Below are 56,881 nucleotides of genomic sequence, written 5' to 3' on the forward strand. Positions count from 1 at the left end.
TTGATTTCTTTAGAACGAGAGACTTCGTCGCCAGCAGCGCCGCCGCCCTCGTCAGTGAGTGGGCTTATAATCCTCACACACCGAAACAGTCAACACCACCAATCCAACTTTTTTGACATTTTTGTAACAGGTTGATTTTGCTTGCTGTTTTTGAGCGCTCGGTCACACGCGCCAATTTGCCGGTCAAAATAGCCCGGTTTCGGATCGGTTTTCGCTCGATACGGTCAAGCAGTCTCGATTTTGGGTGCCCTCCTTATATGGGAAGCATGGCCCCGAATTCCAACCGCTTGCCTCGACCGCCCCAATCGCTAGTCTGAAACAGTCATATCCAAGCCGATACGGAGTTTCAGAATGCTTGTCCTCGATGAAGAACAGACGCGATCCGCACTGCCCTGGGCGGAGCTTATCGACGCCATCGAGGCAATGTTTCGAAGCACCTGCGTCATGCCCGTTCGCCATCACCACGATATGGAGGTCCCCGGGGAAGAGAATGCCACTCTTCTGTTGATGCCGGCCTGGCTCCCCGGGCAGTATACGGGCATCAAGACTGTTTCCGTCTTTCCCGGCAATGTTCGCCGAAGCCTTCCGGCGATTTTCGGAAGCTATCTGCTCTCCTCTGCAGCAACCGGCCAGATGCTGGCGGTCATCGAGGGCGGGGAGCTCACGGCACGCCGGACTGCAGCGACCTCGGCCCTGGCGTCGCGCTATCTTTCCCTGTCGGACGCCGAGGAAATGCTGGTCTGCGGTACCGGCCGACTTTCACTCAACCTCATGCAGGCACATGGGATAGCCAGACCGATCCGGCGCTACCATGTCTGGGGACGCAATAACGAAGCGGCGGAGAAGGTAGCCGAGGAGGCGCGAGCACTTGGGCTGCAGGCCGAAGCTGTGAGCGATCTTGGAGCGGCGGCGAAAACGGCCGATATCATTTCCTGTGCGACGCTCTCCAGCGAGCCGCTTATTCGTGGCGAGTGGCTTAAGCCCGGTGCCCATCTCGACCTTGTCGGCGCTTTCAAACCCAGCATGCGCGAGAGCGACGATGATGCCGTGCGTCGCTCCGCCGTATATGTCGATACGAGAGCCGGCGCGCTCAGCGAAGGTGGCGACATCGCGCAACCGCTGAAGAGCGGGGTATTAAAAGCAGACGATATACGCGGCGAGCTCGCAGAACTGATCGCTGGCACCTGCGGTAGACGGAAGGACGATGAGGAAATCACGCTCTTCAAATCCGTTGGTGCAGCGCTCGAGGATCTGGCCGCCGCCATCCTTGCCTATGAAATGGTGACGGGCGAAAAGTGAAGACCATGCCTTCTTTGCCGGAGCTTCCGGTTTCGCACATGCTGCACGATATCAGCGCGGCGCTTGGCAAGGAGAAGCGCGCCGTACTTTCGGCTCCTCCGGGCGCCGGGAAGACGACGCTCGTACCGCTTCATCTGCTTGGCCAGGCCTGGCGCGCTGACGGGAAGATCATCCTGCTAGAACCCCGCCGGCTGGCGGCACGCGCCGCGGCAAGCCGGATGGCGTCTCTGCTCGGGGAGCAGGTGGGCGAAACGGTCGGCTACCGCATGCGCCTGGACAACAGGATATCGGCAAGGACGCGGATCGAGGTTGTCACCGAGGGAGTCTTCGCTCGCATGATCCTCGATGATCCCGAACTTTCAGGCGTCTCCACCGTCATCTTTGACGAATTTCACGAGCGGTCGCTGGATGCCGATTTCGGTCTTGCGCTGGCGCTTGACGTTCAATCGGCGCTTCGCGACGATCTTCGAATCCTTGTGATGTCGGCAACGCTTGATGTCGAGCGGGTGGCTGCGTTGCTTGAACATCCGCCTATCATCGAAAGCATGGGGCGAAGCTTTCCGATTGATATCCGCTATCAGGACCGACCGGGCGGCGAGCGAATTGAAGACGCAATGGTGCGGGCGATCGCGGGTTTTCACGCGAGCGAAACCGGATCGATCCTCGCTTTCCTTCCCGGTCAGGCGGAGATCACACGGACGGCAGAGCGACTCGAGGGGCGGTTCGGCGCCGAGACGCTGATTACACCGCTCTACGGCAATCTCAGCCAGAAGGAGCAGGATACGGCGATCCGCCCTGCGGCACCGGGTACCCGCAAAATCGTGCTTGCGACCTCGATTGCCGAAACCTCAATTACCATAGACGGGGTACGGATCGTGATCGACAGCGGGTTGCAGCGGCTGCCCGTCTTCGAGGCATCGACGGGCATCACGCGGCTGGAAACCGTGCGCGTGTCGCGCGCTTCGGCCGATCAGCGCGCCGGCCGCGCCGGAAGAACGGAGCCGGGCATCGCCATCCGCTTGTGGCACCAGGGCCAGACGGCGGCGCTCCCGGCCTTCACCCCACCACAGATCCTTTCGAGCGATCTTTCCGGTCTCGTACTCGATCTTGCCTCTTGGGGCGTCCAGGATACAAAATCGCTCGCCTTTGTCGATCAGCCGCCGGTGACGACGATCAAGGAAGCGCGCGCGCTGCTGGTACAGCTCGGGGCGCTGGACAAGGACGGCGCGTTGACGGCGCGCGGAAAGGTGATGCGCGACCTCGCCCTGCCGCCGCGATTGGCTGCCATGGTGGTTTCGGCTGGTGAATCAGGTCATGCCAAGGATGCGGCGCTGATCTCCGTGCTTTTGACCGAGCAAGGGCTCGGCGGCACCAGCCTCGATCTGGAAGAGCGCCTGCGACGGTTCAAAGGCGAAAAAGGCGAAAGGGCAGAGGCTTCGAGACGGCTCGCGGAAAGGCTCTCGGAAGGCTTCAACAAGGTTTCAAGTGCTGAACCTGCGCTCGCAGGAAGGCTTCTGCTGCACGCTTTCCCGGATCGGGTCGCACTTCAGCGCGGCGCGCGCGGGCGATATGTCATGGCGAATGGCCGCGGCGCGGAGCTGGCGGAGACCGAGCGGCTGGCCGGCAGCCAGATGCTGGTCGTTGCCGATCTGACGGGCCGGGCCGCGCAGGGGAGAATTCTGGCGGCAGCGGACATCTCCCGTGCCGACATCGAGGTTGAACTGCCGGGCGAAATCCGGACGGACGACCAGACCTTTTTCGACAGGCAGAGCCGGCAGGTGCGGGCACGCCGGGCCACAAGGCTCGGAGCGATCATCTTCGAGGAAGCGCCGCTTCCGCGCCCCTCGGGCGAGGCGGTGGTGCGGGCGCTTGCGCAGGGATTGCAGGAACTAGGGCTCGATCAGCTTCCCTTTCCCAAGGAGGCCCTGCAACTTCGGGAGCGAATCGGCTTCCTGCACCGGACGATCGGTGAACCGTGGCCCGACATGAGCGATGAAGCACTACTTGATCGGATGGAAGACTGGTTCATCCCTTTCCAAACGGACGCGCGAGGGCTTTCGGATATTTCCGTCTCCGGGCTCTCCAACGGGCTGATGGCGCTCGTGCCGCACGATCTGCAGCGCGATCTCGCACGGCTTGCTCCAACGCATTTCGAGGCACCAACGGGGCAGCGTCATCCGATCCAGTACGACGGCGAAGAACCAACGCTGACGATCCGGGTTCAGGAGCTCTTCGGTCTCAAGCAGCATCCGGCGGTCGCTGGGGGACGATTGCCCCTGCTTCTGGAGCTTACTTCTCCGGCCCACAGGCCGATCCAGACGACCCGCGACCTGCCCGGTTTCTGGGCGGGCTCATGGAGGGATGTGCGTGCTGACATGCGGGGGCGCTATCCGAGACATCCCTGGCCGGAGAGGCCTGACGAAGCGGCGCCAACGACAAGGGCAAAGCCCCGTGGTACATAATCTGCCGTCCTTAGAGCGCCGGCGTCGATGCTGTGGGAGTTTGGGCTGTAGGAGTATGGCGTGATCGAGAAGACCGAGATCCAGACACAGGAAGACAGGCTGAGCAGCCGCCGGCTGCGGTTGCAGACTTTGGTGCGATTGCGGTGGCTGGCAGTCACCGGCCAGGCGGTAACGGTCGTCATCGTCGCCTTCCTCTTGAAATTCCCCCTGCCGCTGGTTGCCAGCTGCTCGCTGATTGCCGCACTCGCCTGGGTGAATTTCTATCTGATGATCCGGTATCCGCCGACCCACCGGCTTGAGCCGCCTGCCGCTTTCGCGCTTTTGGGTTTCGATCTTTTGCAGCTCTGCGCGCTGCTCTTCATTACCGGCGGCCTAGCCAATCCCTTTGCAGCGCTGGTCTGCGTACCCGTCATCATTTCCTTCGCCTCACAGCCGATCCGCTACAGCACGGCATTGATCGGCTTTGCGATGGTCTGCATTACCGTGCTTGCCTTTTCGCCCTTCCCGCTTCCGTGGTTCGACGGGATGGAAATCAATGTGCACAATGTCATGCAGTTCGGTGTCTGGTGCTCGATCGCCTCGACGATGGCCTTTGCCGCCTTCTATGCCTACCGGGTGTCGATGGAAGCGAGCCAGCTTGCCGACGCGCTGGCAGCAACGGAGCTTGTGCTGCAGCGGGAGAAGCATCTTTCGCAGCTCGACGGGCTTGCTGCCGCGGCAGCCCATGAACTCGGCACCCCGCTTGCCACGATCAGTGTCGTTGCCAAGGAAATGGAGCGCGAGCTCAAGAATGACGACCGGTTCCGCGAGGATGTGCAGCTCCTGCGCAGCCAAAGCGAGCGCTGCCGCGATATCCTTCGTCGGCTGACGACGCTCTCTGCCGAAGGCGAGGCGCATCTGCGGCGGCTACCGCTCTCCTCGATGATGGAGGAAATCGTGGCGCCGCATCGCGAATTCGGTATCAAGCTGGAGTTGATTGAGAAGAGCCCGCGCAGGGGCGAGCCTGTTACCGACCGCAATGCCGGCATCATGTACGGGCTTGGCAACCTCATCGAGAACGCCGTCGACTATGCGCGGGAGAAGGTGACGGTCACGGTGGAGCATGATCACGAAAAGGTGCTCATTGTCATCGAGGACGACGGCAACGGTTACGCACCCGATATTCTCACGCGGATCGGCGAACCCTACGTCACAAAACGGCAGAAGGAAGATACGGCTGGAGGCCTGGGACTGGGGCTTTTCATCGCCAAAACGCTACTGGAGCGCTCCGGTGCATCCTTGATTTTCGAAAACCGCGAACCGGAAAATGCCGGCGCTCGCATTCGAATCGAATGGCCACGCGTATTGATGGACGCAAATTCGACAAAATGACTTTGTGGGCATAAACAGGATATGAGCGGTTGACGCATTTCGGACATTCAACCGTCGGGACCGTAGCGATGACAGATCAGAATCACGAGATTTCCGCCGGCTCTAACGAGGAGCATATCGGGCCCGACCCGAGCCTGCTGATCGTCGATGACGACGGCCCCTTTCTGCGTCGCCTGGCGCGGGCCATGGAGGCGCGCGGCTTTCATGTGGAAACGGCCGAATCGGTGGCAGAAGGTGTAGCCAAGTCCAAAGGCAGGCCGCCGAAATATGCGGTGGTCGACCTAAGGCTCGGCGACGGCAATGGCCTCGATGTCATCGAAGCGATCCGCCAGCGGCGTGACGATACGCGAATCATCGTGCTGACGGGCTACGGAAACATCGCCACTGCCGTGACCGCAGTGAAGCTCGGGGCTGTGGATTACCTTGCAAAACCCGCGGATGCCGATGATGTGTTTGCCGCGTTGACGCAGCGGCCGGGAGAGAAGGCGGAACTGCCGGAAAATCCCATGTCGGCCGATCGCGTCCGCTGGGAACACATCCAGCGTGTCTATGAAATGTGCGAGCGCAACGTGTCCGAGACGGCACGCCGGCTCAACATGCATCGCCGCACACTGCAGCGCATCCTCGCCAAACGCGCACCGAAATAATCAGACGTCGTCGACGTTGAAGGGCTTGCCGTTTGCCCATTCGGCCATCATCAGCCGCTGAGCAGCTGCGCGCGAGAAATTGAGGGTCACGGCCTTGCGGGTCGCTGGCGGCAGGCGGTGTTCAGGTGCTTCGCGCAGCATATGCGCCCCGTAACCATCTGAAAGAAAAAGGCCGCACTCTTCCGGAAAGATATCCAGGGGCACATCCTTATGTGTTGCAAAGAATAGCCTGTCGCAATGCAGACGGTAATCCGGCCATTTGCGATCGACCTTGAAGTCTTCGATCGACGTCTTGATCTCGACGATCCAGACCTCTCCTTTTTCAGAGATCGTAATCAGATCGGCTCGGCGACCGCTCGCCAGCGGCAGCTCCGGCAACACCGCGTGGCGCATCTCGTGAAGCAAAATCTGCATGCCACGGCGCACCATCATGGCCCTGTCCGATTGCCGGCCATCGATTAACGGATTGTTATTGTAAACGCTCAAAATCGTCATGGATAACCATCAAGTGGGGTTGGCCGTTGTTGCAAAAAAGCCATGCGCTTTTAATTTGCGGCTCAGATGGATTTTGTCGCACCGCAGTAGCCTTGCAAAGGCAAAGTTAATCGAAAATAAACCATAAATAACGATGGTCGAAAGACTATCCTCCAATTGCCCAAAACCTTCACGAGTCATCCATGCGCATCCGCAATGCATTCCCTGTATTTGGCCTGCTGGCGACCCTGGCACTGGCCGGCTGCTCAACGACGTCCGAAACCGCATCCACCGACACGGGCGCGGGTCCGACCGTTCAGACGGCACAAATCTTCAATGACGCCTATGGCGTAACGTCGGATGCCGGATACTCCCTGCCGGCGATCCCGATCGACCGCGTCAAGCCGGAATTCCGCCGCCAGATCGTCAGCTACCAGAGCGACGAACGTCCCGGCACGATCATCGTCAACACGCGCGAGCGTCACCTCTATTACATCCTGCCCAACGGCAAGGCTGTTCGCTACGGCATTGGCGTCGGCAAACAGGGCTTCGCTTGGTCCGGAACGGCCTATGTCGCCTGGAAGCAGGAATGGCCAAACTGGCACCCGCCGAAGGAAATGGCCGTCCGTCGTCCTGAAATCGCCAAGTATGTCGAAGACGGCATGGGTCCGGGCCTCACCAACCCGCTCGGCGCACGCGCCATGTACCTCTTCAATGAAGAGGGCAAGGACACGCTCTTCCGCCTGCACGGCACTCCGGAATGGGCCTCGATCGGTACTGCCGCTTCGTCGGGCTGCATCCGCCTGATGAACCAGGACGTGATCGACCTCTACAGCCGCGTCCGTCCGGGCAAGACCACCTCCAAGGTCATCGTTATCCAGTAAGCTAAAAGCCGAATTCGGTATAAAAAAGGCCGCCGGACCTTGGGTTCGGCGGCCTTTTTGCATCTGGCATGCTCAAGCTCAGGCGGTCTGCTTTGCCTTGAGCTCTATGCGGCGGCGATGCAGGACAGGCTCGGTGTAGCCATTCGGCTGCTCCCTGCCCTTCAGGACCAGATCGAGTGCTGCCTGGAAGGCGATCGAATCATCGAAATGTCCGGCCACCTGAATGTAGGCCGAATCGCCGGCATTCTGCTGATCGACGACGGCGGCCATGCGCCTCATGGTTTCGACGATCTGCTCCCTGGTGACGATCTTGTGGTGCAGCCAGTTCGCCATGTGCTGGGCGGAAATCCGCAGCGTCGCACGGTCTTCCATGAGGCCGACATTGTTGATGTCAGGCACCTTGGAGCAACCGATGCCCTGGTCGACCCAACGGACGACATAACCCAGAATGCCCTGAGCGTTGTTGTCGAGTTCACGCTGGATTTCTTCCGGAGTCCAGTTCGGCCGTACAACGACCGGCACCGAGAGAATATCGGAGAGCTTGGCGCGGGTGCGGTCCTTCAGACCTTCCTGTACCTTGGCGACATTGATTTTATGATAGTGCGTGGCATGCAGAGTGGCGGCCGTTGGTGATGGCACCCAGGCTGTGTTCGCCCCGGCCTTCGGATGCGCAATCTTCTGCTCAAGCATCGCGGCCATCAGATCGGGCATGGCCCACATGCCCTTGCCGATCTGCGCGTGGCCGGAAAGGCCGCATTCGAGGCCGATATCGACGTTCCAGTTTTCGTAGGCGCCGATCCAGGCAGCCTGCTTCATGTCGCCCTTGCGGATCATCGGACCGGCTTCCATAGAAGTGTGGATCTCATCGCCGGTGCGATCGAGGAAACCCGTGTTGATGAAGACGACGCGTTCGCGGGCAGCGCGGATGCATTCCTTGAGATTGACCGTGGTGCGGCGCTCCTCGTCCATGATGCCCATCTTGATGGTGTTGCGCGCCATGCCGAGGGCATCTTCAACGCGCGAGAAGATCTCAACGGCGAAGGCGACCTCTTCTGGGCCGTGCATCTTCGGCTTGACGACATACATTGAGCCGGCGCGCGAATTCTTGCGGCGTCCGGAGGAGCCGACATCGTAAAGCGCAATCAAGCCGGTGATCATGGCATCCATGATGCCTTCCGGCACCTCGTTGCCATCGCGATCGACGATCGCCGGGTTGGTCATGAGGTGGCCGACATTGCGCACCAGCATCAGCGAACGGCGATGCAGCTCGAAGGTCGCACCGCCGGGCGCTGTGTAAGCGATATCAGGATTGAGCCTGCGGGTGAAAGTGGAGCTGCCCTTCGTCACTTCCTCCTGCAGGTCACCCTTCATGAGGCCAAGCCAGTTGCGGTAGACGGTGACCTTGTCCTCGGCATCAACAGCAGCAACGGAATCTTCGCAATCCATGATCGTGGTTATCGCCGATTCAAGCCAGACATCGGAAATGTGGGCCGGATCGGTCTTGCCGATCGGGGTCGACGCATCGAGCACGATTTCGATGTGAATGCCGTTATTCTTGAGAAGAATATGGGTCGGCGCGTTCGCATCGCCGCGATAGCCGGCGAAATGCTCGGCATTCTTGAGCGCGAGAGCCATGCCGTTGGTGGCGGCGATAACGAGAGCACCATTCTTCACGGCGAAAGAGCCGGCATTCTTCCAGGAGTTGCCTTCAAGCGGAACCGCAGAATCGAGAAAATCACGTGCCCAGGCGATAACTTTCTCACCACGCTTGGGATTGTATCCCTTGCCCTTTTCGGCGCCGTCCGTTTCCGGGATAGCGTCGGTGCCATAGAGCGCGTCATAGAGCGATCCCCAGCGGGCGTTGGCGGCATTCAGGGCGTAACGGGCATTCATGACGGGAACGACGAGCTGGGGGCCGGCAATGGAGGCGATCTCGGCATCGACATTGGCGGTCGAAACCTGAAAATCCGGCCCCTCGGGCAGGAGATAGCCGATCTCCTTCAGGTAGGACTGATAGGCGTCCATATCCGTCGGTGCGCCGTTCTGGCGATACCAATCGTCAATCTTTGCCTGCAGCTGATCGCGCTTCAAAAGCAGTGCGCGATTCTTCGGAGCCAGATCATCCACAATCGCCGAGAAATCGGCGAAAAACTTGTCCGCATCGATTGCGAAGCCCGGCAACGCTTCCTTCACGAGGAAATCATGAAGGACGGCTTCGATGAAGAGACCATTCTTTTCAATGCGGTTCATGCGGTGTCTCCCTTGCAGTGGCAGCTTTTTCATGCTGCCACTTTGCCCGGCTTTCATTCACAGTCAATTCAGCAACAATTCGAAAGATTTATGCAGACTTGGAAACAGTCCGGCGGGTCACGCGCATCGGAAGGCCGTTTTGCGGCTGCGTCGTCAGTTTTTGCACCGGCCAGGGGTTCGTCTGATCGGTCGAATCGAACCGATAGCGATGCATCAGCACAGCCAATGCGATAACCGCTTCCTGAAGCGCGAATGTCGCGCCGATGCAGACGCGCGGACCGGCACCGAAGGGCAGGAACTGGAAGCGGCCAACGGAGGCGCGGTTTTCGGGCAGGAAACGTTCCGGCATATAGGCGCGCGGCCGGTCCCAATGGAGCTCATGGCGATGTAATGTCCAGGGCATGACGAGCACAGTAACACCAGCCGCGATCTCGACCCGCTCGCCCTTGGGGCTGGTCCAGGAATCATCTGCAATGGCCGCGCGATTGATCGACGGGGCCGGCGGATAAAGGCGGAGTGCCTCTTCGAAGGCGGCGCGGGTCTGCGGCATCAGATCCGGCCATTCGACCGGGTCTGCGCCTGAAGCGAGGATCCTGTCGATCTCTTCTTCCATCGCCTCGCGGATATGCGGGCTATTCGATACGCAATAGAGCGTCCAGGCGAGCGCGCGGGCTGTGGTCTCGTGGCCCGCACCGATAAAGGTCAGGATATTGTCCTCGATCTCCTCCTTTGTGAGACCATCAGGACCGGCCTGCTCCAGCAGCAGGGTCAGGAAATCGTTCGGCGCGGTGCTGCGATCTGCCTTCATCTTGGCAAGCCGCATATCCATGGTGTTGCGCACGATCGCCCGGAATTTCTCCAGCACCTTCTGGCCGCCGATACGTGTCACACGTGGAACCCAGGACGGCGCCCGCAGCAGATCCATCGGATCGACGCGGCCCATGCGATGCAGCAGCTCATTGACATCATCGGCGAAGTGGCCGCTCGATGTGACGATCTCACCGGAAAACAACGTGTCTGCGAGAATGGCGAAAGTCAGCTCCGTCATGTCGGTGCTGATATCGAAAATCGTGCCGTCTTCGTCGACATCGGCATATTTGCGGACGTATTCTTCCGACTGGCGCAGCATCTGGCTGGCAAAGCCCTTGGCATGGCGGGGCGTGAAAACAGGGGCGACAGCCTTGCGCGAGCGTTTCCAAACCGAACCTTCGGCGGTTAGAAGTCCGTCGCGCAGGATCGGGCGCAGCACAAGCTGGCGGACGTCGGACATGCGGTAATTATTGGCATTGTCGACCAGCACATGCTTGATCAGCCCGGGATCGTTGGCGATCAGCGTTCGCTGCCCGAAGAAATTGGTGTAGATCCAGGGTAGCGTATACGAGGGCTCGCCCCAAAGTTCGAGCGGGTTGCGGAAGATCGTCCTGATGATTTCGAGCCGCGACGGCGGCACGGTGCGCGGCAGCGGTGCCGGCGGTACGAAGGGGTCCGGACGCATGTCCATCAGCATAGCCTTTCCCGGGAGATATCGTCTTCCCGGCAGGCCTGAAGTTAGAGCAGGCCCTTGAGCTGGTCCAGTTTGTCGTTGATCAGCCAGCCGTAATAATTCTCTTCCGGCCAGACTGTCGTGCCGGAAGCGCGATTCTTGGCGGCGATCGCTGCGGCGCGCTGGCGCGAATTGCCGACATTATAAAGGGTCGCGGTGAGACCCGGATTGCCGGAAATATCCATGCCGGCGATCTCCTTATAGTCGTCGATCGACCGGCGGATCGAGGCGGCGACAAAGGCGAGCGAGATATCGGGGTCCATGATGGCCTTGTAGACCGATCCGGCGTTCTTCTCATCCAGCTTGGGATATCCCGATACGCGCGATACCAGATCCGACAACATGAGCGCCGTCAGCGGATTGACCTGACCAAGACCGAAGGTCTGACCGGCATAGAAGGGCTGAAAGAAGACAGCGCTGAAGCGATTGTTTGGAAAGCTCTTGCCACCCACGGTCTTGCCGCGGAAATCGCTTTCCCAAACGTCCTCGCGGCAACTCCAGAGCGTGTAGGAATCGCTCTTGCCGTTGCAGGCGGCAAATTGCGGCCGGTCGACGAAATCATCGACACTCTCGCCATCATAGGCAAAACGGAAGCTCTGACCGGCATAGGACGCGGCCTTCACATAGTAGGACTGCAAGCGGTCATAGGCATCGACATTGTAAGTATGTTCGCCGACGATCGCGCCGATCACATGAATGGGGTTGATACCATAGGCATTCGAAACCTTCTTGATCTTGCCCATGAGTTCATGGTCGGTCGACAGGAGGTCGTACACCTTCTCATATTTGATATCGAACGTCGTCTTGGTGCCCTTGGTGCGACGGACCGAAGCGCCTGGAATATCCGGCTGCTCGGCATGACGGTTGCCTGGCGGGACAGCCTGCGCCGCAAGCGCAGGAACCGAGCCCGCAATGGTGATGGCAATCACAAGGCTTGTCAAAAGGCGTCGCACGATCTGCTTTCCCGTCTTTCCCTGTCGTCTTCGTGTCGCGGCTGACTGGACCAGAATCTTGTCCGAATAAAGCCGTACAAAAAACAAAGCGGGCCTTTCACTAAAAAGTAAAAGGCCCGCTGTCGAGAGTTCAGATCGTCAAAGTTTCTGCGTTACCTGCGCAAAGACAGGAAACGATGTTTCCCGATCACAGGATGAAGCGTGACAGGTCGGTATTCTGCGCGAGATCGCCGACATGCTCGCGCACGTAAGCTGCATCGATCTTCACATCCGTGCCGGCGCGATCCGGTGCATTGTAGGAGATGTCGTCCAGCACCCGCTCCATGACCGTCTGCAAGCGGCGCGCGCCGATATTTTCGACGGAGGAGTTCAGATGGACGGCGACATCGGCGAGCGCATCGATCGCGTCATCGGTGAAATCGAGCGTCAGGCTTTCGGTTTCCATCAGCGCCTTATACTGGCGAATGAGGCTGGCCTCGGTTTCCGTCAGGATGCGGCGGAAGTCTTCCTTGTTCAGCGGACGAAGCTCGACGCGGATCGGCAAGCGGCCCTGCAATTCGGGCAGCAGATCCGACGGCTTGGAAACATGGAAGGCGCCCGAGGCGATGAAGAGGATGTGATCCGTCTTTACCGGGCCGTATTTGGTCGAGACCGTGGTGCCTTCGACGAGCGGCAGCAGGTCGCGCTGCACGCCCTCGCGGGAAACGCCGGCGCCGGCGCCGCCATCGCGAGCCGCGATCTTGTCGATTTCGTCGAGGAAGACGATGCCGTCATTTTCAACCGAGCGCACGGCTTCGCGCTGAATGACCTCATTGTCGATCAGCTTGTCGGACTCGTCGCGGACCAGGTCGGTGTAGGAGGCCTTCACCGTCGTGCGCACCTTCTTGGTGCGGCCGCCCATCGCCTTGCCGAACATTTCCGACAGGTTCAGTACGCCGATATTGGCGCCCGGCATGCCGGGAATATCGAAGCCGCCCATTCCGGAGCCGGTATCGGCTACTTCGATATCGATTTCCTTGTCGTCGAGTTCGCCATTGCGCAGCTTCTTGCGGAAGCTTTCACGCGTCGCGGGCGAGGCCGTCGCACCGACCAGCGCATCGAGAACGCGCTCTTCGGCGCTCATATGGGCTTTTGCCTGAACCTCCGTACGCTTCTTTTCGCGGATCAGGCCGATGCCGACCTCGACGAGATCGCGGATGATCTGCTCGACGTCGCGGCCGACATAACCGACTTCGGTGAATTTCGTGGCTTCGACCTTAATGAAAGGTGCACCGGCGAGCTTGGCGAGGCGACGGGAGATTTCCGTCTTGCCGACGCCGGTCGGACCGATCATCAGGATGTTCTTCGGCATGACTTCGTCACGCAAGCTCGGATCGAGCTGGTGACGGCGCCAGCGGTTGCGGAGCGCAATCGCGACAGCGCGTTTGGCCTCATGCTGGCCGATGATGTAGCGGTCGAGCTCGGAAACGATCTCGCGGGGAGAAAAAGTGGTCATTGTCTATCATTCTCCTGGCGGTCCAGGGCCATCAGAAGCGCCCGGCCGTAATTCGTAGTAGTTTCGCCAAGTCTTTGAAAGCCTGCCTTGGTATAGGCTCTGATTGCGAAAGCGTTGTCCGGATGCGGATCGACCAGCACGCGGTTCTTGCCCCTATCGAAAAGCGACTGGCAAAACTGCGCCATGAAGGCCGGACCGTGACCCTTTCCAAGAAGCGCTTCGACCCCGATAAACTGATCGATGCCGCAGGTACCATCGGGCTGACCGTCCAGTGCAGCATCGTCTTAATCATCGAGATCAGCCACCTGAATGAAGGCAAAATCCCTGCCGTCGAGCGTCACAATATAGGGCTCGACCGCCAGATCATGCAGATGCTCTTCGATCGAGGCCAGTGCCTCTTCCGGCTCGCTCCACCAGCGGCGGACATGCGGCTTCCCTAGCCATTTGGCCAGAAGGGGCAGATCAGCCACCGTGACGGAACGGAAGACATATTCCGTCATTCCGCGTCCAGCGTTTCCACGATGACATTGTGGTTCGTGTACACGCAGATGTCGGCGGCGATATCGAGCGCACGACGGGCAATGTCTTCGGCGGACTTGTCTGTGTCGGTAAGTGCGAGAGCCGCGGCAAGCGCGAAATTGCCGCCCGAACCGATAGCGGCAACGCCATGTTCGGGCTCCAGCACATCGCCATTGCCGGTAATGGCGAGCGTCACCGATTTGTCGGCAACCAGCATCATGGCTTCGAGATTGCGCAGGTAGCGGTCGGTGCGCCAGTCCTTGGCGAGCTCAACGGCGGCGCGCATCAGCTGACCCGGATATTGTTCCAGCTTCTTTTCAAGCCTTTCCAGAAGGGTGAAGGCATCGGCGGTCGCACCAGCGAAGCCGGCGATCACTTCGCCCTTGCCGATACGGCGGACCTTGCGGGCATTGCCCTTCATGACGGTCTGGCCCAGGCTGACCTGACCGTCGCCGGCCACCACGACCTTGCCGCCTTTTCGAACTGTAATAATTGTCGTCATCTAACACCTGTTGCCCGGCACGCGGGCGGTTCCAGCGGGCCGAACGCCGGCCCTGTTGAACCCTATGTAAGAGGGCCCGCGACGATTGCAAATGGCCTTCCTTTTCTGCCCCCACGCTTCTGGATATTTCGCAATCCGCCTGATAAGGAACCACCTTGATTTCAAGGAGAAAGCCATATGGCCGAGACCGCAGCAAGCCGCACGGGCAGTGTTTCCCGCAAGACCAACGAGACGTCCATTTCCGTTTCCGTCAATCTTGACGGCACCGGCAAGTCGACGATTTCGACGGGCGTCGGCTTCTTCGACCATATGCTGGATCAGCTTTCGCGACATTCGCTGATCGATATGGAAATCGAGTCCAAGGGCGATCTGCATATCGACGACCATCACACGGTCGAGGATACCGGCATCGCCATCGGCCAGGCGATCGCCAAGGCGCTCGGCGACCGCCGCGGCATCACCCGCTATGCCTCGATCGATCTCGCCATGGACGAGACGATGACGAAGGCTGCCGTCGATCTTTCCGGCCGCCCCTTCCTCGTCTGGAACGTTTCCTTCAGCGCGCCGAAGATCGGCACTTTCGATACCGAACTGGTGCGCGAATTCTTCCAGGCGCTTGCCCAGAATGCCGGGATCACGCTGCATATTCTCAATCACTATGGTGCCAACAACCACCATATTGCAGAGACATGCTTCAAGGCCGTCGCACGCGTTCTGCGCACTGCGACAGAGATCGATCCACGGCAGGCAGGCCGCGTTCCCTCGACAAAGGGCACGCTCGCCTGAGCCCCATCAGGGAGCGTCAGATGGCATCCAGCTACGTTTTTCTTGTTCCACCTGATGGTCAGCGCGAGGATACGCGCACGATCCGTGACGGTTTCTCGTGGCTTGCCTTCCTCTTTCCCTGGATCTGGCTGCTTGCGCATCGCCTCTGGCTTCACGCAATCATTGCGTTCGCGCTGCAGGCGATCGGCGGCGTGCTGGCGGAAGAACCAGGCTTCGGGCCGGCGGGAATGGCTCTCGCCTTCGGCGTGAACCTGCTCGTCGGGTTCGAGGGACAGAATTTCCGTATCCGCGGCCTTGCCTCCCGCGGCTGGCGCGAGGAGGTCGCAATCAGCGCTTCCTCGATCGATCTTGCGGAAGAGATCTATTTTTCCAACATCGAGACCGGCGCCGATCTGAAGGTGCCCGAATGGAACCAGGCTTCCAGTCCGCAGATGCGGCCGGGTCATTCCACTTCGCTCGGTCTCTTCGGCTTTGACGGAGGGCGCAAATAATGCGTGTCGCGATTATCGACTACGGCTCTGGCAATCTGCGCTCGGCCACCAAGGCTTTCGAACGCGCCGCCCGCGAAGCCGGCATCGAGGCCGAGATTAATCTGACCGACAAGGCCGAGATCGTTGCCGCCGCCGATCGGATCGTGCTTCCCGGTGTCGGCGCCTATGCCGATTGCCGCCGCGGGCTCGATGCCGTGCCCGGCATGACGGAAGCTTTGCTTGAGGCTGTCGAGAAAAGGGCGCAGCCTTTCCTCGGGATTTGCGTCGGCATGCAGCTCATGTCTTCGCGCGGGCTCGAAAAGACGGTGACGCAGGGTTTCGGCTGGATTCCGGGTGACGTCGTCGAGATGACGCCTGCCGATCCCGAGCTGAAAATCCCGCAGATCGGCTGGAACACGCTCAATCTGAAATATGAGCATCCGCTTTTCGACGGCATTCCGACGGGGCCTGATGGCCTGCACGCCTATTTCGTGCACTCCTACCATCTGGCAGCCGAGAATGCCGGCGATGTGATTGCGACGACCGATTATGGTGGGCCGATGACGGCCTTCGTTGGTCGGGACAACATGGCGGGTTCGCAGTTCCATCCGGAAAAGAGCCAGAAGCTCGGACTGGCGCTGATCGCGAATTTCCTGCGCTGGGCGCCGTAAGGGCTGTCTTTTAATACGCGCGCCTTATTTCCCCTATAAGTGAAGGGGTGGATACAGGAGCGTGCTCAATGCCGGCTTCGCGGAAATCAGGCAAGATATTCTACAGGCTGCGGCCGGCCAGAGAGGGCCAGCCGCCGTTCGTCGATATCCGGCTGCCTGGCGGGGTGATCATCCGCCAAGTCGATGAGACCCTGCATCGCAAAGCACTCGTGAACGCATCAAAGGCGCTCAAAGAGAGGCTCGGCGGCTGATGCAGGAGACCTTTCCGGGAAAAGAGAACCCAAGACTGCGATCGGGCGAGGTAAGCGCCGGCGATCTCGCTGAAGCGGTGCTGGAATTCTACATCGAAGGCGAAGACGATCTGATCGGCCTGCTTGCTTATGCACTTTATGAGCGCCAGAAGCGGGACTTTATCGTCAGCCATCGCAAGCGCAATGCGGGCCGCTCACCAAACGACGCGGAAATCGCGGCTGTAACGAGCAACTACCTCTCCGCCGATCTGCGCAACACCTTGCGCGACCGCGCCTCGCAGATCCTGTCGAGCTATGCCGAAATCTATGTCGAAGCCATGGAGCCGCAAATCCAGCTCGTTGCCACCAATAGCGAGGCGTTGCGTCAGGTGCGCGGTATCGAGAAGTCGGTGAAGAAACGCACCGGTTTCTGGCGCCAGGTGCGGGTCGGCTTCACTGTTACGTTGCTGCTGCTGGTGCTTTTTGCCGCTCTCACCATTGCCGCTGTCTTTTTTCGTTCGGATATCGTAGATGCGTGGAATGCACTGATGGTGCCCACGACGCTACGGACCTGAGACGAATGATCCTTTTTCCCGCGATCGACCTTAAGGGCGGACAATGCGTTCGCTTGAAGCTCGGCGACATGCAGCAGGCAACGGTCTACAATACCGATCCGGCTGCCCAGGCGAAATCCTTCGAAGAGCAGGGTTTCGAATGGCTGCATGTAGTCGATCTCGACGGTGCCTTCGCGGGACATTCGGCCAATGGCGATGCGGTTGAGGCGATCCTGAAGGCCACGAAAAACCCTGTTCAGCTCGGCGGCGGCATCCGTACGCTCGATCATATCGAGAACTGGCTTTCGCGTGGGCTGCGCCGCGTCATCCTCGGCACCGTTGCCGTGCGTGATCCGGCACTTGTGATCGAAGCCTGCAAGAAATTTCCGGACCATGTTGCCGTCGGCATCGATGCCAAAGGCGGCAAGGTGGCCGTAGAAGGCTGGGCGGAGGCTTCCGAACTCGGCATCATCGAACTCGCAAAGAAATTCGAGGGTGCCGGCGTTGCCGCGATCATCTATACGGATATCGACCGCGACGGCATCCTGACCGGCATCAACTGGACCTCGACGCTGGAACTGGCGGATGCCGTTTCCATCCCGGTCATCGCATCGGGCGGCCTCGCCTCGATCGAAGACATCAAGCGCATGCTGCAGCCGGATGCGCGCAAGCTCGAAGGCGCCATCTCCGGTCGGGCCCTTTATGATGGGCGGATCGATCCCAAGGAGGCGCTCGATCTCATCAAGGCCGCCCGGGCCAAGGAGAGTGCATAATGAGCCTGAAGGCCCGCGTGATCCCCTGCCTCGACGTCAAGGACGGCCGTGTCGTCAAGGGCGTGAACTTCCTAAATCTGGTCGATGCCGGCGATCCGGTCGAAGCGGCCAAGGCCTATGATGCAGCCGGTGCCGACGAGCTGTGCTTCCTCGACATCACCGCCTCTTCGGACAATCGCGAGACGATCTTCGATGTCGTGGCGCGCACGGCCGAGCAATGCTTCATGCCGCTCACAGTCGGCGGCGGCGTTCGCACCATTGCCGATATCCGCAAGCTGCTGCTTTGCGGTGCCGACAAGGTCTCGATCAATTCGGCGGCGGTCAACAATCCGGATTTCGTGGCCGAGGCAGCCGACAAGTTTGGCGACCAGTGTATCGTCGTGTCGATCGATGCCAAGCGGCGCCTCACGCAGCAGGTCGGCGGCGACAATCTCAGTGCTTGGGAAATCTACACGCATGGCGGCCGCAACGCGACCGGCATCGACGCTGTGGAATTCGCTCAGAAGATGGTTGCCCGCGGCGCCGGCGAGTTGCTCGTCACCTCGATGGACCGCGATGGCACGAAGATCGGCTACGATCTGGAGCTGACCCGGGCGATTGCCGATTCCGTCCGTGTGCCCGTCATCGCGTCTGGCGGTGTGGGTGATCTCGACGATCTCGTGGCCGGTGTGAAGGAAGGTCATGCCAATGCGGTGCTCGCCGCGTCAATCTTCCATTTCGGCACCTATTCTGTCGGCGAAGCCAAGCACTATATGTCTGAACGCGGCATCGCGATGCGGCTCGATTGAGATTGAAAGCAGTATCATGAGCGGATTTTCCCTTTCCGACCTCGAGCGGATCGTCGAAGAGCGGGCGAAGGCTTCACCGGATGAATCCTGGACAGCCAAGCTGGTGGCTGCAGGGCAACCGAAAGCGGCCAAGAAACTCGGCGAGGAAGCCATCGAAGCCGTGATGGCGGCGGTCACCAACGACCGCGAAAACCTCACCTATGAAGCAGCCGACGTGCTCTATCACCTATTGGTCGTATTGAAGATTGCTGAAATACCGCTAGAGAATGTCATGACCGAACTTGCGCGGCGGACCGCGCAATCCGGCCTCAAGGAAAAGGCCAGCCGGCAGAGTTCATGAGCATCGCAACGCAGATTATCGGAGTGGCGGAAAAGGTGGATGATTTCCAGACCGCTTCTTATTCTCCCTACCATTTCTTCAGCTCGGACCAATGGGCGCATTTTCGTGCGGACACGCCGCTGACGCTGACGGGAGACGAAGTCAAGCGGCTTCGCTCCATGGGCGACCCGATCGACCTCGACGAAGTTAGGCGTATCTATCTGTCACTATCGCGTCTGCTTTCGGCGCATGTGGAATCTTCACAACTGCTGTTCGAACAGCGCAATCGGTTCCTCAGCCTTTCTGACGTGACGAAGACGCCATTCGTGATCGGCATCGCCGGATCCGTGGCGGTCGGCAAGTCCACGACAGCTCGTATCCTGAAGGAACTGCTCGGCCGCTGGCCTTCCAGCCCCAAGGTCGATCTCGTCACGACGGACGGCTTTCTCTATCCGAACGCCGTGCTGAAGCGCGAGAACCTGATGCAGCGCAAGGGTTTTCCGGAGAGTTACGACACCGGCGCAATCCTGCGTTTCCTGTCGGCGATCAAGGCCGGCCTGCCGGATGTGAGGGCACCCTCCTATTCGCACCTCGTCTATGACGTGCTGCCGGACGAGTACAAGATCGTTGACCGGCCCGATATTCTGATCTTCGAGGGCATCAACGTCCTGCAATCACGTGACCTGCCGGCGGACGGCAAGATCGTGCCGATGGTGTCCGACTTCTTCGACTTCTCGATCTATATCGACGCCGAGGAAACACAGATCCACAATTGGTACGTCACGCGTTTCATGCGCCTCAGGGAAACTGCCTTCCGGGATCCGAATTCCTACTTCCACCGTTATGCATCGATCAGCGAGGAAGAAGCCGTGGCGATTGCAGAAGACCTCTGGGCGAACATCAATCTCAAGAACCTGCGCCAGAACATCCTTCCGACGCGGCCACGCGCCGATCTTATTCTGCGCAAGGGCAAGGATCACCTGATCGAGCAGGTGGCACTGCGCAAGCTCTAGGGGTTTTCACGGGTCAAGGATTGACACGACGGAGCGTCAGGTTGATGCGTCCGCCGTTCTTCAGAAGCGTGGATGTTGCCGGATAGATGCGGTCGACGCCGTGGAAGCAGAGCCGCCCCTCCCCGCCGAGAATGACAAGATCGCCGCTCGACAGCTTGAAGGACATGGTCTTGTCGTTGCGGTTCACCCCACCGAGACGGAAGAGGCAGGCGTTGCCGAGGGAAATCGACACGACCGGCGCCTTCAGATCGTTCTCATCCTTGTCCTGATGCAGGCCCATGCGCGCCTCGTCGGAATAGAAATTGACGAGGCAAGCTTCGGGCGGCTTGTCGTAACCCGAAACGTCATTCCAGATATCAAGCAATTCAGAAGGTATGGCCGGCCACGGCCTACCGGTCGCCGGATGCATCGGTTGATAGCGATAACCTCGCTCCTTATCCGTGACCCAGCCGAGCGAACCGCAATTGGTCATCCTCACCGACATCGGCTTGCCGGTACCGGGCATGACTGGCACGTAGAGCGGCGCTTCTGCGACGATGGTCCTGATGATGCTGACCAGTCCTTCCTGGCGGGCACGATCCAGATATTCCGGAAGATGGCGAATGCCGCTCAAAAGTTCCGGCATGTCACTCCCCGCCGCCCAGGCGGCCACGCATCTTCTTGACTTCAGACCGGCCGGATTTTTCCTTCAGCCGTCGTTCGATCGAGCCCTTGGTCGGCTTTGTCTTCTTGCGTGGCGGCGGTGGCGGCTTGGCGGCCTCGAGGACCAGTTCCTTCAGCCGCTCGCGCGCATCTTCGCGATTGCGGTCCTGGCTGCGGAACCGGCTTGCCTCGATCATCAATACGCCGTCCTTCGACATGCGCCTGCCGGCAAGCTTGGTCGCATTGGCCTTGACCCGCTCGTTGAGTGAAGGCGAATTCGGTATATTGAAGAAGAGCTGGACGGCGGTCGACACCTTGTTGACGTTCTGACCGCCCGGACCGCCCGCCAGAACGAACTGTTCCGTCAGCTCCCATCCGGCGATGGTGATCCTGTCGTTGATGTAGAGCGCGTCGCTGGCCATACCGCCTTCTAGCGCATAATCACTGCGAATTGAAAGCGGTGAAACCCGGCACATGAGCGACCGGGTTTCACGTGAATCGACTGGTTCGGGTACCGAGTTACTCGGCTGCGACCTTGATGCCGGGCGCTGCATCGCGCACGCCGCCGTCGACATGGCTTTCGAACTTGGCGAAGTTGGCGATGAACATGGAGACCAGCTTTTCAGCCTGCGCGTCATAGGCCTGCTTATCGGCCCAGGTCGAGCGCGGATCGAGGATGCCCGTATCCACGCCTTCGACTGCGACCGGAACGGCAAAGCCGAAATTCGGATCGGCGCGAAGCTCGACCTTGGCAAGCTCGCCCGAAAGGGCGGCCGTCAGCAACGCACGGGTTGCCTTGATGGGCATGCGCTTGCCGATGCCATACGCGCCACCAGTCCAGCCGGTGTTGACCAGCCAGCATTCAACGCCGTGGCGGCCGATCAGCTCCTTCAGCAGATTGCCGTATTCAGCCGGATGACGTGGCATGAAGGGTGCGCCGAAGCAGGTCGAGAACGTTGCTTCCGGCTCGGTGACACCCTTTTCGGTGCCAGCCACCTTGGCAGTGTAACCGGAGAGGAAGTGGTACATGGCCTGCTCAGGCGTCAACTTGGCGATCGGCGGCATGACACCGAAGGCATCGGCCGTCAGCATGATGATCGTCTTCGGATGAGGCGCAAGGCCCGTTTCGGATGCGTTCGGAATGAAATCCATCGGGTAGGCGCAGCGCGTGTTTTCCGTCAGCGACGCATCGTCGAAATCCGGCTCGCGGTCTTCGTTGAGAACGACGTTTTCAAGGACAGTGCCAAAACGCTGTGTCGTGGCATAGATTTCCGGTTCGGCCTCTGCCGAGAGGCGAATGGTCTTGGCGTAGCAGCCGCCTTCGAAATTGAAGATGCCGTTTTCGCTCCAGCCGTGTTCGTCATCGCCGATCAGGGTGCGTGCCGGGTCAGCCGAAAGGGTCGTCTTGCCGGTGCCCGAGAGACCGAAGAAGACGGCGGCATCGCCTGCCGGGCCGACATTGGCCGAGCAGTGCATCGGCATGACGCCCTTTTCCGGCAGCAGGTAGTTCAGCACGGTGAAGACGGATTTCTTCATTTCGCCGGCATAGGAGGTACCGGCGATCAGCACGATGCCGTTGGTCAGATCACAGGCGATCACCGTTTCGGTGCGGCAACCGTAACGCTCCGGATCGGCCTTGAAGCTTGGCAGGTCGATGATCGTCAGCTTCGGCGCAAAGCCTGCGAGTGCATCAGCCTTCGGACGGATCAGCAGGTTGCGGATGAAAAGCGAGTGCCACGCGAATTCGGTCACAACGCGGGTCGGCAATGCGTGGTCCGCGTCGGCGCCGCCGACGAGATCCTGCACGAAGAGGTCCTTGCCGGCAGCATGGGCCAGCATATCCTCGTGCAGCAGCGCGAAATGCTCCGGCGACATCGGCTTGTTGTTATCCCACCAGATCTGTGCGTCGGTATTGCCATCGCGAACGACGAACTTGTCGCGCGGCGAGCGGCCCGTGTGCTGCCCAGTCGTGGCACGAAGGGCGCCTTGTGCTGTCAGTTCGGCTTCTCCCCGGCGAATCGCCTCCTCATAGAGAAGAGCTGCGGACAGGTTGTAACGTACGCTGCGTACGTTGCTGAAACCGATCGTCGCCAGCTCGATTGCCTGGTTATGAACTCCGAACGTCTCCATAGCTTTTTCCTTCGCTGAGGCGCCTTGGCCGTTAAATTATCGCGAAAGTAAAAGGAGAAATTTTAAATGGCAATAGGGATAATCTTGGAAAAGATAATGATATCAAACAATTAATCGATTTAAATTCCGATAATTCTTTTTAAATCGTTTGAAGACCTCCTGTTGAAACAACTTGTCGCACTACTGTCGATTGTGGCTTGCAGTGGCTGGCAATCTACCCCTTTATCTTTGCCACAATTTGTTCCACCTTTATCCTCCATAAGCGCACCCGGTCACGAAGACCGCCTGGGGACGACCAATCCGGGAGATTGCGCACTGATGACGGAGACCAACACCATGCCGACAATCGCGCTCGTTGACGACGACCGCAACATCCTCACTTCCGTGTCGATTGCACTGGAAGCTGAAGGATATAAGGTCGAGACCTATACGGATGGCGCTTCAGCGCTGGATGGTCTGCTCGCTCGCCCGCCGCAGCTAGCAATCTTCGATATCAAGATGCCACGAATGGACGGCATGGAGCTGCTGCGCCGCCTTCGCCAGAAATCGGACATGCCCGTCATCTTCCTCACCTCCAAGGATGAGGAGATCGATGAGCTCTTCGGCCTGAAGATGGGCGCCGACGATTTCATTACCAAGCCTTTTTCGCAGCGTCTGCTGGTCGAGCGTGTTCGCGCCGTTCTGCGCCGCGCGTCGAGCCGTGAGGCAGCCGCAGCTGGCGGCGTCGCTACCATCGGCACGCCGAAGGCGGGCGCGGTTCAGCAGGCCCGTTCGCTCGAACGCGGCCAGCTGGTCATGGACCAGGAACGCCACACCTGCACCTGGAAGGGCGAGGCAGTCACCCTCACCGTCACCGAGTTCCTGATCCTGCATTCGCTGGCCCAGCGTCCGGGTGTGGTGAAAAGCCGCGATGCCCTGATGGATGCCGCCTATGACGAACAGGTGTATGTTGATGACCGCACCATCGACAGCCACATCAAGCGGCTGCGCAAGAAGTTCAAGATGGTCGACACTGACTTTGATATGATTGAAACGCTTTACGGTGTGGGTTACCGCTTCCGCGAAGCAGCCTGACGCTTTAAAGCGCGGGAAGAGATGAATGAGGGCGGCGGGCCGGTCAAACTGGCCCCGCCCTCCGAAAGGGCCGTGATTGGCACAGTTGGTGCAGGAAAGGGATCTGGATGATGCGGAGGGCGTAAGCACCCGACGCGTCAGGGGTCGGCGTTGGTCGCATCCCTTCACCCTGATCCGCCGTATCTTCGGCAATGCCGTCTTTTCCAGCCTGACGCGCCGCATCGTCTTTTTCAACCTCGCGGCCCTGCTCGTCCTTGTCGGCGGTATTCTCTACCTCAACCAGTTCCGCGAAGGCCTGATCGACGCGCGCGTCGAGAGCCTGCTGACACAGGGCGAAATCATCGCCGGCGCCGTGTCGGCATCGGCCTCGGTCGACACGAACTCGATCACCATCGATCCGCAGAAGCTGCTCGAACTGCAGGCCGGCCAGAGCATTACGCCGGTGCCAAACGACGAGGATCTCGAATTTCCGATCGACCCGGAAAAGGTGGCGCCCGTTCTGCGCCGGCTGATCTCGCCGACCCGCACCCGGGCCCGCATCTTCGATGCCGACGCCAATCTGCTACTCGATTCCCGTCATCTCTATTCCCGTGGCCAGGTTCTGCGTTTCGACCTGCCGCCGGTGGAAGAGGAAAAACAGACCTGGGGCGAATGGTTCACGGCTCTCTTCAACAAGGCACTGCAACCGGGCAATCTTCCTGTCTACAAGGAAGCGCCAGGTGGTGACGGCTCCATCTATCCCGAAGTCATGAATGCGTTGACGGGCGTGCGCGGCGCAGTTGTCCGCACGACGGAAAAGGGCGAGCTCATCGTTTCGGTTGCGGTACCGATCCAGCGTTTCCGAGCCGTGCTCGGCGTGTTGCTGCTGTCGACGCAGGCCGGCGATATCGACAATATCGTGCATGCGGAACGCCTTGCCATCATGCGCGTCTTCGGTGTCGCAACGCTCGTGAACGTTCTGTTGTCGCTGGTTCTCTCTTCGACCATCGCCAATCCGCTGCGCCGGCTTTCGGCGGCCGCGATCCGGGTGCGCCGCGGCGCCAAGGAACGCGAGGAGATTCCTGATTTTTCCGTACGTCAGGATGAAATCGGTAACCTTTCCATCGCTCTGCGCGAGATGACGACCGCCCTCTACGACCGCATCGATGCGATCGAGAGTTTTGCGGCCGATGTCAGCCATGAGCTCAAGAATCCGCTGACCTCGCTGCGCAGCGCCGTCGAGACGTTGCCGCTCGCCAAATCCGACGATTCCAAGAAGCGGCTGATGGATGTCATCCAGCACGACGTCCGCCGCCTCGATCGCCTGATCAGCGATATTTCCGACGCATCCCGTCTCGATGCCGAGCTTGCGCGCGTCGATGCCGGCTCGGTCGATCTCGAGGTATTTCTGCGCGACCTCATCGACGTGTCGCGCCAGATTCGCAGCACCAAGAAGAAGGTCGAGATCGAGTATGCCGTCGATCGCAAGCCGAACGTCAAGACTCGCTTTGTCGTTAAAGGGCATGACCTGCGCATCGGCCAGATCATCACCAACCTGATCGAAAATGCCCGCTCCTTCGTTCCGGAGCAGAACGGCAAAATCACGGTGCGCCTGGTCCGTACCCGCTCCCGTTGCGTCGTTTATATCGAAGACAATGGTCCCGGCATCCAGGCAGAGAATATCGACCGCATCTTCGAACGGTTTTATACAGACAGGCCTGAATCCGAAGGCTTCGGCCAGAATTCCGGCCTCGGACTTTCCATCAGCCGGCAGATCGCCGAGGCGCATGGCGGTTCGCTACGAGCCGAAAACATCGTCGATGACGAAGACGGAAAATTGCTTGGCGCGCGCTTCATCCTTGCGCTTCCCGCCGATTCCGCGACATGATCAACATCCACGCCACAGCAATCGTCATCGGAAGGACCGGCCTTCTCTTCACCGGCCCCTCAGGCTGGGGCAAGTCGATGACAGCTTTTACCTGCATGGCGGAGGCGCGACGGCAGGGTGTTTCTTCTGTTCTAGTGGCCGATGATCAGGTATTTCTTTCGAAACAGGGCGGGGCAATCACTGCCGCCTGTCCGCCCGCTATTGTCGGCCTCATCGAGTTGCGCGGCACCGGGATCGTCAAGCACGACCATATCGACCGGGCAGAGATGCATTTTGCGATCCTGCCGGCCAGCGCAACAGGAAAAAACCGGCTGCCTGCGGACGGAGAAACCGTCGTTCTTGCCGAGGGTTTCGAGCTGCCCGTATTACGATTGCTGCCCAATCTTCCCTTGCCTCTTGCCGTGTTGATGGCAAAAGCGCCGGAAATCGGAAGTTGAGGCCTTCCGGAGCGCCCGGTACGACCTACATGTTTGTATTTTTATCTTGCACTTCGGCTTTTGATCGCCAAGATGTGCCCCCACCGGTGGACGTAATTGCTGCGTTGCGATATTGGGGCCACGGTTTGCGTATGCCATGGGAGCAGTAATATCATGATCGGACTTGTGCTTGTCACTCATGGCAAGCTGGCTGAAGAGTTTCGTCATGCTGTAGAGCACGTCGTCGGTCCTCAGAAATTCATCGAAACGGTCTGCATCGGACCGGAAGACGATATGGACCAAAGACGACAGGACATTCTCGAAGCTGTTTCCGGCGCAGACGACGGCCATGGCGTCGTCATTCTGACCGACATGTTCGGCGGTACCCCTTCCAATCTTGCAATCTCTGTCATGAGCAGCGGCCACACCGAAGTTATTGCCGGCGTCAACCTGCCGATGCTGATCAAGCTCGCTGGCGTGCGCGGCGAGAACAACATGGAAAAGGCGCTTGCGGAGGCTTCCGAGGCAGGCCGCAAATATATCAACGTTGCAAGCCGGGTCCTGAGCGGAAAGTAAAAAGCCTCCATGACACCGCTCTCCCGGGAACTCCTCATCATCAACAAACGCGGTCTGCATGCACGTGCTTCGGCAAAATTCGTCCAGACGGTCGATGCCTTCGATGCAACGATCACCGTTTCGAAAGACGGCATGACGGTTGGCGGCACCTCCATCATGGGCCTCATGATGCTCGCGGCAAGTCCCGGCTCAAGCGTCCTCGTCTCGGCGACTGGCAATCAGGCTGTCGAAGCGCTTGAGGCCCTCGATCAGCTTATCCAAAACAAGTTCGGCGAAGAGATCTGATCTTCAGCGCCATATAAAGATATAAAGACTTCTTTATATCCCCGTTGCCTTCCCGGCTGAAGCCTGATAAACGGCGGGCATGACGTGCATTTCGCACGCGTTCGATCCGTTGCGGTCATCGTCGCGTCCTTGCGATGTTTTTGAGACGTTTCAGCCTGGAGAGCCCAATGAGCACTGAGAAAGATTACGTTGTCGCCGATATCGGCCTTGCAGATTTCGGCCGCAAGGAAATCACCATCGCCGAAACCGAAATGCCCGGCCTCATGTCCTGCCGCGCTGAATTCGGTGAATCCAAGCCGCTGAAGGGCGCGCGTATCACCGGCTCGTTGCACATGACGATCCAGACCGCCGTTCTCATCGAGACGCTGGTCGCGCTCGGCGCCGAAGTTCGCTGGGCTTCGTGCAACATCTTCTCGACGCAGGACCATGCCGCTGCAGCGATCGCCGCTTCCGGCGTTCCGGTCTTTGCTATCAAGGGCGAGTCTCTTGAGGATTATTGGGTCTACACCGACAAGATCTTCCAGTGGGCCGATGGCGGCTTCTCCAACATGATCCTCGATGATGGCGGCGATGCCACCATGTACATCCTGCTCGGCGCTCGTGCCGAAGCCGGTGAGGACGTTCTTTCCAACCCGCATTCGGAAGAAGAGGAAATCCTCTTCGCCCAGATCAAGAAGCGCCTTGCCGCTTCGCCCGGCTGGTTCACCAAGCAGCGCGACGCCATCAAAGGCGTGACCGAAGAAACCACGACGGGCGTCAACCGCCTCTACCAGCTCAGCCAGAAGGGCCTGTTGCCTTTCCCGGCCATCAACGTCAACGACTCGGTCACCAAGTCGAAGTTCGACAACAAGTACGGCTGCAAGGAATCGCTGGTCGACGGCATTCGTCGTGGCACCGACGTCATGATGGCCGGCAAGGTTGCCGTCGTCTGCGGTTACGGCGACGTGGGCAAGGGTTCTGCCGCTTCGCTTTCCGGCGCCGGCGCCCGCGTCAAGGTCACCGAAGCTGATCCGATCTGCGCCCTGCAGGCTGCCATGGACGGTTATGAAGTCGTTCTGCTGGAGGACGTCGTTTCCTCGGCTGACATCTTCATCACCACGACAGGCAACAAGGACGTTATCCGCATCGACCATATGCGTCAGATGAAGGATATGGCGATCGTCGGCAACATCGGCCACTTCGACAATGAGATCGAAGTTGCAGCACTGCGTAACCTGAAGTGGACCAACGTCAAGCCGCAGGTCGACCTGATCGAGTTCCCGAAGGGCAACCGCATCATCCTTCTTTCCGAAGGCCGCCTCTTGAACCTCGGCAACGCAACGGGTCATCCGTCCTTCGTCATGTCGGCCTCGTTCACCAACCAGACACTGGCGCAGATCGAGCTCTTCACCAAGCCCGGCCAGTACGAAAGCAAGGTCTACATCCTGCCGAAGCACCTCGACGAAAAGGTTGCCCGTCTTCATCTCGACAAGCTCGGCGTGAAGCTTACCCAGCTCAGCGAAGAGCAGGCTGCCTATATCGGCGTGAAGCCACAGGGCCCGTTCAAGGCCGACCACTACAGATACTGATTTCATCTTCGATATCCACAAGATGTGGTGGCCTCGGCATTGACAAATGCCGGGGCTTATTTTTTGGGCGCGCTCTTTCCGACGATTCCCTAACGAAGTATTGTTTTAAGACTTGATTCGTGGCTTCGGAGCTCTCCGTTTTCCACGAAAATGGGATGTCTTGTCGTGATGCGGCACATTAAAGGACGGAGACATACCGCCGATGTCGGAAATGAAACACAGCCTGCACAGCCAGGCGGAAGGTCGCGCATATGCTGCTGACCGTCCGCTTCAGGCAGGCCAAAAATATGGGTTTGCCACGGTCAGTGTGACCGCAAGGCGAAAGTATTGGTCCTTGGCACGTATTGCAAAGCTGTGCGCTGCAAGCACTGCAGTCATCATACCGGCTTGGCCGGCTCTGGCGCAGGCGCAGCCGGGTATCGGCGCCTCGGCACATCTTTTCACGTCTTCGCAGGTTGTCGGACTTTCTGTCGTCATTGGTGTCATTTCGGCTGCATTGCTTTCCACGCTGTGGCTGGTGCGACAACGCGGCAATCTCGAAAATGAAAGCCGGGAGATTCGCTCGGCGCTTTCGGATGCACAGCAGCGTATCTCCCAATATCAGGCACTGATCGCCGACAAGAACCGGCGCATCGTGATCTGGGACGGTGTCGCGCGGCCGGAGCTCCTCGGTCAGCTTCCGCCGGAGACCGGCGCGCCGCAGGATAATGAATTCCTTGCCTTCGGCCTCTGGCTGAAGGCGCGATCGGCTGCCGAGCTGGAGCGGTCGGTCGGTCGTCTTCGTGAACAGGCCGAGAGTTTCGACATTGTGATCGAGACGATCAGGGACGAGGTGATCGAAGCTCAAGGCCGGGTTTCCGGCGGCCGCGCCTTCGTGCGCTTCGTGGCGCTCAACAATCTGCGCGCCGAGCTGGCAGAGCTGAAGATCGAGCGCGACCGGCTGATGACGTCGATCTCCGCCTTCCAGACCATGCTCGATGCCATCGATATGCCCGCCTGGCAGCGTGATACCGGCGGCCGCCTGACCTGGGTGAACCATGCATATGGCGATGCCGTCGAGGCACAATCGCCCCAGCAGGCTGTCAATGAAGGCCGCGAAATCCTGACGACTGTCGCCCGTGAGCGTATCCGCGCCACGGCAACGCCGGAATCGCCTTTCCACGATACGATTTCGACAGTCGTTCGCGGCAATCGCACGTTCTTCGACGTAGTCGACGTAAAGGTCCCCAGCGGCTCCGCCGGCATTGCCGTCGATGTTTCCGATGTCGAAGCGGTTCGCGCCGAACTGGAACGGACGCTCAAAAGCCATGCGGAAACGCTCGATCATCTGGCGACACCGGTCGCCATTTTCGACGGCGACCGCCGGCTGCAATTCTACAACCAGGCCTTCGTCGCGCTCTGGGAGCTCGACATCGCGTTCCTCGAGAGCAAGCCCGACAATAGCGAGCTTCTGGAACGCCTTCGCGCAGCCAAGAAACTGCCGGACCAGCTGAACTGGAAATCGTGGAAGGAAACGGCGCTTTCCGTTTATCGTTCGCTCGATACGCAATCCGACCTCTGGCACCTGCCGAACGGCCAGACGCTGCGCGTCTTTGCGACCGCGCATCCGCAGGGCGGCGCGACATGGGTATTCGAGAACCTGACCGAGCAGGTCGATCTCGAAACGCGCTACAATACGCTGGTAAAGGTACAGGGCGAGACGATCGACCACCTTTCGGAAGGTGTCGCGGTCTTCGGGCCAGACGGCCGTATACGCCTCTCCAACCCGGCCTTCCGGGCGCTCTGGGGCATCACGGAGACTGAAGCCAAGCCCGGCACCCATATCCGCGGCATCGGCGAGGCTTGTGCCCCGTCCTATGACCAGCCCGATGGCTGGAAGACCTTTGCAGAGCTGATCACCAGCTTCGACGACGAGCGCCGCTCCAGCCAGGGAACGCTCGAACTTCTGTCCGGTCTCGTGCTCGACTTCGCAGTGATCCCGCTGCCGAACGCACAGACCATGCTGACCTTCGTCAATATGACGGACAGCGTTCGCGCCGAGCGCGCGTTGACGGAAAAGAACGAGGCGCTGCGTAAGGCGGACGAGCTGAAGAACGACTTCGTGCAGCACGTCTCCTATGAGCTGCGCTCGCCGCTGACGAACATCATCGGCTTCACTGATCTGCTCCGCACGCCGGGCGTCGGCCCGCTGAACGAGCGGCAGGCCGAATACATCGACCATATCGCCACCTCATCCTCGGTGCTGCTGACGCTCGTCAACGACATCCTCGATCTTGCGACCGTCGATGCCGGGATCATGCGGCTGAACTATGCTGAAATCGATCTCGCCGATCTTCTCGACGACGTCTCCATGCAGATCGCCGACCGGCTGCAGGAAAGCGGCGTCTCGCTGGAGATCACCGCTCCAGCCTATCTGGGGTCGATCGTTGCCGATCCGCAGCGGCTGAAGCAGATCCTGCTGAAACTTCTGGCCAATGCCGCCAATTTCTCGCCGGAGGGCGCATCGATCGCACTCGAATGCCGTCGCGAGGGTACTGATTTCGTCTTCTCCGTCCGGGATCGCGGCCCCGGCATTTCGCCTGATATGATCGCGACCGTCTTCGACCGTTTCGCAACCGGCGCGAAGAGCGGAAAGCGCGGTGGTGCCGGGCTTGGCCTTTCGATCGTCGACAGCTTTGTCAGCCTGCACAATGGCGAGGTCAGCATCGACAGCGAACCCGGCAAGGGAACGACGGTGACCTGCCGCATCCCTTCCATCAACCTACCGCATTCCGTCGCCGCCGAATGACGCAAGGCGACATCATCTCGCTTTTTCTGGAAGACGATGCGGCAACCCTTCGTCTTGGCAATGATCTGGCGCTGGCGCTGAAAGCCGGCGATTGCCTGGCACTATCCGGCGATCTGGGCGCCGGAAAATCCTCGCTGGCGCGAGCTTTTCTACGCGCCATGGCCGATGATGGCGGGCTTGAAGTTCCGAGCCCGACTTTCACGCTGGTGCAATCTTACGATCTGCGCATTCCCGTTTCGCATTTCGATCTTTATCGGCTTGGCGATGCCTCGGAACTGACAGAGCTCGGTTTCGACGAGGCGCTTGAGCACGGCATCTGCATCGTCGAATGGCCCGAAATGGCAGAAGGCGAGCTGCCGGCATCGCGCATCTCGTTGCGGCTGGAGCATGAAGGTGCCGGCCGTCGTGCGACAATCACGGCACCGGAGAAGGCTCTGGCCCGAATCCATCGGGTGCTGGCGATCCGCCGCTTCCTCATTGACGCCGGCTACGGCGATGCGGAACGGCGGTTCCTGACCGGCGATGCTTCACTTCGCGCCTATGAATATTTCCGCCTCAGCGACGGCTCGCGGAAAATCCTCATGGATTGGCGGCCCCCTCCGGAAGGCCCCCCGATCTATGAGGGCAAGCCCTATCCCAAGGTCGCGCATCTTGCGCAGGACGCCTATCCTTTCGTGGCGATCGCCGAGACGTTGCGCAAGCGCGGTTTCGCAACGCCGGAAATCGAAAAGGTCGACTACGAGCAAGGCATTCTGCTGATCGAGGATTTGGGCAAGGACGGTGTCCTCGATGACGAAGGCCGGCCGATCGTCGAGCGCTACCGCGAAAGCGTCGCCTGCCTTGCCCATCTCCACTCGATGAAAATCCCGCAGGATATCCCGGTTTCGGCTACGCACACGCATCACATTCCTAATTTCGACCGCGTCGCCATGAAGATGGAGGTGCGGCTTGTGCTCGACTGGCACATGGCCTGGAGGCGCGGCACGGGACCGACGGATACCGAGCGGGACGAGTATCTGGCAATCTGGGACAATCTGATCGACGAGCTGAAATCGGCCGAAAAAAGCCTGCTGCTGCGCGACTTCCATTCGCCCAATATCATCTGGCGCGAGCATGAGAGCGGCATCCGCAAGATCGGCATCATCGACTTCCAGGATGCGATGATCGGGCCGACGGCCTACGATCTCGCCTCCATCGTTCAAGATGCCCGCGTCACGATCGAACCGGATCTCTGCCGACAGTTGATGGACGACTATCTTTCATTGCGGCGCGTACAGGGCGGTTTCGACGAAGCCGGATTCATGAAGGCATGGGCCATCATGTCGGCGCAGCGCAACTGCAAGCTCGCCGGCCTCTGGGTGCGGCTATTGCAGCGCGATGGTAAGCCCGGCTATCTGCAGCATATGCCGCGTACGCTTTCCTATCTCAAGGCGGCGCTGGAACACGAGGCACTTGCCCCCTTGCGCGAATGGTGCACAAGGGCTGGAATACTGCCAGTCGAATCATAAATCCGGACAAGCATGACCGTCAGACAAGCCATGGTACTGGCCGCGGGCCTCGGAACCCGGATGCGCCCGATTACCGACACGATTCCGAAGCCTCTGGTGAAGATCGGCGGAAAGCCGATGATCGACTATACGCTGGATTCGCTTGTCGAGGCCGGGGTCGAACAGGCTGCGATCAATGTCCATCATTTTGCCGATCAGATGGAAGCGCACCTCCAAAGCTATCGCGGGCTGGATATTCTCGTTTCCGATGAACGCGATGCGCTGATGAACTCCGGTGGAGGCTTGGCAAAGGGCCTGAAACTGCTGGATCGAGAGCCGGTATTCGTCATGAACGCCGACCTTTTCTGGATCGGCGAACCTGCAGACCGACCGAGCAATCTGCGGCGTTTAGCCGGATTCTTCGATGCCGAACATATGGACATGGCGCTGCTCTGCGTGCGCATTGAAGACACGACCGGCCATAACGGCAAGAACGATTTCAGCCTGGCTTCCGACGGCAGACTGACACGATATCGCGACGATCCCTCAAATCCGGTCGTCTATGCCGGCGCTATCGTCATGAGCCCCGCGCTGCTTGACGATGCGCCCCAAGATGCTTTCAACCTGAATATCTATTTCGACAAGGCGATCGCTCGCGGCCGGCTTTTCGGCATGATGATGGAAGGCCATTGGCTGACGGTCGGCACGCCTGATGCAATTGACGATGCGGAGGAGACGATCCGGCGGTTCCGGACGTTTGCGTGAGGCATGACGGAAAGGCACCGGCCACGCATTCTGACAATTCCTTCTGGTCTTCCCTTTCTGAAGACGCTGGCAAGTTCGCTCTGTGATGGACGCCTGACACCGCTCTTCCGGCATGATCCGTCCGATCCGTTGTCGCTTGCCAAGGTGACTATATACCTGCCGACCCGGCGCGCCGTGCGCGTGCTGCGCTCGGAATTCGTCGATCTGCTTGGCGGCCGTTCGGCGATCCTGCCGGTCATCCGGCCGCTCGGCGAAACGGACGACGACAGCGGTTACTTCGACGAGGCGCTGCCGGCGACGATCGATCTTGCGCAGCCGCTCTCCAATACCGCGCGCTTGCTGGAACTGGCGCGACTGATCCTTGCCTGGCGCAACAAGCTGCCGGAAATCGTCCGGCATATCCATTCGGAATCGCCTCTTGTCGCGCCGGCAAGCCCGGCAGACGCCATCTGGCTTGCCCGCAATCTGGCAGAGCTGATCGATTCGATCGAGACCGAGGATCTGGCATGGTCGGAGCTCGGCAGGCTCGATACAGGCGACTATGCGGCCTGGTGGCAATTGACGGCGGAATTTCTGCAGATTGCCAGCGCCTTCTGGCCCGAACGCCTGATCGAGCTCGGCCGCTCTTCGCCGGCCCGTCACCGCAACGCTATCCTGCGCGCCGAGGCCGGCCGTCTCTCGACGATGAAACCCGCCGGTCCGATCATCATTGCCGGCTCGACAGGTTCACTTCCCGCCACGGCCGATCTCATCGGCGCCGTAGCACACCTTCCGGAAGGCGTGATCGTATTGCCCGGCCTCGACCTTTCCATGCCGGAGGAACACTGGCATCTGGTCGCCCCTGATCTCCTGCGGGGTCAACGCGCCAATCCGGCAAGCCGTACACATCCGCAGTATGGTCTTTCGGTTCTTTTGAAGCGACTGAAGCTCACCCGCGAGGATGTCCAACCGATCGAGGAGGCGGATGCCGATCTGCGCTCTCGTGCGGAAGTACTCTCGCGCGCATTGACGCCATCGGACGCGACGAGCGGCTGGGGTGATTGGAAGAAGAACCTGCCGGAAGGAACCGTTGCGGCGGCATTCGCGGACGTATCGATGATCGAAGCCGCCAACGAACGCGAGGAGGCGACGGCCATTGCTGTCGCTCTGCGGCTTGCGCTGGAACGACCGGGCAGAGACGGCGAAAGTCGGGCTGCGCTTATTACGCCTGATCGCAATCTCGCGCGTCGGGTCATGGCGGATCTTTCCCGCTTCGGCATTCTCGCAGACGATTCAGCCGGCACGCCGCTGTCGGCGACACCGCAGGGCACATTGCTGCAGTTGCTCCTGGAAGCGACACTGCGACCAGGCGATCCGGTCGCCATCGTTTCGTTGCTCAAACATCCGCTTGCCCATTTCGGGCTGGAGCGCGGCGTTCTGGTTGCGGCCGCGCAAGCGCTGGAATTGCTGGCGCTGCGCGGCGGCGTGGCGGAAGTGGGTATCGGATCGCTCGAAGCACTGCTTGACCACCAGCTTTCCGAACAGGCGCTCGACAGGCACGCGCCTATCTGGCGCAAATCGCTCCCATCCGGGGCGGCAGACATGGCCCGCACACTGGCACGGCAAGTGGAACGTGCCGTGGAGACGCTGGCGTCGGCACCTGGGCGGGACGGCGGCGGCCTGATGGCGGGCCTTACGCTGTCGCAATGGGCGGAGCGGACCGGTCGCGCGTTGGAGCGTGTCGCAGCCGATGAGCGCGGCAACCTGGCAAACCTCTGGTCCGGCGAGGCAGGCGATGCCCTGGCAAGCCTGCTTGGCGAAGTCATCGATACCGACGGCCAGATGGAAGCGGATGGGCCGCAATGGATCGATATCATGCAGGCACTTTCCGCCGGCCATGCCGTCAAGCCCGGCGCCCTCAGCCACCCTCGCCTCTTTATCTTCGGTACGCTGGAAGCGCGCCTGCAGAATGTCGATACGCTGATCCTCGGCAGCCTCAATGAAGGATCATGGCCGGGGCAGACCGCCAACAATCCTTTCGTCTCCCGCATGATGAAGACGGAGATCGGACTGGAGCCGCCGGAACGGCGCATCGGCCAACTGGCGCATGACTTCGAGATGGCGAACGGCACCCGCCACCTCATCTATTCGCGCGCCCTGCGTCAGGGTTCGACGCCGACGGTCGCCTCCCGCTGGCTGCAGCGGCTTCTGGCGCTCGGCGGAGAGGATTTCGAAGAGAAATTGCGCGAACGCGGAGCGCGCTTCGTTCATTGGGCAAACCAGATCGACCTCGGCGATAATCAGGCGCCGGCGCAGCGGCCTTCTCCGAGACCGCCGCGGGACCTGCAGCCCAAATCCTACTCCTTCAGCGAGGTTGGTCGGCTGCGCCGCGACCCCTATGCGATCTATGCGCGGCGCGTCCTGCGGCTTGATCCTGTCGACCCTTTCAATCGCGATCCGGGCGCGGCGGAGCGTGGCACGCTCTATCACAAGATCATCGATCGCTTCGTTCGCGAAGGCCACATTGCAGGAACACCGGATGCGGCAGCGGCGATGGAGATCATCCTGACCGATCTCTTCGACATGGAGAGCCTGCCGCCGCACATCGATGCCGTCTGGCGGCCGCGCTTCCGGGAAGTGGCACGGGCCTTCCTCAGCTGGGAAGCCGGACGGCAACCCGCCGTGCAGAAGAGGCTGACGGAAGTGAGGGGTGGGGTCGAACTCGAGCGTATCGACATCCGGCTTACCGGCGTTGCCGACCGCATTGATATCAAGGGGCCCAATAGCGCCGATATCATCGACTACAAGACCGGCTACAACCCCTCTCCGACACAGGCCCGGGCCCTGCTGGATCCGCAGCTTGCGCTTGAGGCAGCCGCACTTCAAGCCGGCGCCTTCCGCGATGCCGGAAGCCTTGTCCCGAATGACCTTCTCTATGTCCGCCTCCGGCCGGGCACGCGCTTTCTGGTCGACAAGGTCAACAATGAGGAAGCCAACAGCGACAAGGCAAAATCTGCGATGCAGCTCGCCGAAGAATCGATCGACCAGCTGGTGAAATTCGTGGGCCTGCTGCAGTCGGGTGAAAAAGGCTTCACGTCGCGGCTGATCCCTGCCCAGCAATTCGATTTTGGCGGCGACTACGACCATCTCGCCCGCGTTGCGGAATGGGCAACCGCCGATCCTGAAGGTGGTGGCGATGATTGATCCGACCGCGCTTCCCGAGGGTGATGATCCCGGCACATGGATCAGCTGGACGACGATCCAGCAGGCGATTGCCTCCGATCCCGCCCGTTCGGCATGGGTGTCGGCGAATGCCGGCTCCGGCAAGACCCATGTTCTGACGCAGCGGGTGATCCGGCTGCTGCTGGCGGGTGCGCGGCCTTCCGCGATTCTCTGCCTTACCTATACCAAGGCCGCCGCCTCCGAAATGTCGAACCGCGTTTTCGAGCGGCTGGCGGAATGGGCGATTTTTCCGGATGAGGAACTGGCCAGACGCATCGCGCAGATTGAAGGTCGTGAGCCGGATTCCCTGAAGCTTGCCGAAGCGAGACGGCTGTTTGCCAAGGCACTCGAAACACCGGGCGGGCTCAAGATCCAGACGATCCACGCCTTCTGCGAGGCGCTGCTGCACCAGTTCCCGCTGGAAGCAAACGTCGCAGGGCATTTCTCCGTTCTCGATGACCGGGCGGCTGCGACGCTGCTTGCCGATGCACGACGCTCGCTTCTGACGGCAACGGCGCCAGAGAAGGATCGAGAACTCGCCGATGCCTTCGCCTATGTGCTCAATCTCGGCGATGAATCCGGACTTGAAAATCTGCTCGGCGAGATCGTTGCCAACCGAAATGCCATCCGCCGCTTCATGCTCGCGGCCGAGTCGCATGGCAGTGTTGATCGCTTGCTTCGCAAGAAGCTCGGCCTCTCGCCTGACGATACGGAAGAAGGGCTGGCCGGCCGATATTGGCCGCTGCCGGGGCTCTCGGGTGCGACGCTGGAACTTTACCTGTCGCTTGCCGCGACAAAGGGGGGAGCGAAAGCGCATGATGTTGCCGAAAGCCTCCGTCGCGCCGGCCGCGAACAGGATGTGGCGGCGCGTTCGCAGATTCTGGAGAAGGTTTTCCTGACGTCAAAGGGTGAACCAAAAACGGACGGGCAATTCTTCGTCAAGGCAATGCTTGCCGAAGCGCCGCAACTTGCCGATGCCATTGCGTCGGCTCGCGCCCATGTCGTCAATTGCCGCGATCGGCTGAAAATGATGCGGATGTATGCCGCCACCCATGCTGCTCTCGTGCTTGCCGATCGCCTGAACCGGGACTACGAGGAATTGAAGAGGCAGCGTAGCCATCTCGACTTCGAAGACCTGATCACTCGCACCGCTGACCTGCTTACGAAGAGCGGCGTCGGCCCGTGGATCCATTACAAGCTCGATCAGGGCATCGATCACATCCTCGTCGACGAGGCGCAGGATACGAGCCCCATTCAATGGAGCGTCATCCAGTCGCTGGCAGAAGATTTCTTCTCCGGCGAAAGTTCACGACCCGTCGTCCGCACGCTCTTTGCGGTCGGCGACGAGAAGCAGTCGATCTATTCGTTCCAGGGTGCCCGACCCGAACGGTTTGCCGAGGAGAAGGAGCGGACGCAGCGGCGGGTACAGAACAGTGGTCTTGATTTTTCGACCGTTCGCCTGCCGCTTTCCTTCCGCTCCACCTCCGATGTGCTGCTTGCCGTCGACCATATTTTCACACCGCCCGAAAATGCGCGCGGTCTGGGCCTCGAGCCCGTCGTACATCGCTCCAGCCGAATAGGCCATCCCGGCGCCGTCGACCTCTGGGACATGGTCGTGCCCGATGTCGTCGTGAAGGACGAGGATTGGACCGCTCCCTTCGACGCCACCCCCGAAAGCGCGCCGGCAGCGATCCTGGCGCGGCGCATCGCCCATACGATCGGCACGCTCGTCGGCCGCGAAACCATCGTCGAGAAGGGCAAGGAACGCTTCATAGAAGCCGGCGATATCCTCGTTCTCGTTCGCAAGCGTGATGCTTTCGTCAATGCGCTGACGCGCGAACTCAAACGACGCGGCGATATACCGGTCGCCGGCGCGGATCGACTGGTATTGACCAGCCATATCGCCATACAGGATCTGATGGCGCTCGGCCGTTTTCTGCTTTTGCCGGAAGATGATCTCTCGCTCGCTGCAGTCCTGAAAAGTCCGCTTTTCAATCTCTCGGAAGAGGATATTTTCGCCGTTGCGGCACTGCGCGGCGATAATGAAAGCGTGTGGCATCATCTTCGCAAATATGCCGCCGACGGCCATGAGCGGCTTGGCGCCGCGGCTGCGAGGCTGGAGCTCTTCCTTGCTCAATCCCGAAGCCTTTCAGTCCATGACTTCTATGCGCGCGTTCTCGGCAGTCACGGCGGCCGGCGGCAGTTCCTGGCGCGCCTCGGCACTGAAGTCAGCGATATCATCGACGAATTCCTGACCTTTGCGCTCGACCACGAAACATCCGGTCTCCCCGGCCTGCAATCCTTTATCTCGACGCTGGAACTAGAAGCGCCGGAAGTGAAGCGCGAGCAGGACAAGGGCCGCAACGAGGTGCGCATCATGACGGTGCATGCCTCCAAGGGCCTTGAAGCACCGATCGTTTTCCTCGTGGACGGCGGCTCCAAGGCATTTACGCACACGCATCTGCCGAAGCTTCGGCTGATCGATACCGGGCCGGATGAGCCGCCAATACCGGTCTGGATTCCGGTCAGCGATCTCGGCAATTCGGTGACTTCGAACGATGCGGCGCGTATTCAGCTTCTTGCCGAAGAGGAATACCGGCGCCTGCTCTATGTGGCGATGACGCGTGCCGCCGATCGGTTGATCGTCTGCGGTTATCGCGGTGTCCGACTGAACAACGACACATGGCATATGATGATTTCCAGTGCGCTCAGCGAGGAACATCCGCATGTGCAGAAGACAACCTTCTCAGCCCCGGATGGAGAGTGGGATGGCATGCGCTGGCGTGTGCCACAGGTCGAGCGCAGCTTTGAGCGGATGGATCAAGCTCCCAAGCAGGTGACCATTGAAACGGTCCCACCGAACCTTTTCCGCCCTCTGCCCCCACAGAAGCAATTGCCACGGCCGCTCAGCCCTTCCGGTGCCGGAACCATTATCGACGAGGAGGCGGATGACCTGCTGGTGACCTCGCCGCTCTTCAGTGATCCTGAAAGCAACGATCGTTCCCTTGAAAAAGGCCGCCTCATTCACCGGATGCTGCAGGCCCTACCCGATATTCCAGCGGAGGAGCGGGCTGAGGCGGCAAAACGTTATGCAGAGCGTGCAGCGCGATTCTGGCCGGCGGCCGAACGGCAAGTCCTGATCGATTCGGTTCTGAAACTTTTACAAGATCAACGGCTTCATGCCGTTTTCGCCGTTCACGCGCAGGCGGAAATCTCGATCATGGGAACGCTGACGCTCGAGGGCCGGGAGTATGCGGTCTCCGGCCGTATCGACCGTCTTGCCGTCCTGTCCGACAGCGTCGTCATTCTGGATTACAAGACAAACCGCGTGCCGCCAGCGAGCGAAGAGACGATTCCATTCTCCCACAAGGCACAGCTTGCCATCTACCGTGAAATCCTCAAACCGCTCTACCCGGCCATGCGGATCGATTGCATGCTGATCTACACCGAAAATGCGACCATCCATACGCTGAGTGAACAGGCTTTGGCTTCTGCACTTGCGGGACTCAACACAAAGTGAAATATCGGACATTGAAATTCCGGCACCGCACCCTCACATCTTGTTCAACAGCAAATTCCGGTAAAGGAGCAGCCTATGGCTACCGTTAAGGTCGATATCAACAATTTCCAGTCGGAAGTTCTGGAATCCGCAGAACCCGTCGTCGTCGATTTCTGGGCTGAATGGTGCGGTCCGTGCAAAATGATTGCTCCGAGCCTCGAGGAAATCGCCACGGAACTCGCTGGCAAGGTCAAGGTTGCCAAGCTCAACATCGATGAAAACCCGGAACTGGCCGCTCAGTTCGGTGTTCGCTCGATCCCGACGCTTGCAATCTTCAAGGGCGGCGAAGTTGCCGACATCTCCATCGGCGCAAAGCCGAAGACGGCGCTTTCCAACTGGATTTCCAGCGCAGCCTGACGATATCGACAGTTCGACACGAAAAGCCCGGCATTTGCCGGGCTTTTTCATTTGGGGGGTGTACCGTTTTCCGCCAGTACGTCGCCGACGAGATAAAGTGAGCCGCCAATAAGGATACGCGGTGGAGGTGCCTCAGGGTCGATGGTCGAAGCGATGGCATCCAGGGCATCGATGACCGATGACATTGGTTCGGCCACGAGGCCGGCGTCATACGCGGCATGGGCCAGGATCACCGGATCTATCATCGCTTCGCTGCCGCGGATCGGTACGCAATAGATCTTCTCTGCCAGGTCGGCGAAGGCCTTGAAATAGCCGACTGGATCCTTGGTATTGATCATGCCCGATATCAGGAATAGCGGGCGGGACTGGCGCTCTTCGAAATTCGCCATGGCTTCGGCGATCACTTCACCTGCACCCGGGTTGTGGCCGCCGTCGACCCAGATTTCCGACCGTGCCGGTGCATGGCTCAAAAGCCTGCCTTCCGTCAATTTCTGAAGACGGCCGGGCCACTCCACCGTTTCCATCGCCTTTTCCATCATCGGCTCAGTGACGGTAAAGCCCGCGGCTTTGACGGCGCGGATGGCGGCAGCGGCATTGGCATATTGATGGCGACCGGGAAGGCGCGGCAAAGGCAGATCCGCCAGGCCGAACTCATCCTGATAGATCAGCCGGCGATATTCCTCATGGGCTATGAAATCCTGACCGAAGATGGCACTCGGGCAGTTCAGCCGCTCGGCGGTCGACATCAGCACGTCGAGCGCCGCGTCATATTCCTGATGGCCGATGACGACGGGATGCCCGCGCTTCATGATGCCGGCCTTTTCCGCAGCGATCAGTTCCACCCGGTCGCCGAGATAGGGCTGATGATCCAGCGAAATCGGCATGATGACTGAAACGGCAGGGTCTTCGATCACGTTCGTCGCGTCAAAACGACCGCCGAGGCCTACCTCGATAATGGCGGCATCGGCCGGATGTTCGGAGAAAAGAATGAAAGTGACTGCAGTCAGGATTTCAAAGACGGTGATCTTCTCACCATCATTGGCTTTCGCCACGCGTCTCAGAGCATCGGCGAAGACAGCATCATCGACCAACTGTCCACGCCCACCTGGAACACCAAGACGGTAGCGTTCATGCCAGTTTACGAGGTGTGGAGAGGTGTGGACATGGACGCTGTGGCCTGCCGCTTCCAGGAGCGCACGGCAGAAAGCCGATGTCGAGCCCTTGCCGTTGGTGCCGGCAATATGGATGACGGGGGGAAGATTGCGTTCGGGATTGCCGAGCGCTTCCAGAAGGCGTCGGATGCGGTCCAATGACAAATCGTAGCCCTTGGGATGCAATCCCATGAGCTTCTCGATCTCCCGCGCCGCCTCACTCACCGCGATCTGGCCTCTGTCTGTCATCGGCCCGCCCTATTCTGTGAGAATGCTGCTCAGGCGCTCGCCGCCAGAGCAATCACACCATTGGCATCATTTGCTGCTGTCGCCGGCTTCTTCGTCAGGATCTTCAACAGGCGCGCCAGCGTCTCCGGGATATCGTGACGTTTGACGACCATGTCGACCACGCCGTGCTCCAGAAGATATTCCGATGTCTGGAAGCCTTCGGGAAGCTTTTCACGCAGCGTCTGCTCGATGACGCGCTTGCCGGCAAAACCGATTTCCGCACCTGGCTCGGCCAGATGAATATCGCCGAGCATCGCATAGGACGCCGTCACGCCGCCGGTGGTCGGATTGGTCAGAACCACGATATAGGGCTGGCCGGCTTCCTTCAGCAAATCGACGGCGACCGTCGTGCGCGGAAGCTGCATCAGCGACAGGATGCCTTCCTGCATGCGCGCGCCGCCCGAAGCCGGGAACATCACGAGCGGGCACTTTTCCGCAATCGCGCGTTCGAAGGCTTTGACAATCGCTTCGCCAGCAGCCATGCCGAGCGACCCGCCAATGAAGTTGAATTCATGGACGACGGCGACGAGCTTCAGGCCCTGGACGCTGCCGAGACCAGCAACGATCGTGTCTTCCTGCTCGGTCTTGAGTCGGCTGTCACGCAGACGATCGCTGTATTTCTTGGAATCGCGGAACTTCAGCGGATCCTGGGCGACCTTCGGCTGCGGCAAAGCTTCGTATTCGCCGTTGTCGAACAGGTCGGCAAGGCGCGCCTTTGCCGGCATCTTCATGTGGTAGCCGGAAGCGGGGATGACCCACTTGTTGCTTTCCAGGTCCTTGTGAAAGACCATCTCACCCGTTTCCGGGCACTTGATCCAGAGGTTCTCCGGCACTTCGCGACGGCCCAGCATGGAATTGATCCGCGGGCGAACGTAGTTAGTGATCCAGTTCAACTCGAATACTCCTGATTGACTGGTGCCAATGTGGGGAAACTATTCGGCAGCAACAAGGCGCGCCGAACGCGTTCCTGTGGAAAGACCCCGAACCAGCGTCGCAACGGCCTGAACCGTATCCGCTGTCGCCTTCCCGTCAGCCGTCAGGCTGTTGGCCACCTGATTGACGATTGCGGTACCAACGACGACGCCGTCCGCCGAAGCACCGATGATCTTTGCGTGTTCAGCCGTTTTGACGCCGAAACCGACGCAAACGGGGAGATCGGTATGGTCCTTGATGCGCTCGACTGCGCCCGAAATCAGCGACGGATCCGGCAAGGCCGAACCGGTGATGCCGTTCATCGAGACATAGTAGACGAAGCCCGAGGTGTTCTTCAAAACGGTGGGCAGGCGCTTTTCATCCGTCGTCGGTGTAGCCAGACGGATGAAATTGATGCCCTTCTTCAGAGCTGGGATGCAGAGCTCGTCATCCATTTCCGGCGGCAGGTCGACGATGATCAGGCCGTCGATGCCGGATGCCAGCGCATCATCGAGAAACTTCTCGACGCCGTAAATGTAGATCGGGTTGTAGTAACCCATCATGACGATCGGTGTCGTATCATTGGTCTTGCGGAAGTCGGCAGCGAGCTGCAGCGTCTTCTTCAGCGTCTGGCCACCCTTGAGGGCACGCTGGCCGGCGAGCTGGATCGCGGGACCATCGGCCATCGGATCGGAAAAGGGCATGCCGAGCTCGATAACGTCGGAGCCGGCTTCCGGCAGCGCCTTCATGATGCCGAGCGAGGTCTCGTAGTCCGGATCGCCGCCCATGAAATAGGTTACGAGCGCCGGGCGGCCTTCCGCCTTCAGGTCGGCGAAGCGTTTGTCCATACGTGCGGTCATGTTACTTACTGCCCCATTCCCAGGATCTTGCCGACGGTGAAGATATCCTTGTCGCCGCGGCCGGAGAGGTTCATCAGGATGATCTCGTCCTTGCCCATCTTGGGCGCGCGCTTGATGACTTCGGCAAGCGCATGCGAAGGCTCAAGCGCCGGAATGATGCCCTCAAGGCGCGTCAGCGTCTGAAAGGCTTCAAGCGCTTCATGGTCCATGATCGGCACATATTCGGCGCGGCCGATATCGTTCAGCCATGAATGTTCCGGGCCAATACCAGGGTAGTCAAGGCCAGCCGAGATCGAATGACCTTCCTTGATCTGCCCGTCATTGTCCTGGAGCAGATAGGTACGGTTGCCGTGCAGTACGCCCGGCGAGCCGGCCGTGATCGAGGCACAGTGCTCGTCGCCCTGCAGGCCCTTGCCGCCGGCTTCGACGCCGACAATCTTGACGTCCTGATCATCGAGGAAAGGATGAAAGATGCCGATCGCATTCGAGCCGCCGCCGACGGCAGCAATGACGAGATCCGGCAGACGGCCTTCGGCCTCAAGGATCTGCTGCTTGGCTTCCGTGCCGATGACGGCCTGGAAATCGCGGACCATTTCCGGATAGGGATGCGGGCCGGCGGCCGTACCGATCAGGTAATAGGTGTCATCGACGTTGGTGACCCAGTCACGCAGCGCCTCGTTCATCGCATCCTTCAGCGTGCCGCTACCCGCAGTGACGGGCTTTACCTCGGCACCCAGCAGCTTCATGCGGAAAACGTTCGGTGCCTGACGCTCGACGTCGGTGGCGCCCATATAGACGACACAGGGAAAGCCGAAGCGTGCGGCGACGGTGGCGGAAGCCACGCCATGCTGGCCGGCACCGGTTTCGGCGATGATGCGGGTCTTGCCCATGCGCTTGGCAAGCAGGATCTGGCCGATGCAATTGTTGATCTTGTGCGAGCCGGTATGATTCAGCTCTTCGCGCTTGAAATAGATCTTGGCGCCGCCGAGATGCTGGGTCAGGCGTTCGGCGTAATAAAGCGGGCTCGGACGGCCTATATAATGGGTGCCGAGATGCTTCAATTCCGCCTGGAATTCCGGATCTTCCTTCGCCTTGTTCCATTCTTCCTGCAGATCCAGGATCAGGGGCATCAGCGTTTCGGCCACGAAGCGGCCCCCGTAAATGCCGAAGCGGCCGTCTTCGTCCGGACCGGCGCGGAAGGAATTCGGTTTAGGCGTCTCGTTCAATTTACACTCCCTGTGGTCGTTTCAGGCATACATGCCTGATCAACCGCATCGAAAAACTCATCGATCATCTCCAGGCTCTTCACGCCCGGCGCACTCTCGACACCGGAGGCGGTATCGACACCCGGCGCCTTCGTCATTGCAAGAGCCTGGCCGACATTGGCCTTGTTGAGCCCGCCTGACAGCATGTAGTCGACATTGCCGTCAAGCCAGGTGAGCAGGCCCCAATCAAAGGAAACGCCGTTGCCGCCTGGCAGTTCAGATCCTTTCGGCGGCTTAGCGTCGAAGAGGAAGCGGTCAGCTATGCCAATATAGGCTTCGACCTTCTTCAGGTCGTCGGTGGTGCGGACCGACAATGCCTTGATGACAGGGATGCCGTACATCGCCTTGATGGTCAGCACGCGCTCGGGGCTCTCGCTGCCGTGGAGCTGGAGTATGTCAGGGCGCAGAAGTGCAACGATTTCATCAAGATCATCATTGCTCGGATCGACCAAGACGGCAACGACCTTAGCCTTGCCGCGCGCAGGTTCCGCCAGCTTGCCGGCAATGTCCGGCTCGACGTAACGCGGGCTTTTCTGGAAAAAGTTGAAGCCGATATGCGTCGCTCCGCGCTTCAATGCGCGCTCGACAGTTTCAGGCGTCTTCAAACCGCAGATCTTGATATCCGGTCTCATGGCAGCGAAGTGACACGAAACGAGCGAAGAGTCGAGCCAATTTGCAATGCCGGCCGTATTTAACGGGAGCGCTTATTCGAACTCTATCGCGTGCAGTTGGCTGCCATGACGCTTCAGCCAGGATTTCGCCTCTTCCATGTGCGGGCAAAGCTTCTTGCAGAGCGCCCAGAAGTGTGGGCCGTGGTTCATTTCCTTCAAATGCGCAACCTCATGGGCGGCGAGGTAATCGATCACCGAAGGTGGTGCCATGACGATGCGCCAGGAGAAGCTCAGATTTCCTTCCGAGGAGCAAGAGCCCCAGCGGCTGCGGGTATCCTTCATGGAAATCGAGCGGATCGGTGCCTTGATGGAGCCAGCATGCAGGCGCGACAGTCTCTCGAGATCGCTGCGCGCCTCCTTCTTGAGGAAGGTCGCGATGCGTCGGCCGATATGTTCCGGCATGCCGCTGACGCGAAGCACCGGTTTGCCGTCCAGCACGATAGCCTCAGTCAACCCACGCAGGCTGCCGGTGTGCTCGATGCGATGTCTGACACCGCGAAAGAGAATTTCGCCGCCGTCGCGCAGGCCCGTATCTGTCGAGAATTTCGCAAGCTTGGTCAGCAGCCAACCCTGATGCCGATCAAGGAAGGCGTTGACTTCGCGGGCGGCAAGCCCTTTCGGAACCGTCATCTTCAGTGCACGGCCGCCTGGCTCGATGCGAAGGGTGATCCGGGTCGCCCGATCATGCTGCTTGATCGTCAAGGGCATGAGGCGGCCGGCGACATCCAGCGTCCGCTTTTCGGGCGGGGACGGTTTTTTCGTTGCACGGCGGATCTTCGGGAGCGGAAACATAGGAGTTTTCTATACGATTCGGCAGAAATCCGGGCAAAGAAAAACCGGCATCGGAAGCGATGCCGGCCGTAGATTTTCTGTGATCTGCCTTACGGCGTCTGGTATTCGGCGACCGGACCATTGTCGTCGCGTCGACCGTTCTTGCGATCGCGCATGAAGCGGTCGAACTCTTCCTGATCCTTGGCGCGGCGAAGCTCGCGCAGGTAGGAATCGAATTCCTCACGCATTTCATCTAGCTTGCGGCGCTCCTCCTCGATGCGATCGAGTTCGGCCTTGCGCCAATCGTCAAAGGCGACGTTGCCCGTCGAGAAATGCGGGCGGTGACGGCCATGCGAACGGCGGCAGCCTGCAAAGAAGCCATCCGTTGCCTGGTTGACGTCACGCTTGAAGCCACGCAGCCGCTCGCCGAAGATGATATAGGCAAGCATGGCCAGCCCCAGAGGCCAGAAAACCATGAAGCCGAGGATCATCAAGGCAACGGTAGCCGGAGTCCAATCCGGGCGAAGCAATGCTGACTGGTTCATCGTGCGGTATCCTCGCGTTCAGCACCCGACAGAATGCCGAGTGCTGAAAAAACAGATGGTTACCGCTGAACCGGCCTTCAAGACGATATCAGGTTAAATCGAGCAAAGCCTTGAATCGATGGCATTAAATCAGCGTTTTCTAACTCACGCCGATTTGCCGCCCTTGATGACGCGCTGGACCGGCGGCTTCTTGGCGCGCGAGTGCTGCCGCGTGAAGCTGACGATGCGCGGCGCGATCTCGCGGCGGAAGCGGGAACCGTTGAAAACGCCATAGTGGCCGACATCCGGCTGCAAGTAATGCATGCGCATGTGCTCGGGGATGTTTACGCAGATGGTCTGGGCTGCATGTGTCTGGCCGACACCGGAGATATCGTCGTTTTCGCCCTCTACGGTCAGCAGAGCGACGTTACGGATTGCCGAGGGATCGACCCGCTTGCCGCGATGCATCAGCTCGCCCTTCGGCAGCGCGTGCTTCATGAAGACCTGATCGACCGTCTGGAGGTAGAATTCCGCGGTCAGATCCATGACGGCCAAATATTCATCGTAGAAATCGCGATGCTTTTCCGGCTCGCCGTCGTTCTTCACGAGATGCATGAAGAATTCCTTGTGGGCGATCAGGTGGCGATCGAGGTTCATCGACATAAAGCCGGAAAGCTGCAGGAAACCCGGATAGACGGGGCGCATGAAGCCCGGCTGCGGCCAGGGCACGTTCATGACGACATTGTCGGCAAACCATTCGAGCGGGCGCTCCTTGGCAAGCTTGTTGACGGCCGTCGGATTGATACGGGTATCGATCGGGCCACCCATCAGCGTCATCGATGACGGAGCGAGCGGATCCTTGGCCTCTTCCATGATCGCAGCAGCTGCGAGGACCGGCACCGAGGGCTGACAGACGGCGATAACATGTGTGTCATGGCCAAGGAAATGCAGCATCTCGATGACGTAATCGATGTAATCGGAAAGATCGAAAGTACCTTCCGTCATAGGCACCATTCGGGCATCGACCCAGTCGGTAATATAGATATCAGCACTCGGCAAAAGCGCTTCGACGGTGCCGCGCAGCAGCGTCGCGTAGTGGCCGGACATGGGTGCTACGATGAGGATGCGCGGGTCGCCGCTATGGCCGGCCGGCACATCGCGAGAGAAATGCAGGAGACTGCAGAAGGAGCGCGTCCAGACCACTTCCTCGCGAACCGCAACCTTCTTGCCGTCGATGACGGTCTCATTGAGCCCGAATTCGGGCTTGCCGTAACGGCGCGTCGTGCGCTCGAACATTTCAAGGCTAGCCGAAATGGTGCGACCGAGCGGTGTCTGCGAGAGGGGGTTCAGCGGATTGGCATAGGCAAAACGCATCATATCGGCTGCAGCGCGGAAGGGAGCCAACGCTGCATGGTTTAATTCATAAAGCTGGTAGAACATGGAGGGCGCCACCTTTCTCTATCCGGCAAAGACGGCGCCGATTGAAGGGCGCCGGACTCTTTCCGTTAACGCTGGCACATCAACGTAGGCTAACAGGTTTTTGTTGCACAGCAACATAACATTACAGTTCGAAAGAAAAATGCCGGGAAATTGATCCCCGGCAATATCTTGGTGCACAAAGTTTAAGCTTTTCAGCCGGAAAAACAGTTAACGATCCGCTACGAAGAGCTGCTTCTGCGTGCCGAGGCCGTCGATACCGAGTTCGACAACGTCGCCGTCCTTCAGGAAACGCGGCGGCTTCATGCCCATGCCGACACCCGGAGGCGTGCCGGTCGAGATAACATCGCCCGGCTGCAGAGACATGAACTGGCTGAGATAGGACACGACGAAAGCGACACCATAGACCATGGTCTTGGTGGAGCCGTCCTGCATCGTCTGCCCGTTGACCTTGAGCCACATGCCGAGGTCCTGCGGGTTCCCGACCTCATCCTTGGTGACGAGCCAAGGGCCGATCGGCCCAAACGTGTCGCAGGACTTGCCCTTGGTCCACTGGCCGGAACGCTCGGTCTGGAAGGCGCGCTCGGAGACGTCGTTGGAGACGCAATAGCCGGCGACATAATCCAGGGCCTCGGCTTCGCTCACATACTTGGCGGTCTTGCCGATAACGACACCAAGCTCGACTTCCCAGTCGGTCTTTTCGGAACCGCGCGGGATCTGGACATTGTCGTTCGGGCCGACGATCGCCGACGTTGCCTTCATGAAGATGACGGGTTCGGGCGGCACAGTCGCGCCGGTCTCAGCCGCATGGTCTGAGTAATTCAGGCCGATGCAGATGAATTTGCCGGTGCCGGCAACGCAGGCGCCGATACGACCGGGCGACAGTTCCGGCAGGCTCTTCGGATCAAGGGCAGCTATCTTTGCAAGACCTGCCGGCGTGATCGCCTCGCCGCCGATATCGGCGACATGGGCAGAAAGATCGCGGATCTTGCCATCGGCATCAAGCAGGGCCGGCTTTTCGCGGCCCGCTTCTCCAACGCGCATCAGCTTCATGAATATCCTCCTCATGGAAAGCGGGGTGCGCCACCTATGAACGAATTATTCATCGGTGTCATTATGACTTTCCGCGGAAGCGGTACGCCTATCTAGAAAATTTCGGCGAGCTCCGGACCCATCGGGACGATCCGCGTGGGATTGAGGCTCTCGATCGAATAATAGCCGCGCTTGATGTGATCGAAATTCACGGTCTCGGCAATGCCGGGCCAATCCAGCATCCGCCGGCAGAAAACCCGAAGATTGGCGTAATCCGACAAACGCCGCAGGTTGCACTTGAAGAGACCGTGGTAGGCGACGTCAAAACGCACCAGCGTGACGAGCAGGCGTATGTCGGCCTCCGTCGGATGCTCGGCAAAGAGAAAGTTGCGTCCTTCGAACTGAGGTTCAATCCAGTCGAGGCAAGCGAAAACCTCAGCAAAAGCCTCTTCATAGGCGACCTGGGTCGTTGCAAAGCCGGTACGATAAACACCGTTGTTCAGGGACGGATAGATGCGCTCGTTGAAGGCATCGATTTCGTTACGCAGAGCGGCCGGATAGAGATCGATGTCACCACGGGCAAGATCACCAAAACCGCTGTTCAGCATGCGCAGAATATCGGAGGATTCGTTATTGACGATGGTGCCGCGCTTCTTGTCCCAGAGAACCGGCACAGTCGCGCGCCCGGTGAAGCCGGAATCCGCTTTCGTGTAGATCTCATGCATGTAGGCGGCGCCGTTCAGGTCATCGGCGGTAGCACCGGGATAATCGCCGAAACGCCAACCCTGCTTGCTGAGTGTCGGCTCGACGATTGAAACCGAGATGACGTCCTCCAGGCCCCTAAGTTTGAGGCCGATCAGCGTGCGCGAAGCCCAGGGGCAGATATAAGCGACATAGAGATGATAGCGGCCAGCTTCAGCGACAAAACCACCTTCACCCGTCGGGCCAGCGCTGCCGTCAGGCGTTACCCAGTTACGGAAGCTCGATATCTGGCGGACGAAACCACCCTTCTCATCTTTGGCCTGGACCGGCTGCCAGTCCTCGGTCCATTTCCCATTCACGAGCATCCCTTATCTCCTGATCGATCGGATTGATGCTGCTTTACCGGCAGATCTTCGCGCGCGTAAGATCAATTTCTGGAAACAGATTGTGCACTGGCCGCGATCAAACTTTGCTTGCCAAGCAAGCGGCTACGGAAATATCACTTGAGCGATATCCGCAATGGAATCCTCCATCCATCGCTAACTTCCGGAAGCCAGCATGACGAAAGCCAACAGCCGCGAATCCCAATATCCAATCGACCCCATGTTTCTCGAGCGTTGGTCACCACGCGCCTTTACCGGTGAGACTATCGAAGAAACCCAGCTTCTGACACTGCTCGACGCCGCGCACTGGGCACCATCTTCCGCGAATATGCAGCCCTGGCGGTTCCTTTACGCATTGAAGGGCTCGGAGCATTGGGAAGAGTTCGTGAGCCTGCTCGTCGAATCCAACCAGGAGTGGGCGAAGAATGCTTCAGCGCTGATCTTTGTGGTTTCGCGCAGTTTCAACGGCGCTCGCAGCGAGGGGCGGTCAAGCTATACGCATTCTTTCGATGCCGGCACAGCCTGGGGCCATCTTGCCATGCAGGCCCGCATTTCCGGCTTCTATGCCCATGGCATGGGCGGCATCAAGCATGACGAGATCAAGGAAAAGCTTGGTGTTCCCGATGGTTACCGAGTCGAAGCGGGCATTGCCGTCGGTCGTATCGCCGATAAGAACACCCTTTCCGAGCGTAACCGCGAACGCGAATTTCCGAGCCAGCGCAAGCCGCTCTCGGAGGTCGTCTTCAACGGCCATTTCATCGGCAACGATTGATCGCCAAATAGAAAGCCCCGCAAGCTGATGGCTGCGGGGCTTTTTCGTGACCAGTTTCGGGTCAGATATCTAGGTTTGCAACGCTCAGCGCATTGTCCTGGATGAATTCGCGGCGCGGTTCGACTTCATCGCCCATCAGGCGGGCAAAGAGACCGTCGGCATCAGTCGCATCGGCGACCTTGACCTGCAACAGCGAGCGAACGTTCGGATCGAGCGTCGTTTCCCAGAGCTGCTCGGCATTCATTTCACCGAGACCCTTGTAGCGCTGCATCGTCAGCCCCTTGCGGCCGCTCGCAAAAATCGCATCGAGAAGAGCGCGCGGACCAGAAATTTCGACGTCGCCATCACGCCGGCTGAGTGCCGGCGGCGTCTGATAGATTTCCTTCATGCGTGGTGTCAGCTGATCGATAAGACGGGCATCCTGGGAGCCGATCAGCGCCATGTCGAGCACAACAACTTCCTTGACGCCACGAACCATGCGTTCCAGGCGAATGCCGCCCTCGCTGGTGAGGTTGCCTTCCCAGCCGCGTTCGGTTTCCTCGGCGATGATGTCGAGACGCTTGGCCACCTCGGTTGCCAGCTCCTGGGCGCGCTCGGCATTGCTGACGGTTTCGGCATTGAGCGCGCCGGCGATGGCCGCCTGTTCGACGACCGCACGATTGTAGCGCGAATGCAGGTTGTCGAGCAGCGCGCGCAGGCGCAGGGCATCGTGAATGACCTCATTCAGATCCTGGCCGACACGGACTTCGCCGCTGGCGAGCTTCAACGCCGCATCTTCCAGACCCTGGCCGATCAGATAATCTTCCAGCGCTTTTTCGTTCTTGACGTACTGGACCGACTTGCCGCGCGAGACCTTATAGAGCGGTGGCTGGGCGATATAGAGATGACCGCGCTCGATCAGTTCCGGCATCTGCCGGAAGAAGAAGGTGAGCAATAGCGTACGGATGTGGGCGCCGTCGACGTCGGCATCCGTCATGATGATAATCTTGTGGTAGCGCAGCTTCTCGGCATTGAACTCGTCCTTGCCGATACCGGTGCCGAGTGCAGTGATCAGCGTACCGATTTCCTGGCTGGAGAGCATCTTGTCGAAACGGGCACGCTCGACATTCAGGATCTTGCCGCGCAGCGGCAGGATCGCCTGATTTTCGCGCGAGCGCCCCTGCTTTGCAGAACCGCCTGCGGAATCACCCTCGACGAGGAAGACTTCTGACTTGGCCGGATCGCGTTCCGAGCAGTCGGCAAGCTTGCCGGGCAGCGAGGCGATATCGAGCGCACCCTTGCGGCGTGTCAGTTCGCGTGCCCTGCGGGCTGCTTCACGGGCGGCAGCGGCTTCGACGACCTTGCCGACGAGAATCTTGGCTTCGCTCGGATGTTCCTCGAACCAGGTATTCAAGGCCTCATTGACGAGGCTTTCTACGACAGGGCGAACTTCCGACGAAACAAGTTTGTCTTTCGTCTGCGATGAGAATTTTGGATCCGGTACCTTAACCGACAGGACTGCGGTAAGACCTTCGCGACAATCTTCGCCCTGCAGCGTCACCTTTTCCTTTTTCGTAATGCCGGAATTATCGGCATAGGAAACGACCTGACGCGTCAATGCGGCACGGAAGCCGGCCATATGCGTGCCGCCATCGCGCTGGGGGATGTTGTTGGTGAAGCAAAGCACGTTCTCGTGATAGCTGTCGTTCCACCACATGGCCACCTCGACGGTGATGCCATCCTTCTCGCCGCGGATCGCGACGGGCTTTTCGACAAGCGGCTTCTTGGCACGGTCGAGATAGGAAACAAAGGCTTCGAGACCTCCGTCATAGACCATCTCTTCCTGCTTGATGTCGGAGTGACGCTTGTCCGTCAGCAGAATGCGGACGCCGGAATTGAGGAAGGCGAGTTCCCGCAGGCGGTGCTCGAGCGTGCCGTAGTCGAACTCCGTCATCGTGAAGGTTCCGCTGCTCGGCATGAAGCTGACTTCCGTGCCGGTCTCGTTGCCCGCTTCGCCCGTCACCTTCAACGGAGCATCGGCTACGCCGTGGGTGAAGCTCATCTCATGAATCTTGCCCTGGCGACGGATTTTCAGCTTCAGCCAGACGGACAACGCATTGACGACCGAAACGCCGACGCCGTGCAGACCGCCGGAAACCTTATAGGAATTCTGGTCGAACTTACCGCCGGCATGGAGCTGGGTCATGATGACTTCGGCTGCCGATACGCCTTCGCCGCTGTGAATATCGGTCGGAATGCCGCGGCCGTTGTCCGTCACGGTTACAGAGCCATCCGGATTGAGCGAAACGGTGACGATATCGGCATGGCCGGCCAGCGCTTCGTCGATCGCGTTATCGACGACTTCATAGACCATGTGGTGGAGGCCCGAGCCGTCGTCGGTATCGCCGATATACATGCCGGGGCGTTTGCGCACGGCATCGAGGCCCTTCAGGACCTTGATGGAATCTGCGCCATATTCGGTGTTTACGCCGTTTTCCGTCGCGGGTGCATCGGTCATTCTGTCGAGATTTTCCCTGTTGTCGTGAGCAACGGCGCGCCTTGCGAATCACCGGCTTTTTCAATGTCGAATATAGGTTTTTTGCAGCGAGTTCCCAATGGCAAGGCCCTAAAACAAGGCATAAATCAGGGGATTATGACGCTTTTCCGTCCACTTTGCCGCCATTTTCAAGAAGCGCCGATAACCGGGCGATATCGCCGCTGTCAAGGCTGCGGATTCGCTTGGCCAGACGATTGGCAAATTCGGTATATTCGGGCGGCAGGCCCGAGGTATCGACCACCACGCGCGGATCGGAAGAGCCGGCAACGAGGAAGAGTTCCTCGGCCTCATCCCAAATGATGTTGAAGTAGCCTGCGATGCGCTGCAGCAGATCGAAGCTCGGTACACCGCGCTTTCCGTGCTCGAGCGCCGAGAGATAGGCGGGCGAGACATTGAGCGCCGCAGCCATCTCTTTCTGCGTGACTCCCTTGCGGGCGCGCAGCTTTCGGACTGCTTCGGCAAACGGCGTCACAACGTTTCCCCGGCCCGCCGCGAGAGGCGGATATAGAGGGCGCCCGCCCCACCATGATGTTGGGCCGCAGGTTCATATGACGAAATCAGAAACCGAAATTCCGGCTTGGAAAACCAGAGCGGCACTGCGCGCTTCAAGGCGCCTTCGCTGCCCATTGAACTGCCTTTTCCAGTGATGACCAGGACATGCCGCATGCCGCGTTCATGCGCGCGGATCAGGAAATCGAGCAGAAATGAATGCGCCTCACTCTGGACCATGCCATGAAGATCGATCCGTGCTTCCAGCGCCAGCTTACCCTTGGCAATCTTGCGCTTGACCGGACGCTCCAGCGGATGGTGGACGCCCGAGGGCTGTTTTGCGGGTATCTGGGCTACTGCTTGCTGCGGAAGCGGTGTGGCCGCCCTCTGCTTTTCTACTTTTTCCTGTTCGGCGGCCGCCTCAGCCTCCGCCAAGAAGGCATCGAGGGCAGTCAATTCATTCGTCTTGCCGGGCATAGGCCGGGTACTGCGGGCGACCTTGCCCCAGAGGATCCTCTCGTCTGCACTGAGCTTGCGGTCCTTCGCCATCAGAGGAACCTCGCTGCAGCGGCATTGGGGATGAGAATTGCGAAATCGGCATCGTTGCGTACCGTTCCCGCCAACTCTCCTGCATCATAGCCCGAACCAGTGAAAATATCTCCGCGCGCAGGACCGACAATTGCCGAACCGGTGTCCAGCGCCAGCATCAGCCGTTGAAACGGCTTGCCGGCATCAAGGTGTGTCAGGGTTTCGGAGCGGATGAAAAATGGAAAACCGAATGTATGGATCAGGCGGTCGACGGCGAGCGATCGTCCTGCAAGCAGCGGCACTTTCGCGGCGGCGATCGGCCCTGAATTTGCATCGTCAACCGCTGTTTCCCGAAAGAAAATATAGGACCGGTTATGCCAGAGGACTTCGTCAATCTGGTCCGGATGAGCGGCAAGCCACACACGGATCGCCTGCATCGAAATTTTCGCGCGGTCGATCTCGCCGCGGTCGATCAGAAGCTTGCCGATAGCCGAAAATGGATGACCAGCTTTTGCGGCGTAGGTGATGCGGCCAAGTCTGCTATCCGGATAGCGCAGCCGTGCGGCGCCCTGCACATGGACAAAGAAAAGATCGACCTTCGATTTTACCCAGGCGATCTCGAGACCACGGCCTTCGAGATAGCCCTGATCGATCTCGCGGCGGTCCGGATAGGCATCGATCAGCCCGTCACGCACGCGCCCGAACGCGTAGGAACTATCGAGATTGCCGGGACGATTTTGATCGTCGAGGTCGACAAGATCGTCCGGTCTCCGGTAGATCGGAAACCGGTAGGTCGCGTCCCGTCTGTCGGAAACTTCGATTTCGGGTTCGTAGAAGGCGGTGACGAAACCGCTAGCACCGTCGGCCCGGACAATCCGAAACGGCTGACAGTGCTTCTCGAAAAAGGCGCGCGCTTCGTCGGCCGAAGACGGATGAAACGCCTCTGCTTCCTCCAGCAATGGAAGGAGGTCTGCTGAACTCAGCCCCAGCGACCCGCTACGATAGTGTTTCGTTTCGGAAATATGGCGGCGACAGGCAGCCATGACTTCAAAAAGGCTGGAGGGATCGTCATCCCTCCAGCCTTTCAATGCGTCGAAACTGACTGCCTGAAGGGCAAAGCCGGCTGCGTCACTCATGTTCCGATTCGGTCGCGACGAGTTTCCAGTTGGGGTCACGCGATCGCGTATCGCGAGCGAAGGTCCAGAGATCGTTGACCTCGGCGACATTTTCGGCATCGCCATCGATCAGCACATCGCTCTTGTCGTAAGTCGCTGAGATCAGCTGGCTGATGATGCGCACAGTGATTTGCGCCTCGCTGCCCTTGGTCTCGGCATGGGTGATCTCGGCCTTGTCGATGCCCACGAAAGTGGACTTCATCTTCTCGCCCTTACTTTCGCGATCGGTGATCGCTGCGTCGAAGCCGTCATAGACTTCCCGGGAGAGAAGATTCTTCAGCTTTTTGCGATCGCCATCGGCAAAGGCCATGACAATCATCTCGTAGGCCATCCGGGCGCCGTTCAAGAATTCCTTCGGGTCGAAGGAGGCATCGGCTCTGTTGAGCGCGCGCAGCGATTCGTTCAGCGGCGTGCCTGCCGGCGCGAAGGCGTCGATGGCGGAAAAGCGATCTTCCTCTTCTCCGTTCACATCGCGCCGCGGCAGGGTTACGACCTTGCCGGCATCGGCGCTATCGTTTTGCACAGCATCCCGTGGCGTATAGAGATCACGCGGCGGCTTCTCATTTCCGGTGCGGCGTCCAAGAACGGACCGAAGCTGAAAGAAAATCAGCACCGCCGCCACCAAGAAAAATAATGTGATGAAGTCGTTTGAACTCATATCCCGCCG

General features: G+C 59.6%; 52 protein-coding genes and 1 pseudogene. 27 read left to right on the forward strand and 26 right to left on the reverse strand.

From position 1 onward, the window contains the following. The first annotated feature begins 351 nt into the window (after positions 1–351). The 4 genes from FHX06_RS23420 to FHX06_RS23435 all read left to right on the forward strand — a co-directional run bounded on the left by FHX06_RS23420 (position 352) and on the right by FHX06_RS23435 (position 5,779). Positions 352–1,299, forward strand: coding sequence for an ornithine cyclodeaminase family protein (locus tag FHX06_RS23420; RefSeq protein ID WP_113209831.1), 948 nt, complete (start codon positions 352–354; stop codon positions 1,297–1,299). A 5-nt stretch (positions 1,300–1,304) separates the two neighbouring features. Beyond that, positions 1,305–3,761, forward strand: coding sequence for an ATP-dependent helicase HrpB (gene hrpB, locus FHX06_RS23425; protein WP_113209830.1), 2,457 nt, complete (start codon positions 1,305–1,307; stop codon positions 3,759–3,761). A 60-nt stretch (positions 3,762–3,821) separates the two neighbouring features. Next, positions 3,822–5,132, forward strand: a complete 1,311-nt coding sequence (locus FHX06_RS23430; protein ID WP_113209829.1) for an ActS/PrrB/RegB family redox-sensitive histidine kinase — start codon at positions 3,822–3,824, stop codon at positions 5,130–5,132. 68 nt (positions 5,133–5,200) lie between these two features. After that, positions 5,201–5,779, forward strand: coding sequence for an ActR/PrrA/RegA family redox response regulator transcription factor (locus FHX06_RS23435; protein ID WP_025670009.1), 579 nt, complete (start codon positions 5,201–5,203; stop codon positions 5,777–5,779). On the opposite strand, the gene FHX06_RS23440 is transcribed toward FHX06_RS23435, so the two are convergent. Together FHX06_RS23440 and FHX06_RS23445 are read right to left on the reverse strand one after the other, a co-directional pair. Next, positions 5,780–6,274, reverse strand: coding sequence for an MmcB family DNA repair protein (locus FHX06_RS23440; RefSeq protein WP_113209828.1), 495 nt, complete (start codon positions 6,272–6,274; stop codon positions 5,780–5,782). A gap of 9 nt (positions 6,275–6,283) precedes the next feature. Then, complete coding sequence (locus tag FHX06_RS23445; protein ID WP_162710101.1) at positions 6,284–6,454, reverse strand: hypothetical protein; 171 nt, start codon at positions 6,452–6,454, stop codon at positions 6,284–6,286. A gap of 2 nt (positions 6,455–6,456) precedes the next feature. Here FHX06_RS23445 and FHX06_RS23450 point away from each other — a divergent pair, with 2 nt between their 5' ends. Further along, on the forward strand, positions 6,457–7,137 hold the full coding sequence (locus tag FHX06_RS23450; RefSeq protein WP_112545010.1) for a L,D-transpeptidase: 681 nt from the start codon (positions 6,457–6,459) through the stop codon (positions 7,135–7,137). A 78-nt stretch (positions 7,138–7,215) separates the two neighbouring features. On the opposite strand, the gene FHX06_RS23455 is transcribed toward FHX06_RS23450, so the two are convergent. The 6 genes and pseudogenes from FHX06_RS23455 to hslV form a co-directional block, all read right to left on the reverse strand. Next, a complete protein-coding gene (locus FHX06_RS23455) occupies positions 7,216–9,387 on the reverse strand; it encodes a malate synthase G (protein ID WP_113209827.1) in 2,172 nt (723 codons plus the stop codon). 88 nt (positions 9,388–9,475) lie between these two features. Then, the gene (locus FHX06_RS23460; protein WP_113209852.1) at positions 9,476–10,888 is read right to left on the reverse strand and encodes a cytochrome P450; all 1,413 of its coding nucleotides are present in this window, start codon (positions 10,886–10,888) and stop codon (positions 9,476–9,478) included. Positions 10,889–10,935: 47 nt separating this feature from the next. Further along, positions 10,936–11,883, reverse strand: a complete 948-nt coding sequence (locus FHX06_RS23465) for a DUF1402 family protein (protein WP_113013517.1) — start codon at positions 11,881–11,883, stop codon at positions 10,936–10,938. 187 nt (positions 11,884–12,070) lie between these two features. Then, positions 12,071–13,378, reverse strand: coding sequence for an ATP-dependent protease ATPase subunit HslU (gene hslU / locus FHX06_RS23470; protein WP_112545008.1), 1,308 nt, complete (start codon positions 13,376–13,378; stop codon positions 12,071–12,073). Beyond that, positions 13,375–13,878: pseudogene (locus FHX06_RS23475) on the reverse strand (GNAT family N-acetyltransferase). Before FHX06_RS23475 ends, hslU begins: the two are co-directional and overlap by 4 nt. Then, a complete protein-coding gene (gene hslV / locus FHX06_RS23480; RefSeq protein ID WP_112970644.1) occupies positions 13,875–14,399 on the reverse strand; it encodes an ATP-dependent protease subunit HslV in 525 nt (174 codons plus the stop codon). The pseudogene FHX06_RS23475 and the gene hslV overlap by 4 nt, the downstream one beginning before the upstream one ends. Before the next feature lie 177 nt (positions 14,400–14,576). On the opposite strand from hslV, the gene hisB reads away from it, so the two are divergent. From hisB to coaA, 9 genes are all read left to right on the forward strand, one after another. Next, complete coding sequence (gene hisB / locus FHX06_RS23485) at positions 14,577–15,185, forward strand: imidazoleglycerol-phosphate dehydratase HisB (RefSeq protein ID WP_112545005.1); 609 nt, start codon at positions 14,577–14,579, stop codon at positions 15,183–15,185. A gap of 20 nt (positions 15,186–15,205) precedes the next feature. Next, positions 15,206–15,676 (forward strand): DUF2628 domain-containing protein, encoded by a 471-nt coding sequence (locus tag FHX06_RS23490; RefSeq protein WP_112970645.1) that lies wholly within the window; start codon positions 15,206–15,208, stop codon positions 15,674–15,676. Next, on the forward strand, positions 15,676–16,326 hold the full coding sequence (hisH, locus tag FHX06_RS23495; protein ID WP_112970646.1) for an imidazole glycerol phosphate synthase subunit HisH: 651 nt from the start codon (positions 15,676–15,678) through the stop codon (positions 16,324–16,326). The genes FHX06_RS23490 and hisH overlap by 1 nt, the downstream gene beginning before the upstream one ends. A 68-nt stretch (positions 16,327–16,394) precedes the next feature. Continuing rightward, positions 16,395–16,577 carry a hypothetical protein gene (locus FHX06_RS23500; protein WP_112545002.1) on the forward strand — a complete coding sequence of 61 codons (183 nt, stop codon included), beginning with the start codon at positions 16,395–16,397 and terminating at the stop codon, positions 16,575–16,577. After that, positions 16,577–17,131 (forward strand): hypothetical protein, encoded by a 555-nt coding sequence (locus tag FHX06_RS23505; protein ID WP_112970647.1) that lies wholly within the window; start codon positions 16,577–16,579, stop codon positions 17,129–17,131. Before FHX06_RS23500 ends, FHX06_RS23505 begins: the two co-directional genes overlap by 1 nt. A 5-nt stretch (positions 17,132–17,136) precedes the next feature. After that, a complete protein-coding gene (gene hisA / locus FHX06_RS23510) occupies positions 17,137–17,883 on the forward strand; it encodes a 1-(5-phosphoribosyl)-5-[(5-phosphoribosylamino)methylideneamino]imidazole-4-carboxamide isomerase (protein WP_113209826.1) in 747 nt (248 codons plus the stop codon). Beyond that, positions 17,883–18,671, forward strand: a complete 789-nt coding sequence (hisF, locus tag FHX06_RS23515; RefSeq protein ID WP_112970649.1) for an imidazole glycerol phosphate synthase subunit HisF — start codon at positions 17,883–17,885, stop codon at positions 18,669–18,671. The genes hisA and hisF overlap by 1 nt, the downstream gene beginning before the upstream one ends. Before the next feature lie 16 nt (positions 18,672–18,687). Then, a complete protein-coding gene (locus tag FHX06_RS23520; RefSeq protein WP_113115863.1) occupies positions 18,688–19,011 on the forward strand; it encodes a phosphoribosyl-ATP diphosphatase in 324 nt (107 codons plus the stop codon). Continuing rightward, complete coding sequence (gene coaA, locus FHX06_RS23525; protein WP_113115864.1) at positions 19,008–20,003, forward strand: type I pantothenate kinase; 996 nt, start codon at positions 19,008–19,010, stop codon at positions 20,001–20,003. Before FHX06_RS23520 ends, coaA begins: the two co-directional genes overlap by 4 nt. A gap of 13 nt (positions 20,004–20,016) precedes the next feature. Here the strand turns inward: coaA and FHX06_RS23530 are convergent, their stop codons facing one another. The 3 genes from FHX06_RS23530 to FHX06_RS23540 form a co-directional block, all read right to left on the reverse strand. Then, positions 20,017–20,628, reverse strand: a complete 612-nt coding sequence (locus FHX06_RS23530; RefSeq protein WP_112970650.1) for an alpha-ketoglutarate-dependent dioxygenase AlkB family protein — start codon at positions 20,626–20,628, stop codon at positions 20,017–20,019. Position 20,629: 1 nt separating this feature from the next. Continuing rightward, on the reverse strand, positions 20,630–21,067 hold the full coding sequence (arfB, locus tag FHX06_RS23535) for an alternative ribosome rescue aminoacyl-tRNA hydrolase ArfB (protein WP_113013482.1): 438 nt from the start codon (positions 21,065–21,067) through the stop codon (positions 20,630–20,632). Positions 21,068–21,164: 97 nt separating this feature from the next. After that, positions 21,165–22,775: a phosphoenolpyruvate carboxykinase gene (locus FHX06_RS23540; protein WP_113209825.1), complete on the reverse strand. Its 1,611-nt coding sequence runs from the start codon at positions 22,773–22,775 to the stop codon at positions 21,165–21,167. 336 nt (positions 22,776–23,111) lie between these two features. Between FHX06_RS23540 and FHX06_RS23545 the strand changes: the two genes are divergently transcribed. From FHX06_RS23545 to trxA, 12 genes are all read left to right on the forward strand, one after another. Continuing rightward, positions 23,112–23,849 (forward strand): response regulator transcription factor, encoded by a 738-nt coding sequence (locus FHX06_RS23545; RefSeq protein ID WP_210300621.1) that lies wholly within the window; start codon positions 23,112–23,114, stop codon positions 23,847–23,849. A gap of 76 nt (positions 23,850–23,925) precedes the next feature. Then, a complete protein-coding gene (locus tag FHX06_RS23550; protein WP_112544993.1) occupies positions 23,926–25,716 on the forward strand; it encodes a sensor histidine kinase in 1,791 nt (596 codons plus the stop codon). Beyond that, on the forward strand, positions 25,713–26,153 hold the full coding sequence (locus tag FHX06_RS23555; protein ID WP_113209823.1) for an HPr kinase/phosphorylase: 441 nt from the start codon (positions 25,713–25,715) through the stop codon (positions 26,151–26,153). Before FHX06_RS23550 ends, FHX06_RS23555 begins: the two co-directional genes overlap by 4 nt. Positions 26,154–26,306: 153 nt before the next feature. Further along, positions 26,307–26,708 (forward strand): PTS sugar transporter subunit IIA, encoded by a 402-nt coding sequence (locus FHX06_RS23560; RefSeq protein ID WP_007813746.1) that lies wholly within the window; start codon positions 26,307–26,309, stop codon positions 26,706–26,708. Between the two features lie 9 nt (positions 26,709–26,717). After that, positions 26,718–26,993: an HPr family phosphocarrier protein gene (locus FHX06_RS23565; protein WP_112544991.1), complete on the forward strand. Its 276-nt coding sequence runs from the start codon at positions 26,718–26,720 to the stop codon at positions 26,991–26,993. Between the two features lie 167 nt (positions 26,994–27,160). Continuing rightward, on the forward strand, positions 27,161–28,561 hold the full coding sequence (gene ahcY / locus FHX06_RS23570; protein WP_112544990.1) for an adenosylhomocysteinase: 1,401 nt from the start codon (positions 27,161–27,163) through the stop codon (positions 28,559–28,561). A gap of 202 nt (positions 28,562–28,763) precedes the next feature. Beyond that, positions 28,764–31,349 carry a sensor histidine kinase gene (locus FHX06_RS23575; RefSeq protein WP_113209822.1) on the forward strand — a complete coding sequence of 862 codons (2,586 nt, stop codon included), beginning with the start codon at positions 28,764–28,766 and terminating at the stop codon, positions 31,347–31,349. After that, positions 31,346–32,857, forward strand: a complete 1,512-nt coding sequence (gene tsaE / locus FHX06_RS23580) for a tRNA (adenosine(37)-N6)-threonylcarbamoyltransferase complex ATPase subunit type 1 TsaE (protein WP_183881092.1) — start codon at positions 31,346–31,348, stop codon at positions 32,855–32,857. Before FHX06_RS23575 ends, tsaE begins: the two co-directional genes overlap by 4 nt. Before the next feature lie 12 nt (positions 32,858–32,869). Then, positions 32,870–33,601: a nucleotidyltransferase family protein gene (locus tag FHX06_RS23585; protein ID WP_183881094.1), complete on the forward strand. Its 732-nt coding sequence runs from the start codon at positions 32,870–32,872 to the stop codon at positions 33,599–33,601. Positions 33,602–33,604: 3 nt separating this feature from the next. After that, on the forward strand, positions 33,605–36,784 hold the full coding sequence (gene addB, locus FHX06_RS23590) for a double-strand break repair protein AddB (RefSeq protein ID WP_183881096.1): 3,180 nt from the start codon (positions 33,605–33,607) through the stop codon (positions 36,782–36,784). Then, a complete protein-coding gene (addA, locus tag FHX06_RS23595) occupies positions 36,777–40,322 on the forward strand; it encodes a double-strand break repair helicase AddA (RefSeq protein ID WP_113204239.1) in 3,546 nt (1,181 codons plus the stop codon). Before addB ends, addA begins: the two co-directional genes overlap by 8 nt. A gap of 75 nt (positions 40,323–40,397) precedes the next feature. Beyond that, positions 40,398–40,718 (forward strand): thioredoxin, encoded by a 321-nt coding sequence (gene trxA / locus FHX06_RS23600; protein ID WP_007813761.1) that lies wholly within the window; start codon positions 40,398–40,400, stop codon positions 40,716–40,718. A 47-nt stretch (positions 40,719–40,765) separates the two neighbouring features. On the opposite strand, the gene FHX06_RS23605 is transcribed toward trxA, so the two are convergent. The 10 genes from FHX06_RS23605 to FHX06_RS23650 all read right to left on the reverse strand — a co-directional run bounded on the left by FHX06_RS23605 (position 40,766) and on the right by FHX06_RS23650 (position 50,696). Continuing rightward, positions 40,766–42,118 (reverse strand): bifunctional folylpolyglutamate synthase/dihydrofolate synthase, encoded by a 1,353-nt coding sequence (locus FHX06_RS23605; RefSeq protein ID WP_113204240.1) that lies wholly within the window; start codon positions 42,116–42,118, stop codon positions 40,766–40,768. Positions 42,119–42,147: 29 nt separating this feature from the next. Then, positions 42,148–43,050: an acetyl-CoA carboxylase, carboxyltransferase subunit beta gene (gene accD, locus FHX06_RS23610; protein ID WP_112544983.1), complete on the reverse strand. Its 903-nt coding sequence runs from the start codon at positions 43,048–43,050 to the stop codon at positions 42,148–42,150. Between the two features lie 39 nt (positions 43,051–43,089). Then, the gene (gene trpA, locus FHX06_RS23615; RefSeq protein WP_113013471.1) at positions 43,090–43,929 is read right to left on the reverse strand and encodes a tryptophan synthase subunit alpha; all 840 of its coding nucleotides are present in this window, start codon (positions 43,927–43,929) and stop codon (positions 43,090–43,092) included. Between the two features lie 5 nt (positions 43,930–43,934). Then, on the reverse strand, positions 43,935–45,155 hold the full coding sequence (gene trpB, locus FHX06_RS23620; RefSeq protein ID WP_183881098.1) for a tryptophan synthase subunit beta: 1,221 nt from the start codon (positions 45,153–45,155) through the stop codon (positions 43,935–43,937). Continuing rightward, positions 45,152–45,826: a phosphoribosylanthranilate isomerase gene (locus tag FHX06_RS23625; protein ID WP_183881100.1), complete on the reverse strand. Its 675-nt coding sequence runs from the start codon at positions 45,824–45,826 to the stop codon at positions 45,152–45,154. The genes trpB and FHX06_RS23625 overlap by 4 nt, the downstream gene beginning before the upstream one ends. Before the next feature lie 72 nt (positions 45,827–45,898). Further along, positions 45,899–46,657 (reverse strand): M48 family metallopeptidase, encoded by a 759-nt coding sequence (locus FHX06_RS23630; protein WP_183881102.1) that lies wholly within the window; start codon positions 46,655–46,657, stop codon positions 45,899–45,901. 89 nt (positions 46,658–46,746) lie between these two features. Continuing rightward, positions 46,747–47,181 carry a DUF2852 domain-containing protein gene (locus FHX06_RS23635; RefSeq protein WP_112544978.1) on the reverse strand — a complete coding sequence of 145 codons (435 nt, stop codon included), beginning with the start codon at positions 47,179–47,181 and terminating at the stop codon, positions 46,747–46,749. 144 nt (positions 47,182–47,325) lie between these two features. Next, positions 47,326–48,600, reverse strand: coding sequence for a polyhydroxyalkanoate depolymerase (locus FHX06_RS23640; RefSeq protein ID WP_183881292.1), 1,275 nt, complete (start codon positions 48,598–48,600; stop codon positions 47,326–47,328). A gap of 207 nt (positions 48,601–48,807) precedes the next feature. After that, complete coding sequence (locus FHX06_RS23645; RefSeq protein WP_112544976.1) at positions 48,808–49,650, reverse strand: fumarylacetoacetate hydrolase family protein; 843 nt, start codon at positions 49,648–49,650, stop codon at positions 48,808–48,810. Between the two features lie 92 nt (positions 49,651–49,742). Then, positions 49,743–50,696 carry a glutathione S-transferase family protein gene (locus FHX06_RS23650; protein ID WP_183881104.1) on the reverse strand — a complete coding sequence of 318 codons (954 nt, stop codon included), beginning with the start codon at positions 50,694–50,696 and terminating at the stop codon, positions 49,743–49,745. A 193-nt stretch (positions 50,697–50,889) separates the two neighbouring features. Between FHX06_RS23650 and FHX06_RS23655 the strand changes: the two genes are divergently transcribed. Beyond that, complete coding sequence (locus tag FHX06_RS23655; protein ID WP_112544974.1) at positions 50,890–51,486, forward strand: nitroreductase family protein; 597 nt, start codon at positions 50,890–50,892, stop codon at positions 51,484–51,486. Between the two features lie 61 nt (positions 51,487–51,547). On the opposite strand, the gene gyrB is transcribed toward FHX06_RS23655, so the two are convergent. The 5 genes from gyrB to FHX06_RS23680 all read right to left on the reverse strand — a co-directional run bounded on the left by gyrB (position 51,548) and on the right by FHX06_RS23680 (position 56,872). Next, on the reverse strand, positions 51,548–53,983 hold the full coding sequence (gyrB, locus tag FHX06_RS23660) for a DNA topoisomerase (ATP-hydrolyzing) subunit B (protein ID WP_112970666.1): 2,436 nt from the start codon (positions 53,981–53,983) through the stop codon (positions 51,548–51,550). Between the two features lie 133 nt (positions 53,984–54,116). Then, positions 54,117–54,494 (reverse strand): helix-turn-helix domain-containing protein, encoded by a 378-nt coding sequence (locus tag FHX06_RS23665; RefSeq protein WP_112544972.1) that lies wholly within the window; start codon positions 54,492–54,494, stop codon positions 54,117–54,119. Beyond that, positions 54,491–55,060 (reverse strand): Smr/MutS family protein, encoded by a 570-nt coding sequence (locus FHX06_RS23670; protein ID WP_112970667.1) that lies wholly within the window; start codon positions 55,058–55,060, stop codon positions 54,491–54,493. Before FHX06_RS23670 ends, FHX06_RS23665 begins: the two co-directional genes overlap by 4 nt. After that, on the reverse strand, positions 55,060–56,175 hold the full coding sequence (locus FHX06_RS23675; protein WP_112970668.1) for a murein transglycosylase A: 1,116 nt from the start codon (positions 56,173–56,175) through the stop codon (positions 55,060–55,062). Before FHX06_RS23675 ends, FHX06_RS23670 begins: the two co-directional genes overlap by 1 nt. Next, the gene (locus FHX06_RS23680; RefSeq protein WP_183881106.1) at positions 56,168–56,872 is read right to left on the reverse strand and encodes a Tim44/TimA family putative adaptor protein; all 705 of its coding nucleotides are present in this window, start codon (positions 56,870–56,872) and stop codon (positions 56,168–56,170) included. Before FHX06_RS23680 ends, FHX06_RS23675 begins: the two co-directional genes overlap by 8 nt. Positions 56,873–56,881: the final 9 nt, after the last annotated feature.

This window comes from Rhizobium sp. BK512 (assembly GCF_014194915.1).
GTDB lineage: Bacteria > Pseudomonadota > Alphaproteobacteria > Rhizobiales > Rhizobiaceae > Rhizobium.

Bases quoted from the DNA above. Each gene is read 5' to 3' on its own strand.
- FHX06_RS23420 (WP_113209831.1), top strand. From the start codon at position 352: ATGCTTGTCCTCGATGAAGAACAGACGCGATCCGCACTGCCCTGGGCG.
- hrpB (WP_113209830.1), top strand. From the start codon at position 1,305: ATGCCTTCTTTGCCGGAGCTTCCGGTTTCGCACATGCTGCACGATATC.
- FHX06_RS23435 (WP_025670009.1), top strand. From the start codon at position 5,201: ATGACAGATCAGAATCACGAGATTTCCGCCGGCTCTAACGAGGAGCAT.
- FHX06_RS23440 (WP_113209828.1), bottom strand. From the start codon at position 6,274: ATGACGATTTTGAGCGTTTACAATAACAATCCGTTAATCGATGGCCGG.
- FHX06_RS23445 (WP_162710101.1), bottom strand. From the start codon at position 6,454: ATGACTCGTGAAGGTTTTGGGCAATTGGAGGATAGTCTTTCGACCATC.
- FHX06_RS23450 (WP_112545010.1), top strand. From the start codon at position 6,457: ATGCGCATCCGCAATGCATTCCCTGTATTTGGCCTGCTGGCGACCCTG.
- FHX06_RS23455 (WP_113209827.1), bottom strand. From the start codon at position 9,387: ATGAACCGCATTGAAAAGAATGGTCTCTTCATCGAAGCCGTCCTTCAT.
- FHX06_RS23460 (WP_113209852.1), bottom strand. From the start codon at position 10,888: ATGGACATGCGTCCGGACCCCTTCGTACCGCCGGCACCGCTGCCGCGC.
- hslU (WP_112545008.1), bottom strand. From the start codon at position 13,378: ATGACCACTTTTTCTCCCCGCGAGATCGTTTCCGAGCTCGACCGCTAC.
- hslV (WP_112970644.1), bottom strand. From the start codon at position 14,399: ATGACGACAATTATTACAGTTCGAAAAGGCGGCAAGGTCGTGGTGGCC.
- hisB (WP_112545005.1), top strand. From the start codon at position 14,577: ATGGCCGAGACCGCAGCAAGCCGCACGGGCAGTGTTTCCCGCAAGACC.
- FHX06_RS23490 (WP_112970645.1), top strand. From the start codon at position 15,206: ATGGCATCCAGCTACGTTTTTCTTGTTCCACCTGATGGTCAGCGCGAG.
- hisH (WP_112970646.1), top strand. From the start codon at position 15,676: ATGCGTGTCGCGATTATCGACTACGGCTCTGGCAATCTGCGCTCGGCC.
- FHX06_RS23500 (WP_112545002.1), top strand. From the start codon at position 16,395: ATGCCGGCTTCGCGGAAATCAGGCAAGATATTCTACAGGCTGCGGCCG.
- FHX06_RS23505 (WP_112970647.1), top strand. From the start codon at position 16,577: ATGCAGGAGACCTTTCCGGGAAAAGAGAACCCAAGACTGCGATCGGGC.
- hisA (WP_113209826.1), top strand. From the start codon at position 17,137: ATGATCCTTTTTCCCGCGATCGACCTTAAGGGCGGACAATGCGTTCGC.
- hisF (WP_112970649.1), top strand. From the start codon at position 17,883: ATGAGCCTGAAGGCCCGCGTGATCCCCTGCCTCGACGTCAAGGACGGC.
- FHX06_RS23520 (WP_113115863.1), top strand. From the start codon at position 18,688: ATGAGCGGATTTTCCCTTTCCGACCTCGAGCGGATCGTCGAAGAGCGG.
- coaA (WP_113115864.1), top strand. From the start codon at position 19,008: ATGAGCATCGCAACGCAGATTATCGGAGTGGCGGAAAAGGTGGATGAT.
- FHX06_RS23530 (WP_112970650.1), bottom strand. From the start codon at position 20,628: ATGCCGGAACTTTTGAGCGGCATTCGCCATCTTCCGGAATATCTGGAT.
- arfB (WP_113013482.1), bottom strand. From the start codon at position 21,067: ATGGCCAGCGACGCGCTCTACATCAACGACAGGATCACCATCGCCGGA.
- FHX06_RS23540 (WP_113209825.1), bottom strand. From the start codon at position 22,775: ATGGAGACGTTCGGAGTTCATAACCAGGCAATCGAGCTGGCGACGATC.
- FHX06_RS23545 (WP_210300621.1), top strand. From the start codon at position 23,112: ATGCCGACAATCGCGCTCGTTGACGACGACCGCAACATCCTCACTTCC.
- FHX06_RS23555 (WP_113209823.1), top strand. From the start codon at position 25,713: ATGATCAACATCCACGCCACAGCAATCGTCATCGGAAGGACCGGCCTT.
- FHX06_RS23560 (WP_007813746.1), top strand. From the start codon at position 26,307: ATGATCGGACTTGTGCTTGTCACTCATGGCAAGCTGGCTGAAGAGTTT.
- FHX06_RS23565 (WP_112544991.1), top strand. From the start codon at position 26,718: ATGACACCGCTCTCCCGGGAACTCCTCATCATCAACAAACGCGGTCTG.
- ahcY (WP_112544990.1), top strand. From the start codon at position 27,161: ATGAGCACTGAGAAAGATTACGTTGTCGCCGATATCGGCCTTGCAGAT.
- FHX06_RS23575 (WP_113209822.1), top strand. From the start codon at position 28,764: ATGTCGGAAATGAAACACAGCCTGCACAGCCAGGCGGAAGGTCGCGCA.
- tsaE (WP_183881092.1), top strand. From the start codon at position 31,346: ATGACGCAAGGCGACATCATCTCGCTTTTTCTGGAAGACGATGCGGCA.
- FHX06_RS23585 (WP_183881094.1), top strand. From the start codon at position 32,870: ATGACCGTCAGACAAGCCATGGTACTGGCCGCGGGCCTCGGAACCCGG.
- addB (WP_183881096.1), top strand. From the start codon at position 33,605: ATGACGGAAAGGCACCGGCCACGCATTCTGACAATTCCTTCTGGTCTT.
- addA (WP_113204239.1), top strand. From the start codon at position 36,777: ATGATTGATCCGACCGCGCTTCCCGAGGGTGATGATCCCGGCACATGG.
- trxA (WP_007813761.1), top strand. From the start codon at position 40,398: ATGGCTACCGTTAAGGTCGATATCAACAATTTCCAGTCGGAAGTTCTG.
- FHX06_RS23605 (WP_113204240.1), bottom strand. From the start codon at position 42,118: ATGACAGACAGAGGCCAGATCGCGGTGAGTGAGGCGGCGCGGGAGATC.
- trpA (WP_113013471.1), bottom strand. From the start codon at position 43,929: ATGACCGCACGTATGGACAAACGCTTCGCCGACCTGAAGGCGGAAGGC.
- FHX06_RS23625 (WP_183881100.1), bottom strand. From the start codon at position 45,826: ATGAGACCGGATATCAAGATCTGCGGTTTGAAGACGCCTGAAACTGTC.
- FHX06_RS23630 (WP_183881102.1), bottom strand. From the start codon at position 46,657: ATGTTTCCGCTCCCGAAGATCCGCCGTGCAACGAAAAAACCGTCCCCG.
- FHX06_RS23635 (WP_112544978.1), bottom strand. From the start codon at position 47,181: ATGAACCAGTCAGCATTGCTTCGCCCGGATTGGACTCCGGCTACCGTT.
- FHX06_RS23640 (WP_183881292.1), bottom strand. From the start codon at position 48,600: ATGTTCTACCAGCTTTATGAATTAAACCATGCAGCGTTGGCTCCCTTC.
- FHX06_RS23645 (WP_112544976.1), bottom strand. From the start codon at position 49,650: ATGAAGCTGATGCGCGTTGGAGAAGCGGGCCGCGAAAAGCCGGCCCTG.
- FHX06_RS23650 (WP_183881104.1), bottom strand. From the start codon at position 50,696: ATGCTCGTGAATGGGAAATGGACCGAGGACTGGCAGCCGGTCCAGGCC.
- FHX06_RS23655 (WP_112544974.1), top strand. From the start codon at position 50,890: ATGACGAAAGCCAACAGCCGCGAATCCCAATATCCAATCGACCCCATG.
- gyrB (WP_112970666.1), bottom strand. From the start codon at position 53,983: ATGACCGATGCACCCGCGACGGAAAACGGCGTAAACACCGAATATGGC.
- FHX06_RS23670 (WP_112970667.1), bottom strand. From the start codon at position 55,060: ATGGCGAAGGACCGCAAGCTCAGTGCAGACGAGAGGATCCTCTGGGGC.
- FHX06_RS23675 (WP_112970668.1), bottom strand. From the start codon at position 56,175: ATGAGTGACGCAGCCGGCTTTGCCCTTCAGGCAGTCAGTTTCGACGCA.
- FHX06_RS23680 (WP_183881106.1), bottom strand. From the start codon at position 56,872: ATGAGTTCAAACGACTTCATCACATTATTTTTCTTGGTGGCGGCGGTG.